The following is a 54,715-nucleotide window of genomic DNA, read 5'->3' as shown; positions in this document are numbered from 1 at the left end:
GCTCCGTCTTGAGCGAGACGCTTCTGGCGCGTACATAACGCTTGTCTACCTCCATGGGCGCGTCCCCTCGGCAGGCCCAGTGAGTTGGCCGATTGTGCTTGACGAGAACAGCTATGCGGCGACAGCGACTGCTGTCGGCGCTTCACTCGTGCGTGGCTTCGAGACCCACCCGCTATCCCTCATCGTTGGCAGCAGCTTGCAGGATTTGCCTCTGGTTCGAGCCCTCAGTTCCACCCGTGGAAGTGGTGAGCGGCTGGCGGTTCTTACGAAAGGAAGCCATGCCTCCGACCTCACGGCTGACGGCGATTCCCTGAGCCTGGATCTTCTTCGCGACCGTGCCGCTGAGCTTGCTGTGACTCCCATCTTGGCCGACTTCCATGGCCAAGTCGCGCAGCTAACAGGCGAGATGACTTTGCGAACTGCATTCCGGAAGGGGCGAACCGACGAGCCCCTATCTTGGAGCTACATGGAGCGGCTCGACGGCTGGTGGCAAGAGTGGTCAGCTAACTATGGGCAAGACGACCTTCTGCCCGAGCGACTTCAGGATGCACTGCAAGGCATCCTGCCGCTCTTCGACATTGCGCCGAACACAGATCCGCTGCAAACAGAAGTCGAACGCTACCGACTCGAGATCTGGGTCCGAGCATTTCCGCTCGCCCCCGAGCGGCAACTGGTTCGGTGGGCGTCATCTGACGGACGCACACTCGACGGTGCTAAAGGCAAGTGCGGGCATCTCGGAACACAGAGCTACCTTGCGCCAGTTCGCGCATTCGTCGAAGGCCGTGCGGGCACGTACGACGTCGCAGACCTGGAGAAGGGACGCGAGTCCATCGACAGGTACACGTCCAAATCGTTCCTGGCAGTTCCGATTCGAGCGCGCGACTGCGTAGTCGGAGTACTCACTCTAGCTTCGAGCAATCGACTCGCGACGGCCCGCATGACGAGGTCAAGTGAGACCACCGAAAAAGCCGTTGCCTACCTGTTGGACCTAGGTCAGCGCCTTCTCGATGCGTAGTCAGTTACTGTTCGCGTACGCCACGAAGACCTCACGCAAGTGACTTTGATCTCGGACCCGGACCGATTCTCGGGCCTCGCGAACTCGTTGCTCAGCGACCGACCGAGCAGTGGCGCGAGTCGAGGATTCGGCGGCACGGGAACGAGCCGGAACTCGATCCTGATTGCTGGTCATGCCGATGCCTCCATGCGATAACTCTATCCGCCCACATGCTCGATGTCTTCATCCTGCCTGGAAAATCGGGCGTGTCTTCAGGTCTCTCGCCGGCGAAGTAATCGCTCACCGGGCACGACCGGAGCTGATCGTCGCGATCCCGAGGGTTGACACGCGCGTGGGTTACATGGTTACTTAGTCGAGTAAGTAACCCACTAACCCAGCGGAGGACTCGTGATCGAAGAAGGCAAGCCGCTCTTCCTCCAGATCGCCGAGCAGATCGAGGACTCGATCCTCGACGGCTCACTCGCCGAGGAGGCGCAGGCTCCTTCCACGAACGAGCTCGCCGCGTTCTACCGCATCAACCCCGCCACGGCGGCGAAGGGAGTCGCGATGCTCACCGAAAAGGGAGTGCTCCACAAGCGCCGAGGCATCGGCATGTTCGTCTCGGAAGGCGCCAGGGACCTGCTCCTCGGCGAGCGCCGCGCGGCCTTCGCCGACCGCTACATCGACCCGCTCCTCGCGGAGGCCCGCACGCTGGGCCTCGGCGCGGAAGACCTCGCGGACCTGCTCCGGCAGCGCGCCGCACACACCCCCACCCCAGAAGGGAAGAACCCCGCATGACCGCCGTCATCGAGGTGCAGAACCTCACCAAGCGCTACAAGGAGAAGAGGGCGCTCGACAACGTCTCGCTCGCCCTCGAAGGGGGCTCGATCTACGGGCTCCTCGGCCGTAACGGTGCCGGGAAGACGACCCTCATGTCGATCCTCACGGCCCAGAACTTCGAATCGTCCGGCACCGTGAAGGTGTTCGGCGAGCACCCGTACGAGAACGCACACGTGCTCGGCCGCATCTGCTTCGTGCGCGAGAGCCAGAAGTACCCGGACGACGCCTACCCCAAGCACGCGTTCAAGGCCGCGAGCCTGTTCTTCCCGAACTGGGACCAGGCGTTCGCCGACGAGCTGATCGCGGAGTTCCAGCTGCCGATGAAGCAGACCATCAAGAAGCTGTCGCGCGGACAGCTCTCGGCGGTCGGCGTGATCATCGGACTCGCCTCGCGCGCCGAGATCACCTTCTTCGACGAGCCGTACCTCGGGCTCGACGCAGTCGCCCGGCAGATCTTCTACGACCGCCTGGTGGAGGACTACTCCGAGCACCCGCGCACCATCATCCTGTCCTCGCACCTGATCGACGAGGTGTCGAACCTCATCGAGAAGGTCATCGTGATCGACAACGGACGGATCCTGCTGAACGAGGACACCGATGCCGTGCGTGACCGCGCGGTGACTGTGGTGGGCGAGGCCGCGAAGGTCGACGCCTGGGCGGAGGGCCGCGAGATCCTGCACCGCGACGAGCTCGGCCGGGTGGCCTCGGTCACCGTCATGGGCCGGCTCTCGCCCGAGGAGCGCTCCGCGGTCGTCGCCGCGGGCCTCGACCTCACGCCGGTGTCGCTGCAGCAGCTCGTCGTCCGGCTCACCCAGAAGAACGACGCCGCCGCCGACAGAGCCGGTGCGGTGAAGGAGGAGGTCCGCTGATGCGCACGTTCAACGTCATCCGCCTGCAGCTGATCAACAAGGGCACCTTCATCTGGTACCCGCTCATGATCCTCGGCGCGGCCACGATCATCTCGATCCTGATCTACGCGATGATCCCCGTCGACACCCCCAAGTACGGCGGGGGCGGCCAGGCGCCGCTCTGGTACTTCTTCGCGGTGGGCATGTCGGCGATGACCCTCACGTTCCCGTTCTCGCAGGCGATGAGCATCACGCGCCGGGAGTTCTTCTTCGGCACGATGCTGACGGCCATCCTCGGCAGCGCGATCATGGGCGTGCTCTTCCTGATCGGCGGCGGCATCGAGATGCTCACCGACGGCTGGGGGGTCAACGGCTACCTGTTCTACCTGCCGTGGCTGTGGGACGCGGGACCCCTGGGCGCCTTCGTGGTGTTCTTCACGCTCGCCCTGTTCTTCTTCGTGGTCGGCTTCACCGGCGCGACGATCTACAAGAGCTGGGGTCAGCTGGTGCTGCTGATCGTGAGCATCGGCCTGGGGCTCATCCTGGTGGGGCTGGTGTTCCTCGCGACACGGCTCGACCTGTGGAACCACGTCGGCGCGACGATCATGGACCTCGGCGCCCTCGGCCTGGCCATGTGGGGCCTGGTGATCACCGCCGTCCTGACCGGCGTCTCGTTCCTCGCCTTCCGGCGGACCATCCCCTGATCGGACCACCCGGCACGAGGGATGCCGCGGCCGCGCACTCGGTGCGGGCCGCGGCATCCGTGCGTCCGGGCACTACCCGCAGACCGCAGCGGAGGCAACCCCACTCCTCCGCCGTCCGTTCGCGCGTAACGTCCAGGAGCAGAACCCGCCCGTCCGAGGAGAGAGCATGCCGTGACGCCCGAGGAACGCCGCCTCCGCGACCACCCGCGCCTGCGCCTGCGCGAACGCCGGTCGTACCTCTCGCGCACCCTGCGCGACGCCGTGCGACCGCCGCGGCTGCTGCTCGTGGCGAAGACGGCGCTCGCGGTCGGGCTCGCGTGGGCCGTTGCGCCGCACATGCCGGGCGTCACCGACGAGTATCCGTACTACGCGCCGCTCGGTGCTCTGGTGAGCATGTACCCGACGCTGATGGGCTCGATGCGCTCGAGCCTGCAGACGCTGTTCGGGCTCGCCGCGGGCATCGGCCTGGCTGCCCTGATCGTGCTCACCGTCGGTCCGACGTGGTGGACCATCCCGCTCGTGGTGGGTCTGGGCGTGCTGCTGTCGGGCACGGGATGGTTCGGCGCCGGGCGCGAGTACGTGCCGATGGCCGCGCTGTTCGTGCTGATCATCGGGGGACAGAACGCCGACGACTACTCGGTGGGGTACCTGGCGCAGATGGCCGTCGGCGTGGTGATCGGGCTCCTGGTGAACCTGCTGATCGCGCCCGCTCCCCTCGCCGCGGCGGCTGCGTCGAGAGTGGAGTCCTTCCGCACGCAGCTGGGCGAGCACCTGCACGACATCGGGTACGCGGTGTCGGAGTCGTGGCCGCCGGAGACCGCGCAGTGGGCGGAGGACGCGGCGTCCCTCGCCGAGACCACCGCCGATCTGCGGGCGGCGCTGGCCGAGGCCGACGAGAGCGTGCGGTACAACCCACGCGCGCGACGCCGGCACGTGGGGACAGCGCACATCCACGAGGACCTCTCGACGCTCGACCGGATCGCCCACCTGATCCGCGACATCGCCGATGCGACCGCCGACACCATCTGGGACCGGCCCGCCGCCATCCCGCTCGACCCCGCGCTGCCCGAGCCCCTGTCGGCGGCCTGTCACGCGGTGGCCGACGTGATCGCCGAGCCCGATCCCGGCTCGAGCGAGGCGCACCGCCGGCGGGGTGAGGCCGCGCGGGCGATCCGCCTGCTGCTGGAGCGTGTGGACGACCGCACGTTCGACGCGCGCAGCACGATGGGTCCCGGCGTGCTGACGGCGATGCACCTGCGGAGGATCCTGATCCTCAGCGGCGAGCGCCCGGACGGCGACGCGTGAGTCACGGCGACGCGTGAGTCACGGCGACGGGTGAGCCAGGGCGACGGGTGAGTCAGATGGTGTCGTCGGCGACGACGATGTCGAGCTGCCAGTAGCGACCGTCGGGGTCTGTGGCGTCGTGCGCATCGTCGGCCGCCGACAGCACGTCGTTGACCTGGCGCATCACGTCTTCGAACTCGGCCTCGGTCAGGCGGATCGTGCGCTGCACGAACGACGCGTGCACCTCGGTCGTGCGGCCGGCGACGTAGTCGGGGCTCCAGGCGAGCACGCGGCGCACCAGCTCGCCGTGCTCCTCCGCCAGGGCGGCGACCACCGCGCCGCCGAGCGCCTCATCGGCCACCGGGTTCTGCGGGTCGCCGAGGTTGAGGGCGCGCTTGCGTCCGGTCCAGACCCGGTCGCGGCGGTCGCGCGCGCGGTCGGGGGCCTCCTCGATGAGTCCGGCGTCGGCGAGCACCCGGAGGTGGAAGCTCGCGCTGTTCGCGGGAACGCCGAGCTCGGCGGCGATGTCGGCGGCCCGCAGGTGCTCGCGGCGCGCGATGAGGCGCAGGATCCGGCGGCGCAGCGGATGCGAGTAGGCCTTCAGCATCGCCGAGGTCATGAAGACGGCGTCGTCGCCCGCGCTCGTCCCCGCGTCGTCGGCCATGCCCCGATCCTACCGGCGGACAATTGCGCACCTCTAGTTGCGCAATTTATGTTGCGCATCTATGGTCGAGCCATGACCACCGCCACCACCCCCCACCGCCTGTGGCGCAACACCCGCTACCTCACCTGGCTCGTGAGCGACACCAGCAAGGGGCTCGCCGCCTCCCTGTTCGGCTTCGCCGTCCCGCTCCTGGCACTCCTCATCACGAACGACCCCGCGCAGGCGGGCATCATCGGCGCCGCCGGACTCGTCGCCCGCGTGCTGCTCACGCTCGCCGGGGGCGTGCTCGCCGACCGCCACCGGCGCATCGTCCTCATGCTGCTCGGCTCCCTGCTGGGCATCGTCCTCGCGGGCGCCTTCACTCTGCTCGCGATCGGCGACGCCCTCACCTTCACGTCACTGCTCGTGATCGACGTGCTGCTCGCCGCCCGCAGCGGCCTGTTCGACGTGGCCGGCGAGAGCGCGCTCAAGGAGATCGTGCCCGACGAGGCGATGGGCCGCGCCCAGGCCGCGAACCAGGGCAGGGACGCGGCGCTCCAGTTCGCCGGCGGCCCGCTGGGCGGACTGCTCCTCGGCCTCGGCGGCTGGGTGGTCGGTGCGGTCATGACGCTGTGCCACGCCGTCGCCGCGGTGACCGCCTGGATGCTGCGCCGGCAGACGCGACGGGCGGGGATCGCCGACACCGGAGCCGAGGACGACGCCGCACCGGCGGACGAGCCGGCCCCCCGTCCCCACGCGGGGCGCGAGCTGCGGGAAGGCTTCACGTGGCTGCTCTCCCGCCGCGACCTCGGTGGCGTGATGATCATCCTCACCATCGTGAACCTCGGGTTCAACGCGGCCATCACGACCGTCGTCTACGCGCTGCAGCAGGCGGGGCACTCCGAGCTGCTGATCGGCACCCTGAGCGCGGTGATCGGCGCGGTCATGCTGGTGGGGGCCGTGCTGGCGCCGCTGCTCGTGCCGCGCGTCCCCGCGGGTATCCTCACGGTGGGCGGCCTCGCCGTCGTCGCGCTCGGCGCGGTCACCCTGACCACGGTGCGCGAGCCCTGGGCGATCGCGGTGGTGCTCGGCGCGTCGGTCCTGCTGCTCCCCGCCCTGAACGCCGCCCTCCTCGGCTACTTCATGGTCGCGACACCCTCGCGGCTGCTCGGCCGCGCGAACAGTGCCATCGGGGTGCTCGCGATGGGGGCGATGCCCCTGGCCCCGCTGATCGCCGGGTTCGGGCTCTCCTGGCTCGGCCGCGAGGGCACGATCCTCGTGTGCGCCGGCCTGTGCCTGGTCGCGGCCGCGCTCGCGCTCGGCAATCGCGCGCTGCGTGCCCTCCCGGTCGAGGCGCGGTGGGCCGAGCACGCGGCCACCTTCGCGGCCGAGTAGCGCGAGGACGGGCGGGAGTCAGGCGCCGATCAGTCGACTGACGGCCAAGCGGTTGAGCGACACGTGCTGCTCCGCCGCGTCGATCGCCAGCCGACGGTGCGCCTCCGGTGTGAGCCGAACCAGGAACTTGCCGGAGTAGGAGCGGTCGGAGATGGCCACCGGCAGCTCCTCCCCGTTCGCCGTCATGTCGTCGAGCACATCGGCGACGAGCTGTCGGATACCCCGGAACGCGTCGCCCTGGTCCTCCGACACCCAGGACAGCGAAGGCAACTCGGCAACCGTGCCGACATACGCGGCGTCCTCCGGGGACCATCGAACGCGGTATGCGTAGTGGTCAGGCTTCACCGTCGGCATGTCCCGCTCCCTTCAGTCTGTCGATCGCCGCCAGGACCTGCCGGACCTGGTAGGCCTTCGCCGTTCCGTGATCGCTCTGGATATTCACCCGCGGGTCTCCTGCCCAAGGCATTCGATACACGCGGTGGGAGGTGCCGCGCTGCCGCGGCTCTCCGAAGTGATGATCGCAAACCTTCACGAGGTCGGCGAATCGCACGCCTTTCGGTTGCGCCCGCATGCGTGCAACGAGGCCTTCCACAGATCCCATGATCGTGGATGGTATCAATAACGATACCATCCACGATCCGGCTGTGGAAAGCCCGCCCTCATGTATCACCGGACTCTTGCCGCGCTCCTGGTAGGTGTGATCACAATGGGCTTCATGATCGACGGTGCCTCCGGCGCCGCCCCCCTCGATCCTGCATCCGACGACGGCCGGGCACGGTGGGAACGTGCCGCTGATCTGTTCGGCGCATGGCGCGAAGGCGACGGCCGCGCGATGGATGAGCTCGTGCGACTGCTGTCGCCCGTGCTCTGGCACGTCGTCCGCGCCTACGGGCTCGAACGCACCCTCGCGGAAGACGTGGTGCAGACCACATGGCTGCGGCTCGTCCGCGGTCACGGCTCGATCGCCGACCCGCGCGCCGTGTCGGCCTGGCTCACCACGACCGCCCGCCGCGAGGCGTGGAAGGCCGCGAAGGCCAACGGCCGCATCGACACGACCGAGGCCGACGACCTCGACACCCTCCTGCCCGAACAGGCCTCGGCCGAGGACCACGCGACGCTCGGCGACGAGAACCGCCGACTCTGGCTCGCCGTGCGCCGCCTGACCGAGCGGTGCCAGCGCCTGCTCCGCGTGATCGCCTTCGACGACCGCCCCGACTACGCCCGCCTCGCGACCGACCTCGGCATGCCCGTCGGCAGCATCGGGCCGACCCGCAGCCGGTGCCTCGCCAAGCTGCGCGACCTGCTCGACGCCCCGGCGCCGCACACCGGAGGGGGACGCTCATGAGCGATCACGACGACGCCCGCCTGTTCGCGCGCCTGCGCACCGTGTGGGACGAGATCGACCCGGTGCCGGCCGGACTGATCGACCGCATGGTCGCCGCGGTCGCCGCCGACGGGCTCAACCGCGAGTACGCGCTGCTGACCCTCGTGGAGGGGCAGCTCGGCGCCGTGCGGGGAGACGCCGACGCGCTCACGCTGCAGTTCAGCGACGGCACCACGAGCATCCTGCTGCACGTGACCACCACCGCGTCCGGACGGCGCCGCGTCGACGGCTGGGTCGACACCACCACCGCGCGGATCGTGCTGGCCCAGGGCGACCGCACGCGCACCACGACGCCCGCGGAGACCGGGCGCTTCCAGTTCGACGACGTGCCGCCCGGGCTCAGCCGCGTGCGGCTGACCACGCTCGACGGCGACGAGGAACGCACGCTGGAGACCCCGCAGTTCGAGCTGTGACGGCGGGCGAGGGAGCCCGCACGGAGAGGATGACCGATGGAGCAGCCCCAGGGATGGACGTGGCAGGACCGCGCGGAGGGATCGATCCGCCGCGGCACCGCTCTCGACCCGAGCACGGAACCCGTGGACGGCATCCGCGCCTTCCCCACCGCGTACCTGCCCGAACGCCTGCTGATCACGCGCACCGTCGGTGACCAGGAGGCATACGACCGCGAGGTGCGCACGCTGCGCGACGCCGCCGACACCTTCGGCTGGCGGCTCGAGATCGAATCGGCGGAGCGCGAGGTCGGCGGCGACGAGCTGGTACCGGGCGTCGCCGGGTTCCTGCGCGCGCGCCTGACCACGCCCGACGAGCCGGCCAGGGGCGAGTCGCCCGTGGCGCCGGACGCCTGGCGGGTGCTGCAGCGGGCACGGCGCCTGTCGCGGTCGACCATGCCGCGCACGAGCCTCGAGCACGTGCTGTCGATCGACCCCGTCGGCCTCAACCCCTTCACGCGCACGAACCCGTTCACCCGCACCAACCCGTTCACCCGCACCAACCCCGTGCGCGGCGCCGGTGCGGGCACCGGCGGCAGCGACGACTACCTGGAGCCGGGCCGCGGGGCACGGCAGCCCGTCTCGTGGCTGGGGCCCGCGCCCGTGCGCGCTCCAGCGCCGAAGCGCGGACGACGCCCGGTCGTCGCGGTGCTCGACACGGGCTGCGGCGAGCACGCCTGGCTGCCGTCCGACATCGTCACGCGGCACATCGAGCTCGACGGCGTCCCGGTCGGGCTCACCGAGGACGCCGACCCCGAACGCTACCCCGACCTGTACGGCCAGCTCGACGGCGAGATCGACGCGGTGGCCGGGCACGGCACGTTCATCTCCGGGATCGTGCGGCAGACCGCACCCGACGCCGACATCCTGTCGATCCGGGTGGCCGGCGCGCTCGGAGTGGTCGACGAGAGCACCCTGCTGGAGACCGTGGCGCAGGTGGTGGAGCTGCTGCGCCGGCACCAGGAGGACCCGAAGACGGGCTTCCCCATCGACGTGCTCAACCTGTCGCTCAGCTACTACCACGAGACCCCGACCGACGGGCTGTTCAGCCGCACGCTGTACGAGCTGCTGGCGAAGGCGCGCGAGCTCGGCTGCGTGGTCGTGTGCTCGGCCGGCAACGACGCGATCGACCGGCCGTCCTTCCCGGCGTCGCTGTGGCCGTGGCCGGGAGCCGACAACGGGCTGCCCGCCGACAAGGGCGCCCCGCACGTGGCCGTCGGCGCCCTCAACCCGTCGTCGCGCTCGGTCGCGCTGTTCTCCAACGTCGGGCCCTGGGTGCACGTGTACGCCCCGGGCGCGGCGGTCGTCAGCACCTCGCCCGCGTTCGTCGGCGGTGCCCAGGCGGCGACCAGGGCCGACGTCGACGGACTGGTGCGTGAGACCCTCGACCCCGACGACTACCGGGGCGGCTTCGCGGTCTGGAGCGGCACGTCGTTCGCAGCGCCGTACCTCGCCGGTCGCATCGCGGCGGAGCTCGGGGCCGTCCCGGTGGCGGGCGCGACCCCGGCCGCGGCGGCGAAGGCCGTGTCCGCCGTGCTCGCCGAGCTCCCCGACCCGCACGACCGCGGCTGACCCGCACTCTTCCCCACCGGGGTCGCGGCACGGCATCCTGGACGGATGCCCCTGTCCGCGAGCGAGCTGCATCGACGCGGCGTCGACGCGGCGAACACGCGACGGTTCGCGCAGGCCCGCCGTGCCCTCGACGCCGCAGCCGCGCGCACCGACGACCCCGAGCTGCGCGCCCGGATCGACGGCACCCGCGCCTACGTGCTGACGCAGACCGGTGACCCCGCGGCCGCCGAGGAACTGTGCCGGGCGGCCCTCGCGCGCGCGGGACTGCAGCCCGAGACGGTGGCGCTGCTCGGCGGCCAGCTCGGCACCCTGCTCATGCACCGCGGACGACTGCCCGAGGCCGAGGCCGAGCTCTCCCGCGCCATCGACGCGCTCTCCACCGCGGGGACCGAGAGCACCGAGCTCGCGAACTGCCTGATGAACCGCTCGGTCGTGCGCATGCAGCGTCACGAGCTCGACGCGTGCGTCGCCGACCTCCGCCGCGCCCTCGCCGTGTATCAGGCGCATGACGCCCGCGGCCCGGTCGCCGAGGCCACGCACAACCTCGGCTACGCGGCGCTGCTGGGCGGCGACCTCGTGGGCGCCCTCGCGCTCATGACCCGCTCCCGCCCCGCCCTGGCGGAGGCGAGCGACCTGGCCGCCGCGATCGCCGACCTCGATCGGGCCGAGGTGCTCCGCGACGCGGGCCTGACGACCGAGGCGGAGGTGCTGCTCGGGCGGGTGGCCGTGCAGTTCGGGGCGCAGCGCATGCGGCAGGCGCGCGGCGAGGCGGAGTTCCACCTGGCGCGGTCACTGCTGCACCATGATCCCGTGGCCGCCGAACGCGCGGCACGTCTGGCCGCCCGACGGTTCACCGCCCTCGCGACACCGGGGTGGACGGCGCGGGCCGAGGCCGTGCGACTGGAGGCACGGCAGCGCGCCCACCCCGACCGGGCGATCCCGGCCGAGGAGTTCGAGCGTGTCGCCCGTGACCTCGACCGCAGCGGATTCCGCACCGAGGCGACGGCGCTGCGCCTGGCCGCACGGCGCGACGGAGCCGGGCGGCTGCCCCGCATCGCCGCGTCCGCCCCCACGCCCCTGCGGCTGCGCGTCCACGAGGTGCGGGCAGCGAGGGCCCTGCACCGAGGCCATGACCGGGCGGCGCTGCGGGCCGCGGGCGAGGGCCTCGACCTGCTGTCGTCGTGGCAGCAGTCGTTCGGCGCGCTCGACCTGCAGGCCTCGGTCGCGATGCACGCGAGCGACCTCGTGTTCACCGGGCTCACGGCGGCGGCGCGCCTCGGCGACCCGGAGACCCTGTTCGAGTGGTCGGAGCGTGCGCGTCACCTCAGCCAGCAGGTCGCGCCGGTGCGGCCCCCGCACGACGCGGACCTGGCGGCGGACCTGGCGGAGCTGCGGATGCTGCGTGCGGAGCTCGCGGGTGCCGACTGGACGACCGACGCGCGGGTGCGGATGCTGCGCGACCGGGTGCGCGAGAGGCAGTGGACGGCGACCGGCTCCGGCGCCGCGCGCGAGCGGCTCGGCCTGGCGGCGGCGTCTGCGCTCCTCCCGCGCGGCACCGCGGTGTTCTCCTACGTCTTCACCGGCTCCGAGCTGCACGCCGTGGCGGTGACCGAGGGCCGGGCGCGCATCGTGGAACTGGACTGGCCGCGGGTGCGGGCGGCGCTCGACGGGCTGCGGGCCGACCTCGACATGGCCGCCCTCACCCGCGGAGGAGCGATGGGTGCGGTCACGCAGCGGTCCCTCGTCGCGCGGCTGGAGCTGCTCGACGCGGGGCTGCTCGCACCGCTGCGGCGGGCCGTGCCGCGGGCGTCGCGCGTGGCGATCACGGTGCCCGGCATCCTCGGGGGCGTGCCGTGGGCCATGCTGCCCGGCATGCGCGGGTTGCCGTTCACGCTCGTCACGTCGGTGTCGCGGTGGCTCGGAGCCGAGCGGGCACCGCGCGTCGCGTCGCCCGTCGTGGGCTTCGCCGCCGGTCCTCGCGTGCGCCGCGCCGGCGAGGAGGTGCAGCGTGCGGCCTCCGCCTGGACGGACCGTGCCTCGACGCGCGTGTACGAGGGTGCGGAGGCGACGGTGGGTGCGGTGACAGCCCTCGCGGGCGACGCGGAGCTGCTGCACATCGCGGCCCACGGGCGGCACGCGGTCGACAACCCCCTGTTCTCCGGGTTCGAGCTGAGCGACGGCACGCTGTTCGGCTACGACGTGGACCTGATCCCGCGGGCGCCGCGCACCGTGATCCTGTCGGCGTGTGAGCTGGGGCGCTCGTCGGTGCGCTGGGGGGAGGAGGCGCTGGGCATGACGCGGGTGTGGTTGCACGCGGGCACCGAGTGCGTGATCGCGGCACCCGTCGCGGTGCCCGACGACGATGCGTGCGAGCTGCTGGCGGCCGTGCACGCCGGGCTCACCGAGGGCGCTGCACCGGCGGACGCCCTGGCCTCCGCGGCCGTCACGACGGGCGTGATCGCGCCGTTCCAGTGCCACGGCGACGGATTCTGACCTTTTTCTCCAATCGGTGTATCAGAACCGCAGGCGGTGACTCCTGTTCTTCGGAAGGTGTCGCAGGCGAAGGGCCTCGAAGGAGGAGGCGCGAGGGAGGCGCCGTCGGATCTGGGGAAACAAGCGCACTGGGGAGCGCGCACGACAGGGACACCAACTGCTCTGGGGAGCCGCGGTTGCAGCCGCGACACCTCACAGGGCCTCGGCGATCTGGGGACGCCGGGGCCCTGGGGGTGCGCCCGCGCGGACTCAGGCGAGGAGCACCGTCACAGGTCGAGGAAGTCTCCCAGCCACAGCCGGACGGAGGCGAGACAGTCCGCGGACACCCTCCCCGCGACGCCCGTGATCCGTTCCCGCGTGAGCGTGCGCGGCTGCTCGGTCATGACCCAGGACGGACGGTCCAGTCCGCTCGGCCCGTCGATGCGGATGTGATTGGGCCACCCACGGTCGGTCGTGGTGATCGGCAAGCCGATCACCAGGGTGGTGACGGCGTCCAGATACCCGGCGGAGGCGACGAGGAGGACGGGTCGGTGTCCGCCCTGTTCGCGGCCGCGCACCGGTTCCAACGACACCCAGACGATCACTCCGGGGGCGAGATCAGGGTCTGCCATCAGGAGGCGTCTGCCGATTCGACCCGCTCCCACGCCGCCGTCTCGGCCGCATGCGAAGCGGCGTCCTCGGGAGAGGAGAGGGCGACCGCCGTGCGCAGCGACTCGAGGCGTCGGCGGCGATCCTCGGCGTCGGCGAGATGGGCGAGGTGAGCGCCCAGTGTCAGCCCGTCGCGAGCCGCCTGATCCTTCAGCCGATCGCGGAGCTCGTCACTCACCTTGATCGTCGTGGTCATACTTTCAGTATACCGAGCCCCCGCTGCGCGGACTCAGGCGAGGAGCACGACGTACCCGGCGGTGCGCAGTGCCTCGACCAGCGCGGGCTCGGCCCCGCGGTCGGTGATGACGGTGTGGAACAGCTCGGGTCCGCCCACCGCGGAGAACGCCTCGACGCCCAGCTTGCTGCCGTCGGTCACCACGACCGCGCGCCGGGCACGCTCGGCCATCATGCGGTTCACGGCGGCCTCGCGCTCGTCCTGCGTGGTGGCACCCGCCGCGGCGTCCATGCCGTTCACGCCCAGGAACGCGATGTCAAGCCGCACCCCGCGCAGCAGCTGTTCCACGAACGGCCCCACGAGCTCGTACGTGCGGGAGTGGATGACGCCGCCGGTGACCACGACCTTGATGTCGGGCCGCGTGGCGAGCTGTGCCGCGATGTTGACCGCGTTCGTGACGACCGTGACGCCGCCGTCGGCGGCCAGGTCCTCCCTGGCGGCGAGGGCGGCCGCGATCGCGGTCGTCGTGGTGCCCCCGGAGAGACCCACCACCATGCCGGGCGACACCAGGTCGGCCGCGGCCTGGGCGATGCTCGCCTTCTCCTGCGTGCGCAGGTGGCTCTTGTAGCGGATGGGCAGCTCGTAGGCGACCGTCTGCGCCACCGCACCGCCGTGCGTGCGCGTGAGCAGGCGCTGCTCGGCCAGGGTGTCGAGGTCGCGGCGGGTGGTGGCCGGCGAGGCGCCGAACCGGTCGACGAGCTCGTCCACCGTGACCTCACCGCTGGCGGCGAGCAGGTCGAGGATCGCGTTCAGCCGTGCCGCCCGCTTCACCGCGTGCTCCCGGAGGGGTGCTGCGGCGGGAACCCGTGACCTCCGTGGTGACGGCCGACCGCGAGCGCCTGCGGCCCTGTCGCCGCCACGCTCATCCCGCGGCCGCCGTGTCGGTCTGCAGCGCGAACAGCCGCAGCATCCGCGCCGCCTCCTGCGCCAGCGCGTCGCGGGCGGGTGCGAGGTACTTGCGGGAGTCGACCAGCCGCTCGTCGCGGTCCAGCACATCGCGCACGGCCCGCGTGAAGAAGCCGTTCAGATGGGTCGAGACGTTGATCTTGGTCATGCCCGCCCGCACCGCGTCGGCGATCACGGCGTCGGCCACCCCGGACGAGCCGTGCAGCACGAGGGGGACGTCCGCCCCGGCCGCCCCGGCGCCGCGCAGTGCCGCCCGCAGCCGCGCGATGAGGTCGAGGTCGAGCGACGCCGTGCGGTCGGTCATGGCGTGCGACGAGCCGACCGCCACCGCGAGGGCGTCCACCCCGGTCGCGGCGACGAAGGCCCTGGCCTCGTCGGGGTCGGTGCGCACTCCGGGTGCGTGCGCGCCGTCCTTGCCGCCCACCTCGCCCAGCTCGCCCTCCACGAACACGCCAGCCCGGTGTGCGCGCGCGGCGACCTCGGCCGTCAGCGCGACGTTCTCGTCGTAGGGCAGCGCGCCGCCGTCGAACATGACGGAGCCGAAGCCGAGCGCGACCGCCTCGTCGACCAGCTCCGGTCGTTCGGCGTGGTCGAGGTGCACCGCGACCGGTGTCTCCGCCCGGCGGGCCAGCGCGAGCGAGGCGAGCGCGATGGGCTCCAGGCCGCCGTGATAGTCGGCGCAGTTCTGCGAGATCTGCAGGATCACCGGGAGTTCCGCAAGGGCGGCGGCGCGCACCAGGCCCTCCGCGGTCTCGAGGTGGATCACGTTGAACGCGCCGATGCCGGTTCCGGCGTCCGAGGCGGCGGTGACGAGTTCTCTGGCGGAGACGAGGGTCACGAGGGGTCCTTTCGAAACAGGGCGGGGTCGGGGCGGGTCACGCGCAGGTGCTGCGCGAGCGCGGTCCAGCGGGGCGAGATGTCGCCGGCGAGCGGCATGAGCACGGCCGCCGCCGACCAGGCCGTCGCGCGGCGGAGCACCGTCTCGGGGTCGCGCTCGCCCTCGGCGTACAGCACGGCGCAGGCGGCGACCCCGGCGTCGCCCGCACCGGTCGGGTTCCCCGCGAGGGGCTCGTCGAGTCGCGCGTGCACGAGCTCGTCGTCGGTCACCGCGAGCATGCCGTCGGCGCCCAGCGAGAGCAGCACGAGCTCGGCACCGCGCTCCAGCAGGGTGCGGGCGGCGTGCACCGGGTCGTCGATGCCGGTGGATTCGGCGAGCTCGGCGGCGTTGGGCTTGAGCACGGTGGCCCCGGCGTCGGCGGCCCGCAGCAGCGCGGGGCCCGAGGTGTCGACGATCACGGGCACGCCGGCGTCACGCGCCACGGCGATCAGCATCGGCAGCAGCGCCTCGGGGGTGCCCGGCGGCACGCTGCCCGAGATCACGAGCACGCCCGCCGCGGGGAGCCGCTCGACCACCTCGGCCAGCACCGCCCCCCATTCCGCGTCGGAGGGGCTGACGCCGCGCTCGTTCACGATGGTGGTGTCGCCCGCGGACTCGTCGACGAGGGCGATGCTGCGCCGGGTCTCCGCCGCGACGGGCACGAGCACGTACGGGACGCCGCTGGCGCTCAGCTCGTCCGCGAACTCGGCGCCCACGCGGCCGCCCGCGGTCGTGACGGCGAGCACGGGTGCGCCCTGCGCATGCGCGACCCTGGCCACGTTGAGGCCCTTGCCGCCCGCGCGCGCGGCCCCCGCGTCGGCGCGGTGCGTGCCGCCCTCCACGAGCCGGTCGACGCGCCAGGTCAGGTCGAGCGCGGGGTTGGGCGTGACGGTGAGGATCACGTCAGCTCCCTGGCCCGCAGGGCCGCACCGATCAGACCCGCGTTGCCGGAGAGCTCGGCGGGCACGAGCACCGGCAGCCGGTGGAAGCTGAGCCGCGCGGCCAGGCGGCGCCGCAGCTCGTCGAACAGTGCTCCTCCGGCGCGCGAGAGCCCGCCGCCGATCACCACGGCCTCGGGGGCGACCACCGCGGTGAGCTGCGCGAGCGACATCGTGAGCGCGTCGAGCGCGGAGTCCCAGATCGCGGCGGCGACCTCGTCACCCGCGGCCGCCCTGGCGATCACGTCTTTCGCGCCGTCGGGCACGACCCCGGTGGCCTCCCGATAGCGCCGGGCGATCGCACCGGCCGAGGCGACGGCCTCCAGGCAGCCGCGCGCGCCGCACGGGCAGGCCGGGCCGTCGGCGATGGGCGAGTGGCCGATCTCGCCGGCGTAGCCGCCCGCGGTGTACGGCCGTCCGCCCACCAGGAGGGCGCCCGCGATGCCCGTGCCGATGACGAGGATCACGGCGTCGTCGTAGGCGCGTGCTCCGCCGAGGCGGTGCTCGGCCCAGCTGGCCGCGCGCACGTCGTGGTCGAACGCGACGGGCAGGCCGAGGCGTTCGCGGGCGAGGTCCCGCAGCGGGGCGTCGCGCCAGCCCATGTTGCTGGCGAACACCCCGATGCCCGCGTCGGCGTCGACGATGCCGGGCACCACGAGGCCGACCGCCTGCGGCACGACCTCGGGGTGTGCGTCGCGGAGCTCGGCGGCGAGCGCGTCCAGCCGGTCGAGGATCGCGTGCGTGCGGTCGCCGGCGACGACGGGCGTCGGGGTGCGCCGCAGCCCGAGCGCCGTGCCGTCGGCGTCGAAGAGGGCCGACTTGATGTCGGTGCCGCCCACGTCGAACGCGAGCGCCGGGGCACCGGGGCCGAGCGAGCGCACCGCGGCGAGGGTCTCGCCGGAGGCGTCCTTCTCGACGTCGGGGATCGCGTCCGCTCCGTCGATCGGGGTCATCGTTCGGCTCCGGTGCGTGCGCGGGTCATGCATCCAGGATGACGGATCGCGTGAGGTTGCGCGGCTGATCGGGGTCGAGTCCCCGCGCGAGGGCACGGTCGAGGGCCGTGCGGTGCAGGCGCACGAGGTCGGCGAGGGGGTCGATGGCGCGGTGCTCGAAGCGGGCGCCCGTGGCACGCACCTCGTCGGCGAGCCCGTCGGGGGCGTCGCCGAACTGCCAGGTGACGCGGCCGGGGGCGGCGATCGCGATCGGGCCGTGGCGGTAGTCCATCGACGGGTAGGCCTCGGTCCACGACTGCGACGACTCGCGCAGCTTGAGGGCGGCCTCGTGCGCGAGCCCGATGGTCCAGCCCCGTCCGAGGAACGTGTACTGCTCCGCGTCACGCAGCTCGGCGTCGACCTCGGGCTCGGCGAGCACGGCGGTCGCGTCGGCGATCGCCCCGCTCAGGTCTTCCCCGAGCGAGGCGCGGAAGAGGGCGAGGGCCGTGGTGGCGAAGCGGGTCTGCACGACCGACTGCTCGTCGGCGAACGGCAGCAGCACGGCGTCGTCGACGAGCGAGACCAGCGGGGAGTCGGGGTCGCCGATCACGCCCACTGTGCGCACGCGTCCGCGCACGCGCTCGACCAGGTCGAGGACCTCGCTCGTGGTGCCGGACCGCGTGAGGGCGACGATGGCGTCGTAGCCGCGGTCGACGAAGGCCTCGGAGGCGGCGAACGCGTCGGTCTCCCCGTGTCCCGTGGACTCGCGCAGCGCGGCGTAGGACTGCGCCATGAACCAGGAGGTGCCGCATCCGACGACCGCGACCCTGGCCCCGCGGGCGGGCAGCCGCCCCTGCTCGGCGGTGAGATCGGCGGCGCGCTGCCACATCTCCGGCTGCGAGAGGAGTTCTTCGCGCATGTGCGCGCCGGGCAGGTTTTCGGTCATCGGTCGACCCTTTCAGACGAGTAGTTGCGTATTTGTGATTCTTTCGGGTGCGTTTCGATCATAGTATGTCACCACCATCGAGCAAGATCGGGCGAATGCTTGATTTTGTTTGTTTGCCTGACAAATAATCTGTACGTTCCACCCAAGCTTCGGCTTGACCCGAGAGGTCGCCCTCACCGCGATCGATCACCACGCACCGTCGCGTGAAGAGTGTTCTGCGACTGTGCACCACCCCCGCTCCGTCGGACGGCGGCTCGCCCGCCCACCGACCACGGCACACACAGTGAGGAATGCAATGCCCATGAAGAAGTCACTGCGGTTCGGGGCGGCTGCCGTCGCGGCCGTCGCCACGCTGTCGCTCGCCTCGTGCGGATTCGGCGGTTCGGGCGGCGACAGCGGCGGGGACGCCGACGGCAAGACCACGCTCGACCTGCTCGTCCCCAGCTACTCCGACGCGACGAAGGGGCTGTGGGAAGACGTGATCGACGGGTTCGAGAAGGAGAACCCCGACATCGACGTGAAGCTCGAAGTGCAGTCGTGGGACAACCTCGAGAAGGTCATCTCCACCAAGGTCCAGGCGGGCGAGGCTCCCGACATCTACAACGGCGGGCCGTTCGCCGGGTTCGTCGGCGACGAGCTGCTCTACCCGGTCAAGGACGTCGTGTCGGACGAGGTCTACTCCGACTTCCAGGACTCCTTCATCAAGAACGCCGAGATCGACGGCACGGCCTACGCCCTGCCGCTCATCGCCTCCGCGCGCGCCCTCTTCGTCAACAACACCCTGCTGCAGCAGGCGGGGGTCGAGGCGCCCACCAACTGGGACGAGCTGCTCGACGCGGCCACCAAGGTCTCCGCGCTCGGCGGCGGGGTCGCCGGATACGGCATGCCCCTCGGCTCGGAAGAGGCACAGGCCGAGGCGGCCGTGTGGCTGTGGGGCGGCGGCGGCTCGTTCGGTGACGCGTCCGAGATCACGATCGACACCCCCGAGAACCTCGTCGGTGCCGAGCAGATCAAGAAGATGATCGACGCCGGTGCGACCCAGGCCGACCCGGGCTCCACGCAGCGCTCCCCGCTGATGGACATCTTCATCCAGGGCAAGATCGGCATGCAGGTCGGCCTGCCGCCCACGGTCGGGCAGATCGCCGACAGCAACCCCGAGCTGGACTACTCGATCGTCCCGATCCCGACCAAGGACGGCTCGCCGTTCACGCTCGGCGTCATGGACCAGCTGATGGCGTTCCAGAACGACGACGACAAGAAGGACGCGATCACCAAGTTCTTCGACTACTACTACGCTCCCGACGTGTACGTGCCGTGGGTGCGGGCCGAGGGCTTCCTGCCCGTCACCAAGTCCGGCGCCGAGAAGCTGTCCGGCGAGGAGGCGCTCAAGCCGTTCCTCGACGTGCTGCCCGACGCGCAGTTCTACCCGTCGACGAACCCGAAGTGGTCGGCCGCCGACGGTGCGTTCAAGTCGCTGTTCGGTCAGCTCCAGTCGAAGCCGGCACAGGACGTGCTGACCGAGATCCAGGCGCAGGTCGACGCGGGCTGACCCGCAGAACGGAGAGGTTCGGGTATCCCATGAGCCAGACCACAGAATCCTCGAACCTCGCGGGGGCGGCGACCGGCCGCCCCCGCACCCCCGACGCCGGGGCCGCCGGTCGCGGCCGCCCCGGCGGACGGGACCTCCTCCAGGCGCTGCCCTGGATCGCACCGGCACTGGTGCTCATCATCGGCGTGGTGCTGTTCCCCGCCGGCGTCATGTTCTTCAACTCGACGCGCGACATCTCCCTCTCCGGGCTCGACAAGGGCTCGGTCGGCTTCGACAACTTCGTCACCGTGTTCACGTTCGCGGAGTTCTGGCCCATCTTCTTCCGCACGATCGTGTGGGTCGTGTCGGTGGTCGCGCTCACCGTGGTGATCTCGCTCGGGCTCGCGCAGATCCTCAACAAGGCGTTCCCCGGGCGCCAGCTCGTGCGCATGGCCGTCATCGTGCCGTGGGCGGCCTCGGTCGTGATGACGACCATGGTGTTCTACTACAGCCTCGAGCCGTACTTCGGCATCTTCAACAAGTTCCTCTACGACATCGGTCTCTCCGACGACGCGGTCGGCTACGGGTGGACGAAGAACCCCGCGACCGCGTTCACCTGGTCGATCGTGATCGCCGTGTTCGTGTCGCTGCCGTTCACCACGTACACGATCCTCGCCGGGTTGCAGGCCGTGCCCGCCGACGCGATCGAGGCCGCGAAGATGGACGGCGCCGGTCCCGCCCGCACCTACTGGTCGATCGTGCTGCCGCAGCTGCGCAGCGCCCTCGCCGTGGCGATCCTCATCAACATCATCAACGTGTTCAACTCGCTGCCGATCCTCAAGGTGATGACCGGGTCGATCCCCGGCTACGGCGCCGACACGATCATGACCCTGATCTTCAAGTACATCGAGCTGCAGAAGAAGGTCGACGTCGCCAGCGCCCTGTCCGTCGTCGCCTTCGTCATCGTGATCGTGATCGTCGCGGCGTACGTGAAGATCGTCAAGCCCATGAAGGAGGTCTGATCATGACCGTGACCGAGACCGCCCTCGTGACCACCGCCGACTCCCGTGGTCGCCGCACCCCGCCGATCCCCGGCCGTCGGCGCCGCTACACCGCCGACCAGGTGTCGCTGCCGCGCGTGATCCTGCGCACGGCCGCGGGGTTCCTCGTGCTGGCGATCTTCGTGCTGCCGTACCTCGTGATGTTCTTCGGCTCGGTGAAGACCAAGGCGCAGATCCGCTCGGTCGACCCGACCTACCTCCCGACCGAGTGGCACTGGGAGAACTACCTCACGATGTGGTCGACGCCCGAGACGCCGCTGCCGTACAACCTGGTGTCGACGATCGTCATCTCGGTGTTCGCGACGCTGCTCGTGCTGCTGGTGTCGCTCCCGGCCGCGTACTACACGGCGCGGTTCACGTTCCCCGGCCGCATGGTGTTCCTGTTCCTCGTGATCGTCACGCAGATGCTGCAGCCGGCCGTGCTCACGTCGGGTCTGTTCCGGCAGTTCACCACGCTCGGCCTCGGCGACACGTGGGCCGCGATGATCTTCATCAACGCCGCGTTCAACCTGTCGTTCGCGGTGTGGATCATGCACTCCTTCTTCGCGGGCATCCCCAAGGAGGTCGATGAGGCGGCGCAGATCGACGGCGCAGGACGCCTGACGGTGCTCTTCCGCATCAACCTGCCGCTCGTGTGGCCGGGCATCGTCACCGCGATCGTGTTCACCTTCGTGGCCTGCTGGAACGAGTTCGCCGCGTCGCTCGTGATCCTGTCGACCGACAAGAACCAGCCGCTGTCGGTGGCGCTGACGAAGTTCGTGGGTCAGTACGAGACCAGCTGGCAGTACGTGTTCGGCGTCTCGATCGTCGCGATCCTGCCGGTGATCATCCTGTTCATGCTGATCGAGAAGCGCCTGGTCGGCGGCCTCACCGCGGGCAGCGTGAAGTAGCCCGCGCGGGCGGGTTCAGGGGCGGGGGGCCGCGGCGGCGCGCAGCTGCTGCGGACTCCAGCGCACCCCGAGCGCGGCGGTGAGCGCGGCCTGCGCGGCACCGGCGGAGAGCGGGACCCGGGGGTCGGCGTAGCGGATGGGCGGCTGCTGGGTGCCACGCGCCGGATAGCCGGACTCCTCCCGCACGCGCTCCAGGAACCGGGGTCCGAGCTCGGTCGCCGGACCGCCGATCACGACCTCGATCGGGTCGAGCAGGGCGCTGATCAGCTTGACCGCACGGGCGAGCGCACGGGCACCCTCGTCGATCTGCCCCTGGTCGGCGCGGGCGACGAGGGCGCGCACGGCCGGGAGGTCGAGCTCGTCGGTGAAGTCCTCGCCCAGCATGGGCCCGAGCGCGGCGGCGGACTCCAGGCACCCGCGCTGGCCGCACCGGCACGGGCGCGCGGCGTCTCCGAACACGACCTGCACGTGCCCGATCTCGCCCGCACGGTCGCGCGGCCCCGGGGCGAGCTCGCCGTCGAGGGTGACCGCCGCACCGACTCCGCCGCCGAGGTGCACGAACAGCCGGTATCCGGACGGCGTCTCGTCCATCCCGGCCTCGGCGATGGCCTCCGCGTCGACGTCGTTGAGCAGCAGCACGGGCGCGCCCGCGATGGCCTCGAAGCGCTCGGCCAGCGGCACGTCCTGCCACTCCAGCTGCACGCTCTCCAGCACCGTCCGCCCGTCGGTGGTGCCGGGCAGCTGCACGCCGACGGCGAGGAGCCGGGCGCCGAAGCGGGCCGCCGCCTCGGCCACCGTGTCGTCGAGCACGCGGTCGCGCGTCGCGGGGGTGTAGGCGACCGTGCGTGCGTCGAGCGCGGTCCCGTCGAGCGCGACGAGGGCGACGTGCGCGCTGGTGGGCTGCACGACGAGCACGAGGATCAGGTGGTGGGCGCCGTCGACGCTCAGGGTGGTGGCGCGTTTGCCGCCGGTGCTGACGGCCTGCTCGCCCTCGACCACCAGCCGGCTGTCGATCAGCTCGGCGACGAGCGAGGAGGAGGTGGCGGCGGTGAGCCCGGTCGCCCGGGCGATGCCGGCGCGGGTCTGGGTGCCAGACGCCTGGAACACGAGCTGCAGGGCTCGACGCAGGTTCGCACGGCGGACGGCGGCCTGGGTGTCCAGCGCGTCGTCGGTGGTGAACATGCTCACGGTCCCCCGGGGGTGGGTGCGGTGATTGACAGCGCGCACAGCGCTCCGTACGCTCGACCCAGTTAGTTTATTCATTAAACTTAGTCGTCCGGGCGGAGCGGGGAGGAACGACGTGCACTACCCCCAGATCCTAGAGCGCCCCGGCGACCGGGCACGAGTCTCGGCACCCACCCACGCGCGCGCCATCCGTGAACGCAACCGCGCCCTCGTGCTGCGCACCCTCATGGAGCAGGCGGCGGCGAGCCGCGCCGACCTGTCCCGCCTCACCGGGCTCGCCCGGCCCACGATCTCCGAGGTCGTGCGCGACCTGCTCGACGACGGCGTGATCCGCGAGAGCGGCATGAGCCAGGACGCCCGTCCGGGGAAGCCGGCCGTCATGCTCGAGTTCGACCAGCGCGCCGTGCAGGTGATCGCCCTCGACCTCAGCACTCCCGGACGGATCACCGGCGCCCTCGCGACCCCCGACGGCCGCATCGACCACCGTGCCGACCTCGCGGTGGACGACGCGGATCCCACCGCGATCGCCGCCCTCGCCGTCGACCTGGCCGGGCGTGCGAGCAGCGCCCCGCTCGGCATCGGCATCGGCGCCCCGTCCGGATCGCCCGCTCTGCTCGGCCTCGGGCCGCGTCTGGCCGACGACCTCGCCCTGCCGGTGCACGTGTTCGACGACGCCGACCTGGTCGCCGACGCGGAGCTGCGGTTCGGCGCGGTCGGCACCGACTTCCTGCTCGTGCGCCTCGGCGGTCGCATCGGCACCGCGATCCGGGTGGTGGGCGACGACGGCGCGCCCGTCGAGCGGTCGATCGGCGCCCGCGAGCTCGCCCATGTGGTTGCCGGCGGAGACCCCGGCGACCGCTGCCTGTGCGGTCGCGACGGCTGCGTGCACGCGTGGGCGTCGACGCCCGCGCTGCGCCGCCGTCTCGACGAGCCCGGCGCGGACCAAGACGCGGTGCTCGCCGAGGCCGGGGCGCGACTGGGCACCTCGCTCTCCGTGATCGCCGCGGCCGTCGACCTTCCGTCGATCCTGCTGAGCGGACCGTCCGACATCGCCACACCCGCGTTCGTCGAGGCCACGGCGACCGCGGTCCGCGCGGCGTCGCACCCCTCGCTCGGGCCCGCGGTCGCCTCCAGCACGCTCGACGACGCGGTGCTGCGCGGGGCCGCCGCCCGCGTGGTCGCTGCAGCGTTCAGCCCCCGCTGAGCCCGTCCCGCCGACACCCTGGCCCTCGCGGACCCTCCCGTCGCGAAGGGTGCAAGACTCGAGCGGTGCGCGTCTGCGCGCGGAAGCAAGCGACCCCACGGAGGCACCCATGAAGGCACTGGTGATCGGCGCGACCGGCAGCATCGGCGGCGTGGTGGCCGCGACCCTGGAGACCCGCGGCCACGAGGTGATCCGCGCTTCCCGCAGCGGCGATGAGCGCGTGGACGTGACCGATCCGTCGTCGATCCGCGAGCTGTTCGCGCGCGTCGGACGCGTCGATGCGGTCGTGGTGGCGGTCGGCTCCGTGCCGTTCCGGCCGCTCGGCGACCTGAGCCGCGACGACTACCTCGCGGCGTTCACGGGCAAGACGCTCGCCCAGCTCGACGTGGTGCGCGAGGCCCTTCCCGTCGTCGCCGACGGCGGCTCGATCACGCTGACCAGCGGGGTGCTCGCCCGGGAGCCCCTCGCCACCGGGGCCGCCGCCGCGATGGCCAACGGCGCCCTGGAGTCGTTCGTGCTCACCGCCGCCGCCGAGGCGCCGCGCGGCATCCGCATCAACGCCGTCTCCCCCGACGTGCTCGCCAACTCCCCCGGCTACTTCGACAGCTTCCCCGGCCACCGCCCCGTCACCGACGAGGAGGTGGGTCGCGCCTACGTGCGCGCCGTCGAGGGCGTCATCACCGGACGTGTGCTCGCGGTCTGACCCCCGTCAAGGGGGCCGCGCCATGCGCGTCCGTGACGCAGGATGAGAACATGACCGACCCCCGCCTCTCGACCCGCCCCTGGCTCGCCGCATACGCGGAGGGCGTCCCCGCCGAGATCGACGAGCCGACCCAGACGCTGCCGCAGATGATGGCGGCGAGCGTCCGCCGGTACGGCCGCCGTCCTGCGCTGGAGTTCTTCGGCGCGGTGACGACCTACCGCGAGCTGGGCGCGCAGATCGACCACGCGGCGGAGGGTCTGCGGCGACTCGGGGTCAGCCCCGGCGACCGAGTGGCCCTCGTGCTGCCCAACTGCCCGCAGCACGTGGTCGCGTTCTACGCCGTGCTCCGCCTGGGCGCCATCGTCGTCGAGCACAACCCGCTCTACACCGCCAGGGAACTGCGCCACCAGTTCGAGGACCACGGCGCCCGCGTCGCGATCGTGTGGGACAAGGTCGCCGACACCATCGACGGCTTCCCCGACGACGTGCGCGTCGACCACGTCGTGAGCGTCGACATCACGACTGCGATGCCGTGGTCGAAGCGCTTCCTCCTCCGACTGCCCCTTCCGAAGGCCAGGGAGTCGCGGGCCAAGCTCACCGGCTCTCCGCGCTCACGCCACGTGCGGCCGTGGAAGGGGCTCCTGGGTCACGGCCGCATCTCCCGCCGCGTGCCGGCGCCCGCGCTCGGCGACACCGCGCTGCTGCAGTACACGAGCGGGACGACGGGCACGCCGAAGGGGGCGATCCTCAGTCATGCGAACCTCCGCGCGAACGCGATGCAGGGTCGCGCCTGGGTGCCGGGACTGCGTGACGGGGAGGAGACGTTCTACGCCGTGCTGCCGCTGTTCCACGCCTACGGCATGACGCTGTGCCTCACCTTCGCGCTCAGCATCGGCGCGACCGTGGTGCTGTTCCCCACGTTCGACCTGGGCCTGGTGACGACGGCCGCCCGCACGCGCCCGCCCACGTTCCTGCCGGCCGTGCCGCCCATCTACGACCAGCTCGCCCGGGCGGCCGGACGCGGCACCATCGACCTGTCCCGCGTGCGCTTCGCGATCTCCGGGGCGATGAGCCTGCCCGTCGCGACCGTGCGGCGCTGGGAGGACGCGACCGGCGGACTGCTCGTGGAGGGGTACGGCATGACCGAGGCGTCTCCCGTCGCGCTCGGCAACCCCATGGGACCCACGCGACGACCGGGCACCGTCGGCGTGCCGTTCCCCAGCACCGAGATCCGGCTCGTCGACCCCGACGACCCGGAGAAGGACGTCCCCGCCGGCGAGCGCGGGGAGCTCTTGATCCGCGGTCCCCAGGTGTTCCAGGGGTACTGGCAGCGCCCCGGCGAGACGGCCGAGGCGCTGCTCCCCGGCGGTTGGCTGCGCTCGGGCGACATCGCCGAGGTCTCGCCCGACGGGTTCGTGACGATCGTGGACCGCCGCAAGGAGCTCATCATCACGGGCGGCTTCAACGTGTCGCCCAGCGAGGTAGAGGATGCGCTCGACGCCCACCCCGATGTCGTGGCGGCCGCGGTCGTGGGCCTGCCGCGGTCGAGCGGCGGTGAGGAGGTCGCGGCGGCCGTGGTGTTCCGTGAGGGTGCGGTGCCGGACGTCGAGGCGCTGCGCGACTTCTGCCGCACCCGGCTGACCGCCTACAAGGTGCCGCGCCGGATCGTCGCGGTGGATGAGCTCCCGCGGTCCCTCATCGGCAAGGTGCTGCGGCGCGAGGTGCGCGACCGGATGCTGCGGGACCGCTGAGGTCAGCGGCTCTCGGCGGCCTCGGTGTGGTGGCGGATGACCTCGGCGACCACGAAGTTGAACCACTTCTCCGCGAACTCGGGGTCGAGGTGCGCCTCTTCGGCGAGCGCGCGCAGCCGGGCGACCTGCTGCTCCTCGCGCTTCGGGTCGGACGGGGGCATCGCGTGCTCGGCCTTGAGGTGCCCCACCTGCTGCGTGGCGCGGAACCGCTCGGCCAGCATGAAGATCAGCGCCGCATCGATGTTGTCGATGGTGGCGCGCAGACGGAGCAGCTCGGCCTTCGGATCCTCTACGGCGGTCATCCCCCCACTCTAGGGGCGAGGGGCACCCCTGACCGGCGGGGGCCCAGCGCTATCGTGTGCACATGAGCAACGACGAGTCGCCGGCCCCCGCCTCCCACGACGACGCGCTCCCGCAGCCCTCGGACGCGGCCCCGGCACCCGTCGATGCCGCGCTCCCCGGACCGCCCGACGCCGCGGCTCCCGCGACCACCACGACCCCGCCGCGTCCGGTGGTGATCGAGCCGACCACACCCAGCCGCTCGTTCTGGACGCGCATCGACCGGCCGTTCGTGTTCGGCTTCCTGGTGACCCTGGGCGGTCTCGGCGCGTTCGTGATCGGCCTCGCCCTGTGGAACCTGTCCACCGTGCTCATCTACATCGCGCTCGCCCTGTTCGGCGCGCTCGGCCTCGATCCGGCGGTGCGCTTCCTGGAACGGCGCGGCCTCTCCCGGGCCATCGCCGTCGTCATCACGATCGTCGCCCTCATCGTGGTCTTCGGTCTGGTGCTGTGGATGATCATCCCGATCGTCGTCGACCAGATCGCCGAGTTCGTCCGGTCCGTCCCCGGCATGGTCCAGGACTTCAGCGGAACCGACCTCTACAAGACCCTCAACAACCAGTTCGGCGACCAGTTCCAAGACCTCGTCGGCGAGGTGCAGAGCTTCCTGTCCGACATCGGCAACCTCGCCACCATCGGCGGCGGAGCCCTCGCGGTGGGCGCCTCGATCGCCTCCGGCATCTCCGGCGCGATCGTGGTGCTGGTGCTGACGCTCTACTTCCTCGCGACGCTCCCGGCCATGAAGCAGGGTCTGCTGCGCCTGGCGCCCGCGCGCGACCGGGACCGCGCGAGCGACATCAGCGAGCAGATCACCGACTCCGTGGGCGGCTACGTGATGGGCATGGTCGTGCTGGCGTTCTGCAACGCGACCCTCGCCCTCATCCTGTACGCGGTGCTCGGCCTGCCGTTCCCGCCGCTCATGGCCGCGATCGCGTTCTGCGTGACGCTGATCCCCCTCGTCGGCTCTGTGCTCTTCTGGATCATCGGCACGGGACTCGCGCTGTTCACCAACCCGATCGCGGCGCTGATCTTCGCCGCGATCTACCTCGTCTACATGCAGATCGAGGCGTATGTGCTCACCCCGCGGGTCATGAACCGCGCCGTGGCCGTGCCCGGCTCGCTCGTGGTCATCGGGGCGCTGGCCGGCGGCACGCTGCTCGGTCTGCTCGGCGCCCTGGTCGCTGTGCCCGTGACCGCGTCGATCCTCATCATCATCAAGCAGGTCCTGGTTCCCCGCCAGGACGCCCGCACCTAGCCTCGACACGCACCCGGAAGCGCCCGGCCCCGCGAGGGACCGGGCGCTTCCGTGTGAGCTCAGCTCAGGCGAGGTCGTTGTCGGCCAGCCACTGCTTCGCGATCTCCTCCGCCGACTTCTTGTCGACCGTGCTCTGCACGTTGAGGGCCACGAGCTCCTCGGCCGTCAGCTTCTCGCTGATGCCATTGATCACGTCGGCGATCTCGTCGGCCACATCGCTCGACGCGATCGGCACGACGTTGGACGCCAGGATGATGTTCTCCGGGTCTTCCAGCGACACGATGTCCTCGGTCTGGAACGCCGGGTCGGCCGAGTAGATGTCGGCCACCTGGATCTCACCGGCCAGCAGCGACTCGAGCGTGGTCGGGCCCGTGGCCGAGAACGCCAGGTCCACGCCGTAGACCTCCTTGGCCTTCGCGGGGCCGTAGGGGCGCTGCTCGAACTCCGGCGCCGCGCCGATCGTGACCGGGGTGGTGACCTTCGACAGGTCGGCGATCGTCGTGAGGCCGTTCTCCTCCGCGAAGCTCTTCAGCACCGTGTAGGTGTCCTGATCGGTCGCCTCGGCGTAGTCGAGGGCGGTGAGGCCGTCGGGCAGGGTCTCCTGCAGTGCGGCGTAGACGTCTTCCGGGCTGGTGGCGGTGGCGTCCTTGTCGAGGTACTCGAGCAGGTTGCCCGTGTACTCCGGGAACAGGTCGATCGCGCCGGACTCCACGTCGGGCATGTAGGCGTCGCGCTGACCGATGCTGAACTTGCGCTCGACGGTGAAGTCGGCCGCCTCCAGCGCCTGGGCGTAGATCTCGGCGATGATCTCGTTCGAGTAGTACGCCTGCGAGCCGATCACGATGGTGTCGCTGCCACCCGAACCGGAGTCCTCCGTGGGGGTGTCGAGCGGGTTGCTGCTGGTGCAGCCGGCGAGGACGAGCGCTGCGGCGATCGCGGCGCCGCCGGCGAGGGCGAAGCGGGACGTGCGTGCGGTGAACATGGGACTTCCTCTTCTCTGGGACCTGCGGATGCTGTGGTTCGGACGGATGCTGTGGCCTCGGTGGCGCTGTGGTTCAGGCGGTCGCCGGAGCGGGCGCGGCGACGGGCGCCTTGGCCCGGCGACGCTGCGGACGGGTGCGCACGCCGCGCGGGACGGCGGCGTGCTGCGCGAGGGCGAGCAGGAGGTCGACGATGAGGGCGAGCACCGCGACGAGGATCGCGCCGCCGAGCACCTGATCGAAGCGGCGCAGGGGGATGCCCTGGATGATCGGCCAGCCGAGACCGCCCAGGTTCACGTAGGCGGCGATCGTGACCGTGGCGATGACCTGCAGGAGCGCCGAGCGCAGGCCGCCGACGAGCAGCGAGAGCCCGAGCGGCACCTCGACCTTCCAGAACACCTGCCACTCGGTCATGCCCATGGCCCGCGCCGCGTCGAGCACCCGGCGGTCGATGGCCTCGAGTCCGGTGTACGCGCCCGCCAGCAGCGACGGGATCGCGAGCAGCACGAACGTGATGATCGCCGCGAGCGGGGTGCGCAGCACGCCCAGCAGCAGCACCAGGAGCACCATGAGGCCGAACGACGGGATGGCGCGCGCCGCTCCGGAGACCGCGACGGCGATCTCCCGACCGCGACCCGTGTGCCCGATCAGCCACCCGAGCGGCACGGCGATCACCGCGGCGATCACCACCGAGACGACCGTGTAGTAGATGTGCTGCCCGAACAGCACCGGCAGCGAGTACGCGCCCTGCCAGCGGTCGGGCGAGAACAGCCACGCGAAGGCCTCCGCGAACAGGTTCATGCGGCCGATCCGATCGCCGCCGTGCGGCCGACCGCCGCCTTCGTCGCCGTCTTGGTGACCGCTCTCGTCCAGGGCATGAGCGCCCTGCCGACCAGGAGGAGCAGCAGGTCGACGATCAGGGCGATCACGACGACCGCGACCACGCCCGCGAAGACCTCCTCGATGATGCGGCGCTGCAGACCGTCGGTGAACAGGTACCCGAGGTTGCGCACGCCGATCAGGATGCCGACCGTGGCGAGCGAGATCGTGCTGACGGCCGTGACGCGCAGCCCCGCCAGGATCACCGGGCCGGCGAGCGGGAACTCGACAGCCCAGAAACGACGGAACGGTGCGAAACCGGTCGCGGTGGCGGCCTGCCGCACGTCGTCGTCCACCGAGTCGAGGCCGTCGGCGACCGCGCGCACCAGGATGGCGACCGCGTAGATCGTGAGGGCGATCACCAGGTTCGGCTCGCTGATCGCGGAGTAGCCCAGCACCGCGGGCAGGAGGATCAGCAGCGCGAGCGAGGGGATCGTGTACAGCAGGCCCGTGAGCGCGATGATCGGGCCGCGCACCAGGCGGTAGCGCCAGGCCACCCACCCGAGCGGCAGCGACAGCACGAAACCGAGCACGATCGGCACGACGCTCTGCCGCAGATGCGCGACGGTGAGGTCGAGGATCAGGCCGAGGTTGTCGACCGCCCAGTTCACGGGGCCGCCTTCGCCGCGGCCGCCTCGTCGACCACGTCGTCGGGGGCGTCGACGATCGCGCCCTGGGTGCGGCCCTCGGAGTCGACCACGACCGTGCCGCGCGGCGTCTGCTTGAGGTGCAGCGCCCGGCGGCCACGGTCGGCGCCGATGAACGCGGAGACGAACTCGTCGGCCGGATTCTCGATGATCTCGCTCGGGCTGCCCACCTGCACGACCCTGGCGCCCTTGTCGAGGATGACCACCTGGTCGCCCAGCAGGAACGCCTCGTCGATGTCGTGCGTGACGAACACGACCGTCTTGTCGAGCTCGTGCTGAAGCCGCAGCGTCTCCTGCTGGAGGTCGGCGCGCACGATGGGATCGACCGCGCCGAAGGGCTCGTCCATCAGGAGGATGTTCGGGTCGGCGGCGAGACCGCGGGCCACGCCGACGCGCTGCTGCTGCCCGCCCGAGAGCTGGCTCGGGTAGCGGTCGGCCAGAGCGTGGTCGAGGCCGACCGTGGTCATCAGCTCGCGCGCCCGCTCGTGCGCCTCCTTGCGCTTCACGCCGTTCAGGCGCAGCACGGTGGAGACGTTGTCGATCACGCTGAAGTGCGGCATGAGGCCGGAGTTCTGCATGACGTAGCCGATGCGGCGGCGCAGGGCCACCGCATCGCCGGCGAGCACGCTCTCCCCGTCGATCTCGACCTCCCCCGACGTGGGCTCGACCATGCGGTTGATCATGCGCAGCAGCGTGGTCTTGCCGCAGCCGGACGAACCGACGAACACGGTGGTCTTGCGCGACGGCAGCACCAGGCTGAAGTCGTTCACCGCGAGCGTCCCGTCGGGGAAGCGCTTGGTGACGTTGCGGAACTCGATCATGAGGGGTTCTCTCCGACGGTCGTGCGGGCGAGGGCGCGGCTCAGGCCGACACCTCGACGCCCGGGGCGAAGGCGACGTAGCCCGAGAAGTCTTTTCCGACGCGGTCGAACGCCGACGGGTACGGGTGCGGGTACGACCAGGCGAGATCCTTGTGCAGCTCTCCGTCGGCCTCGATGGAGTAGTACTGGCACTCGCCCTTCCACGGACACGTGTACGGCGTGAGGCTCTCGACGAGCACGTCGGGCGAGACGGATGCGGGCGGGAAGTACCAATTGCCCTCGATGCGGATGAGGTCGTCCTGTGCGGCCTCGGCGATCACGGTTCCTGCGAGTACAGCCTTCATGGTCCTGCCTCCTCGGATGTGGGTTCGAGCGTATAAGACGCGTCCGACATCGGGTGATGCCTTGCGCGCGGGGTCGTCAATATGAGAAACAATCCGGATCGTGTTCGGTGCGCTCGCGGGATCGGATTGCCCGGCTCACGCCGAGTCGCGCCCGTAGCCCTCCAAGAGTCGCAGCCAGATCTCGCTGATGGTCGGGTACGAGGGCACCGCGTGCCACAGGCGCGCGATGGGCACCTCGCCCACGATCGCGACGGTCGCGGCCTGCACGAGCTCCGCCACCTCCGGGCCGACGAAGGTCGCCCCGATCACGACGTCGCGGTCGGTGTCGATCACGAGTCGCGCCTGCCCGGCGAACCCGTCCTCGTACAGGCTCGCGCCGGCGACCCACCCGAGGTCGTAGTCCACGACCTGCACGGCCGTGCCCGCCTCGCGCGCCGCGGCCTCGGTGAGTCCGACGGAGCCGACCTCCGGGATGGAGAAGGTGACCTGGGGGACCGCGGCGTGATCGGCCGTCGCGGCGTGCCGGCCCCACGGGGCGTCGTCGACCTCGCCGCCGTTCGCCCTGGCTGCGATCACGTCGCCCGCCGCCCGCGCCTGGTACTTGCCCTGGTGGGTCAGCAGCACCCGCCCGTTCACGTCGCCGACCGCGTACAGCCAGTCCACCCCGGGCACCCGCAGCGTGTCGTCGGTCTCGATCCAGCGTCCGGGTTCGAGCCCCACGACCTCCAGGCCGATATCGGCGCTGCGCGGCGAACGGCCGGTCGCGACGAGCACCTCGGCGGCCGTGACCTCCTCGCCGCTGTCGAGCGTGATGGTCACGCCGTCGTCGCCGCGGCGCACCGCCGTGGTGCCGGTGTTCGTGCGCACGTCGACGCCGAGCTCTTCGAGGCCGGCCGTCACGCGCTGCCCCGCGAACGGCTCCATGCCGCCCAGCAGCCCGCTGCGCGCGAGCAGGGTCACGCGCGAGCCGAGGGCGGCGTACGCCGTGGCCATCTCGACCGCGACGACACCGCCGCCGATCACCGCGAGGCTCTCCGGCAGCTCTTCGGCGCTGGTGGCCTCGCGACTGGTCCACGGGGAGGCCTCGCGGAGCCCGTCGATCGGCGGGATCACGGCGTCGGAGCCCGTGCTGATCGCGACCGCGTGCCGGGCCCGCAGCACCCGGGTGGCGCCGTCGGCGTCGGTCACGGTGACCTCGCGCTCGCCCGTGAGACGCCCGTGGCCGCGCGCCAGGTCGATGCCGGCCGACTGCAGCCACGACACCTGCCCGTCGTCCGACCAGTTGCTCGTGAAGCTGTCGCGGCGCTCGAACACGGCCCGCACGTCGAGCGTGCCGGTCACCGCCTGCGACGCCCCGGCCACGTGCTGCGCCGCCCGCAGCGCCTGCGCCGAGCGCAGCAGCGCCTTCGACGGCATGCACGCCCAGTAGGAGCACTCGCCGCCCACCAGTTCGCTCTCCACGATGATGGCGGTGAGCCCGCCCTGCACGGCCCGGTCGGCGACGTTCTCGCCCACCGGCCCCGCACCCACCACGATCAGGTCGTACTCGTCGGTCTTGTCGGCAGTCATGCGTCGCACCTCTCCGTCGCCCGTGTCAGGCAAGTCTTGCTCATGACGAACGTCGAGTCACGGGCGCGTTGTTCCCGCCGCGCCGAAACTGCTCGGAGACGAGACGCTCCGGTCGCGTCGGCGCGCGACGGCGACCGGAGCGGCGGACGACGTCAGGCGACGGCGGCGCGCTCGCGCGTGTCCGCGAACGCCCGCGGGTACGCCCGGCGCAGCGCCACCACGATCAGCGTGGCCGCGGCGACCTTGATCAGATCGCCGGGGAGGAACGCGAGGGCCGACAGCGCGGTGAGGTCGAGCGGCACTCCCGTGACGAGGGCCTGCACGGGGATGCCGAACGCGTACACCACGAGCACGCCACCGACGAGCGCGGAGAGCGCGACCCGCCACCACGCCGGGCGACCGGTGCGCAGGACGAGCCCGATCACGACGACGCCCGCGATCCAGCCGAGCATGTACCCCGCGGTCGGCCCCACGAACACGCCGACGCCGCCGCGCCCGCCCGCGAGCACCGGCAGGCCGATCGCGGCGAGCGCGAGCACGACCAGGATCGACAGCGGGGCGACGCGCGGCCCGAGGACGAGTCCGGCGAGCATGACGCCGAGGGTCTGCGCGGTGATCGGCACCCCGCCGGGCAGCGGCACGACGACCGTGCCGAGCACGATGATGAGGGCGGCGAAGACGGCGATGCGGCCGAGCGTCGCACCGGTGTCGCGGGAGGTGGGGGTCATCGGGTGTCCTTCCTGAACGGTGTTCACCTGAACACCGTTCAACAGAGTAGGGAGGCCGATGCCCTCCGCGCAAATCACTCCGCGTCGGGAACGAGCACGACCTTCCCGCGCTGACGGCGATGCTGGATGGCGTCGTGCGCGGCGGCGGCATCGGTCAACCGGAACACGTCGGCGGGCGGGTCGACCCGCCCGTCGGCCACGGCCGCGAGGGCCGCCGTCTCGAGCGCCCGGAGGTCGGCGATGGCCCGGCCCAGCGGCACGGTCACGGTGAGCGAGTTCTGCACGATGTCGTCGCCGTCGACACGGAGGAGTTCGCCGCTCGACCATCCGATGATCACGACGCGGGAGCCGCGCCCGAGCGACTCGAGCGCCGCGCGTCCCGTCGGACCCCCGACCCCGTCCAGCAGGACCGTCGGCACCGCGCCGTCCAGGAGGCCGGTCAGACGATCCGGCCACGCGTCGTCGGTCGCATCGAGCGGCAGCAGGCGCGCGGCGGAGTGCTCGACCCGACGCCCGAGCTGCGCCACCACCGCGCGCTTCGCCTCGCCACCGTAGAGCGCGACCACGGTCGCCCCGACCGAGAGCGCGAGCTGCGCGACCTGGCTGCCCAGTCCGCCCGAGGCACCGGTGACCAGGACCACGTCGTCCGCGCCGATCTGCGCCGCCTGCCACACGAGCTGCGCCGTGCGCCCGCTGCCGATCGCCGCGACCGCCTGCGGGAACGGCACGTGCGCGGGCACCGGGTGGAGCGCAGCAGCCGCCGCGAGGGCGAACTGCGCATACCCGCCGCTGCGGAAGCCGACGTGCGCGACCACCCGCGCGCCGAGAAGGTCGGCGTCGACGCCCGCACCCACCGCATCGACGATCCCCGCGACCTCGCGCCCCGGGGTCATCGGCAGCACGGGGCGCGGCATCGACGGGGGCGCCGCGTCGCGCCGGATATCGAGGTCGACCGCGTGCACGCCCGCCGCCGCGACGCGGATGCGCACCTCGCCCTCGCCGGGCTCCGGTACCGGCACCCGTTCGATCCGCAGCACGTCGGACTCGCCGAACTCGCGCTGCACGATCGCCGCCATCGTCGCCACCGGCGCCGCGCCGTCTCCACCCCGCCGAGCGGCCGTCGTCTCCACACCCGTCACGTTCCCGCCCCTCACATCCGTGCCCGTCGTGCCCGTACCCGTCATGTCCGCACTCCTCCCGCTTCCGCCTGCCATCGCTTCTCCCGCTCTCCTCGATCCCGCGCTCCCCGGATCCGCCGTGCGGAGGATCCGGGTCGCCAGATCACGCGCGCGCCTCCGTGCTGGCACCCCCGGCGCGAACCCTCGGCGCGAGCACGGCGGCCGCCAGCGCGAGCAGCGCCGCCAGCGCGAACACACCGAGGAAGGGATCGGCGGCGGCCAGCGCGAGGAAGACCATGCTCGTCACCGCGAGGGCCAGCGCGCTGCCGAACGAGTCGGCCACCGTCATCGCACCGCTGTTGAACCCCTGCGTCTCCGGGGTCGACAGGGCGAGGGTGAGCGCGCTCGACCGCGGGCTCATCAGGCCCATGCCGGCCCCCGCCACCACCCACGCGGCCGCGATCAGCACCGCGTCCGCCTCGAACGCGGTGATCGCGACCGTCAGCAGGATCCCCCCGAGCACGAGAGCCGTCCCGAGGCGCACCGCGGTCACGCTCGACAGCCGCATGCCCATCCGCCCCTGCACGGTCGCGGCGAGCGACCACGCGAGGGCGCCGCCGGTGAGCGCGAGCCCGGCGACCGTCGGCGTCATGGCGTAGCGGTCGGTGAGCAGATACGGCAGATAGATCTGCGCACCGAAGAACGCGGCAGCGGCGAGACCGCGCACCAGGATCACCGACGGCAGGCCGCGCACGGCCCGCAAGGTGCCGCGCGGGACCAGCGGTCGCACGGCGATGAGCGCCACGACGACCGCGACGACGGCCAGCGCCGGGCCGACGCCGGGCACGTCGCCCACCAGGTTCAGGGCGAGCACCGCGACCGCCGCCAGCACCGACCAGCCGAGCCGGGCGACCGCCCACGGCGTCGCCGCGTCACCCTCGTTCGACAGCCCCCGCAGCGCCGGCACGATCATCAGCAGCGCGACGAGCACCAGCACGACGACGCCGAGGAAGACCCAGTGCCAGCTCCACAGCTCGGTCACCGCGCCCGCGATCGTGGGGCCGATCAGCGAGGGGATCACCCACGCGGCGGCGAACCCGGCGAAGATCGCGGGGTGCAGCGCCTGCGGATAGACCCGGGCGACCACCACGTACAGCGCCACCATGAGCCCGCCGCTGCCCAGGCCCTGCGCGAACCGGCCGGCCACCAGCACCTCCATGCTCGGCGCGAGTCCCGCGATCAGGAGGCCGACCACGAACAGCGCGATCGAGGAGTACAGCGGGGCGACCGGACCGCGTCGATCCGCCCAGTTGCCCGCCGCCACCATGCCGATCACGCTCGTGGCGAGCGGTCCGGCGAAGGCGAGCGCGTACAGCCGCTCGCCGTCGAGGTCGGCGCTCACGGCGGGCATCACCGTCGTCACCGCCAGCGACTCGAACGCGCCGAGGAACACCAGGGCGCACGCGCCGATCGTGATCCACACGTACTCGCCGCCGAGGATGCGGGGGGTGGGTGGCGTGGGTGGCGTGGACGGCGCGGCGCGCCCGGTCTCGGTGGTCATGAGGTCGACCGTAGAACCTCAAGTTTCCTTGAGGTCAAGCGGATGACGCGCATCCGCGACGCATCGGCTCAGCGCAGCGGGAGGATGCTCGTGGGCGCCGGGGCCTGCGCCTCATGCCGCACGCCGAGCGGCGCACCCGTGCGCTCGTCGAGGTCGAGCAGCGTCACCGTGTCGGAGCGCTGCCCGGCGACGAGCAGCTTGCCCTGATACACGAGGTGATGGCGCGGCCAGTCGACTCCGGAATCGGCGAGCGCCACCGGCTCCAGCGCCTCCCCGCTGCCGCGCACACGCAGCGCCGCGATCGTGTTGCTGCCGCGCAGCGCCGTGTACAGGAACTGCCCGTCGCGCGTGCGGGCGAGCTCGGCGGGGAAGTCACTGCCGACCTGCGCCACCGGGCTCGCGGTCGTCGCCGACACCACGCTCCAGGTGCCGTCGGCCGCCGCCGCCAGGGTGAACACCTCGCACGAGTACTCCGTGACCACGTGCAGGTGCCCGCTCGGATGCACGACCATATGACGCGGTCCCGTGCCCTGCGGCAGCACGACCTCCTGGTCGAGCGTCAGCCCGCTGCCGGTCAACCGCCAGAACCGCACCAGGTCGAAGCCGAGATCGGTCGTGACCACGCGGCCGTCGGGCAGGAACGCGGCCGAGTGCGCGTGCGAGGCGCGGTCCGGTCCGCCGTAGGGGTCGGTCGCGGCCACACCGTCGCCCGCGGGGGTCGCGGGGGCCGCGTCGGGGTCGCCCTCGCCAAACAGCGCCGCGCGCAGTGCCGCCGCCGCATCCTCCTTCGCCGGCACGAGCCGTCCGTCCGCCGCGATGCCGAACCGCACCACGCGTCCGTCGCCGTAGCAGCTCGCGATGAGGGTCTGCCCGTTCGGAGACACCGCGACGTGGCACACGCCGTCGCCCGTCGCCACCGGATCGCCCAGGGGCGCGAGGGCCGTGTCACCCGTGCGCGCGAACGCCTGCACGGCCGCATCACCCTCCAGCGCCGCGTACACCACGTCGAGACCCGGGTGCTGCGCGAGCCACGACGGCGACGGGGTCGCCGTCACCGCCCCGCGATACGCGAGAGTGCTCGCCTCGCGACCCTCGTCGCCCGCGAGCACGCCGATGCCCTCGGCGGAGCCGTCCATCGCGGGGCCGTAGCCGCCGAGCCAGAAGCGCGTCACGGTCGTCTCCCCTCGATCAGTCGAGCAGATCGTGGCGCACGATCACCTGGTCGCGCTCGGGGCCCACGCCGATCACCGAGATGCGCGTGTTGCTCATCTGCTCCAGCGCCAGCACGTAGTCCTGCGCCGTCTGCGGCAGGTCCTCGAAGGTGCGCGCGGTCGAGATGTCCTCGCTCCAGCCGGGGAAGTACTCCAGGATCGGCTTCGCGTGGTGGAAGTCGGTCTGGTTCACCGGCACCTCGTCGAAGCGCTCCCCGTCGACGTCGTAGGCGACGCACACCGGGATCTGCTCGAGCCCGGTGAGGATGTCGAGCTTGGTCAGCACGAGGTCGGTGATGCCGTTGATGCGCGTGGCGTAGCGGGTGATCGGCGCGTCGTACCAGCCGACGCGGCGCGGCCGCCCGGTCGTGGTGCCGAACTCGAAGCCCTGCTTGCGCAGCCACTCGCCCTGCTCGTCGAACAGCTCGGTCGGGAACGGGCCGGAGCCCACGCGCGTCGTGTACGCCTTGACGATGCCGACGATGCGGTCGAGCGCACCGGGACCGACACCGGAACCCGTCGAGGCCCCACCGGCCGTGGCCGACGACGACGTGACGAACGGGTAGGTGCCGTGGTCGATGTCGAGCATGGTGGCCTGGCCGCCCTCGAACACCACGACCTCGCCGCGGTTCAGGGCCTGGTCGATGAGGTAGCCGGTGTCGGCGACCATCGGGCGCAGCCGCTCGGCGTACGACAGCAGGTCGTCGACGATCTCGTCGCACGTGACGGCGCGACGGTTGAAGACCTTCACCAGCAGGTGGTTCTTCTGGTCGAGCGCACCCTCCACCTTCTGGCGCAGGATGTTCTCGTCGAACAGGTCCTGCACCCGGATGCCGACGCGGTTGATCTTGTCGGCGTACGCGGGACCGATGCCGCGGCCCGTCGTGCCGATGTTGCGCTTGCCGAGGAAGCGCTCGGTGACCTTGTCGAGCGTGCGGTGATACTGCGTGATGATGTGCGCGTTCGCGCTGACCTTGAGGCGCGACACGTCGATGCCGCGGGCCGACAGGGCCTCGAGCTCCGAGAACAGCACCTCCAGGTCGATGACCACGCCGTTGCCGATGACCGGGGTGACCCCGGGCGACAGGATGCCGGAGGGCAGCAGGTGCAGCGCGTACTTCTCGTCGCCGACGACCACGGTGTGCCCGGCGTTGTTGCCGCCGTTGAACTTCACCACCCAGTCGGTGCGCTCACCGAGAAGATCGGTGGCCTTGCCCTTTCCTTCGTCGCCCCACTGCACGCCGACGATCACGATTCCTGGCATGGGTTCTCCCCTGCTTTCGCCGGGTTTGCACCGGCCGATGAGCTGGCCCTCTTCGGGCGTCCCCATCCTATCGGGCGGCCTCCGACACCCCTCCGGCGGTGGATGCGGCTGAGGGCGGCGTCACTCGACCTCACGACGGAAGCGCACGAAGCACTCGATCGCGCTGTCGCGGCCATCCTCGCCGTCGAGGTCCGCGATGTCCTCGATCCGGGCGGTCATCGATCTGGCGAGATCGCGGATCCCCGACCCGTCGTTCTCGAACAGGGGCCCTCGCGCGGACAGCGACGACTGCGCGTCGACCAGCGACGACTCGCCCCGCTCGAGCCGCTGCATCGCGTGCGTCATCTCCGCGAGGACCGAGCGGTTGTAGTCCGACAGCATGGCTGGCCTTTCGGTGGGGATGGACGCTCAGCGCGTCCGTACGAGGCGGTTCGACGAGCGGAGCCGCTCCGGCATCACACGCGCCGTCGCCGTCGCCAGCCTGCGATCGTCGGGGTCGCCGAGAAGCGGCACGAAATCCTCGGGAAGCCAGGAATCCCGGTCCTCCGAAGGTTCCGGAGCCGGCGACGTGCGGGAGATGTGGAGGAGGCCGTTGGCGGACTCACGCAGCTCGCCGGCGACGAGATGCGGGCGCACGAGTTCGGCGTAGTCGGGAGCGAACCAGCTCAACCAGGGCGCCTCGACGGGGAGCCCGGTCCACTCGCCCCACTTCGCGCCCGCCACCGGCGGCTGGTATCTCGACGGCCGCACGTCCGCGCACGCGTAGAAGCTGCCGCAGCGCGCGGCCAGGTCAACGAAGAACGCCTCGACGGCCGCGGCCGGACGTGGCTTCACCAGTGTCGTCGCGTCGAGCACCAGCCCGAGACGCTGGCGCTCCCCGATCTGCTGATGCGACCACTCCTCGAGGTACCCGTACTCCAGCGGCTTGCGTCCGGCGATCCGCATCCGGTCCGTGGCGCACTCCTCCCGGTAGAACCGGTCGAACCCCGCTGCGCCTTCCTTCGCGAAATTCAGCGTCGGCGACCAGTGGCCGAACGCCCGGGGCAGCGCCCGCGGGAACAACTCCTCGGCCGCCGCGACGTAGTGCGCGGCGAAGTCGGCACTGTGCTCGTCGATGACGCGGAACCACTCCAGGTGCAGGAACAGCTCAGGCTCCGCGGGACGTGCGGCGGGCGGGGGCGGATCCTCGGTCTGCGCGTCGACCACCACGCCGTCGACCCGTGTGGCCAGCCGCGCCGCGAACGCGAGGGCGAGGGCCGTGTTGGCCTCGACCTCCTCGTCGTACGCCACGGAGATGCTGTAGTGCACGCGTCGCCCGGCGAGGTCGGCCCGCCCCTCCGGCATCTCCTCGCGATCCCGGCGGCTCGGTCCGTCGACGAGGAAGCAGTGGGAGCCCCCCTGCGCGCGCACCACCGCCGAGATCCCCGCGGGTTCCGCGGTCACGTCGGCACGGAGCGCGGCGTCCTCCGTGATCACTGAGACCAGGTCACGCGGTCGCAGCGAGCGCTTCCCGTAAACCTCAACGTCGTACGACACCGTGCATCCCCTCCCGTGCGCGTCTCCCCATCCTGACGTACCGCCGTGCCGTCGCCGGACCCGGGGGCGTCAGTGCCACCCCTCGGAGACCACTGTCGTCATCGGGTGCCGCCCTCACGCAGGGGGATGTCGGTGCGTGCGCCGGCTGCGACGCGGACGAAGCGGTCGATGCCCTCCGGATGCGCGTCACTGACGTTCAGCAGTGCATGGAACGGGGTCGGCGGCCGAGCGTGGACCGCAGGACCGTCCACCGGCTCCGACCAGGATCCACCTGCGAAGTGCAGCGTCCGCAAGAACGCTTCCAGGTCGAGCGGATCGTCGACCAGCACCTCTTCCGCGCGCTCGACGACGAGGACGTAGGCACTCGCCGGCAGCCATTCGTCCAGGGAGCGGAGGCAATCGCTCAGCGCCGGCCAGTTCTCGCCGAAGCCGTCGAAGAACTGGAGAGCGGCACCGAACTCGTTCATGAGTCCTTCGTAGGACCGCATCTTCCATCCGCGCAGCGTGCGCACGCACACGTCGTCCCGTCCTGGCTCCGCGTAGAACCACGAGGGGATCCATTTCTCGCGATCTGGCTCGCCGTGACCGACGTACACCCACGGGCCGCCCGTCGTCCAGAGGAAGTCCCGCGCGGTCGACGACGGACCTGCACCCGATTGTTCGAGCGTCATCGGCGTCCCTCCCCCGGCCGCGCGCCCGCCCTGGCCTGCACGTCGCGCGCCCGCGCATAGTGCGCCTCGATGCGCAGGGCCTGGGGCGAGCCCGCGGCGGGATAGCGCAGAGACGCCGGCATGACGGCGGCCGCCCTGCGGCATCGCTCGTCGACGGCGGGGTCGAACATGCCCCGGAAGTCGGCGGGGATCCAGGGGTCGCCGCTCAGTGCGCGCAGCTCCTCCGCCTCGGCGGGGTGCTCGGTCCAGCGCAGCAGGGTTCCCCGCGCCGTGGCCGTCGTTCGCGCGGGGTCGAGGTGCGGCGCGACGAGCTCGGCATACTCCGGGCCGAACCAGGTGAGCCACTGCGGGTCGGTCGGCAGCCCGCTCCACGGGTCGTCGAGCTTCACGTCCATGGACGGCTGAGCGGTTCCGTATTGCCTCGTGCTGACCTCGGCGAAAGCGAAGAAGGAGCCGGTGCGTTCGGCGAGGGCGACCACGAACGACTCGACGGCGCCGAGAGCCTTGAGCTTCACGAGCCGATCGAGCTCGAACTTCAGCCCGATCGTCTGCGTGCGCCGGCTCAGGTCGTTGGTCCAGCCGTCGATGGTCCCGTGCTCGATCGGCTTGCCGGCCAGGATGAGGGTGCCGATGTAGCAGGACTCGCGGTACATCGTGTCGAACAGGGCGTCGTCGTCGCGGGGGAACCGCCCCTGGAATGGTTCGTGCGTGCCGAAACGCGAGGGTACCCCCGGCCGGAAGAACTCGCGAGCGGTGCGGAGATAGATCGCGGCGAGGTCCTGGTCGTTCCGGTCGTCGAGCAGGCGATACCAGCGGAGGTGCAGGAAGCGCGGGCGCGGGGGCTCGGGTTCCGGCGCGGGCTCTGGTTCGCGCGGCTCGACGGTCTGCGAGTCGATCACCGTGCCGTCGATGCGCTCCGCCAGCCGCGCCGCGAAAGCCGTCGCCGCCGCCAGATCGCGCTCGTCGACACGGAACGAGAACCCTCCGTCGGACTGCACGGCATACGGCACGTGGATGCTGTAGAGCACCGTGGAGCCGGCCGCCTCCGTCCACTCCTCCGGGATGTCCTCCGGCTCCAGCAGATTGGGCCCGTCGAGCTCGAACGCCGCCGCACGGCCGCGCTTGTGCACGATGGAGGAGATCGTCTGCGAGCGCCGGTCGACCGTGGCCTTCAGCCCCCGCACCGACGACACCACCTTCGCGAGTTCCTTCGCCGTCAGCGAGACCCTTCCGTACACCTCGAGGTCGTACGACATCGAGCCACCCCCTCCGCATCGTCTGCCCCATCCTGTCGTACGCAACGGACACCGGGTGGCGGTGGGCAGGATTCCGTGCCGCTACAGTGTGCGACGGAGGTCGGTATGACACGGTGGTGGCCCTACGCGCGGCTCGCGGCATCGGCTCTCGCCGTGGCGGCCATCGTCGCCCAGCTCCTGCGCACGCTGGAGATCGCGCGCGACGCCGACACCGCGTGGGGCGGCCACCTCCCCACCGTGATCGCGAACTTCTTCAGCTTCTTCACGATCGAGTCGAACGTGCTCGCGGCGGTCGCCCTCGCCGCCGGGGCCGTGTGGGCGCTGCGCCACCGCGACACGACCGACCCCGAGCCGCGCTGGCTCGCGGTCCTGCTGATGTGCGCGAGCAGCTACATGATCGTGACCGGCGTCGTCTACAACACCCTCCTGCGCGGCGTCGCCCTGCCGCAGGGTGCCACGGTCGCGTGGTCGAACGAGGTGCTGCACGTCGTGATCCCCCTGCTGATGCTGCTCGACGTGCTGGTCGCCCCGCGTCGACGCGCACTGCGGTGGAGCGCCGTCGCGGTCGCGGCGGTCTTCCCGATCGTCTGGGTCGTGTACACCCTGGTGCGCGCGAACCTCGTGGTCTCCCCGGGGACGGGCGAGCACTGGTGGTACCCCTACCCGTTCCTCAACCCGCACCAGCCGGGCGGCTACGGGACCGTGGCGCTGTACGTGCTGCTGATCGCCGCGATCATCCTCGCCACCGCCGCACTGGTCGTGTGGGTCGGCCGCCGACGGGGTGTCGTCCGCGCGCAGTGACGGCGCGGTCAGTCGAGCGCGCGTCCGCTGCGCGCGGCGGCCCCGGCCAGCTGACGATCGAACGTCGCGAGACGGCACCCGTGATGCACGGCCGTGGCGAGCACACACGTGTCCGGCATCGTCAACCGGTGCTCGGCGCGCAACCGTGCAAGAGCCAGCGGCTCGTCAGGGCCGAGGGCCGCGACCTCGACGCCGATCTCTTTCAGGTCGTCCCAGGCCTGAGCCTCGCGACCGACCCTGGCCGGCCCGATCAGCACTTCGGCGAGCGTGAGCGGATGCACCAGGTACGGCGGCGGCGTGCGCTCGAGCATCTCCAGTGCCGCCCGGTGGTGCGCGTCGCGGTCGTCGAGCAGACCGATGAGCACACCCGCGTCGACGACGATCACTCGTCCCAGCCTTCGCGGACGCGCTCCAGGTAATCGTCGCCGTAGACACCCGAGTACCGTCCGGCGAGAGAACGGAGTCGCTGCGCCCGCCGGGCATCACCCTCATCCGCGTGCTCTTCGACAGCGCGGGCGCCCTCCTCGAGAAGGAGGAGGATCAGGGCACTGTCGCGCTCCTCCTCCGGCCACCGCCGTCGTGCCACGTCAAGGGCGCGGGCGACCTGCGGCGTGTGCGTGATGTTGGTCCGCGGGTGCTTGGTCGGCATGCGTCAAGTGTAACACCAGCAGTCTGCGGTGTAACACCGACGTCGACGAAAGCGGACATCACCCGGGTGATCGCCCGCCGCTGATCTTGTGGAGCGCGTGACCCGGTGTCACGCTACCCCTGTCGCCACCGAACCGTTGGGTGCAGCGGACGGTGGCGTCGGGCTCCGCCCTTTACCCCGCCAAGGACGGCACCCGACGAGGTGCTCTCGCGCCGCCCAGGGGGCTGATCGTCGCGAGAGCACCCCGACGAATCCGATCAGGCGGGCAGCAGCGCCTCGCGCTCGTCGTCGTCCGCCGCCGCGTCGCCGGTGAGCAGCGCCGCGCCACGGGCATCCGGGTCCACATCGAGGTAGCGGTCGAGCGAGTCGTCGAGCTCCTCCAGCCAGGGCGTGTGATGCACGGCGGCGAGGGTGCCCGTCATGACCGAGGCGTACACGCGGTCGCGGTACCCCATGATGTCCGCCTTCTTGTCGCGCTTCCACGCCAGGAAGATCTCGACGACGCGGTCGAGGTCGAACGCCGGATAGTCGGTGCACTCCAGGAGGTCACGGATGTAGTCCGCCTGGAAGCGGATCTCGGTCGCCGCCGAGTCGATCCGGTCGAAGCGCTCCCGCCACTGCGCGATCGAGGCCGCCCGCTCCGCCTCGTCGGGGAGCTCGATGCGTCCGAGGATCACGTCGCGCACGAACCACGCCTGCGCGTCGAACATGTTGAACGTGAACCACTGGTCCTGCGCGCCCAGGTACGCCAGCCGCGGGTTCTGCTGCCACAGCACACCGCGGTAGAGCCCGTCCGGGTAGACGTTGTTGGGCGACGACAGTGCGAGGTCGCCCGGGAGGAAGGGGTACCGGTGCAGGTAGCCGGTGCAGAGGATCACCGCATCCACGCGCTTCGAGGTGCCGTCGGCGAAGTGCGCCACGCTGCCGTCGAACCGTTGCACGACCGGACGCTCCTCGAAGCCGTCCGGCCAGTCGTAGCCCATCGGCGCGGAGCGGTAGCTGGCGGTGACGGAGCGGGCGCCCATCTTGAACGCCTGGCTGCCGATGTCCTCCGCGGAGTAGCTCGAACCGATCACGAGCACGTCGCGGCCGGCCAGCGCTTCGGCACCGCGGAAGTCGTGCGCGTGCGAGATCGATCCGGGGAAGGTCTCGATGCCGTCGACGTGCGGCACGTTCGGGAAGGAGAAGTGCCCGCTGGCCACGACAACGCGGTCGAACTCCTCCGTGGTCGTCGCTCCCGTGGGCAGGTGCTCGCTGGTGAGCGTGAACACCTCGCGCTCGTCGTCGAACTCCACCCAGCGCACGGCGGTCTGGAAGCGGATCAGGTCGCGCACCCGCGTCTTCGCGAGGCGTCCGGCGATGTAGTCCCACAGCACGGGGCGCGGCGGATACGACGAGATCGGACGGCCGAAGTGCTCGTCGAAGGTGTAGTCGGCGAACTCCAGCGCCTCCTTCGGGCCGTTCGACCACAGGTTGCGGTACATGCTGGAGTGCACGGGCTCGCCGAACTCGTCCAGTCCGGTGCGCCAGGTGTAGTTCCACTGGCCGCCCCAGTCGGCCTGCTTCTCGAAGCAGACCAGGTCGGGGATGTCCGCCCCCGCACGGGCCGCGGACTCGAAGGCCCGCAGCTGTGCCATCCCCGAGGGGCCGGCACCGATGATCGCTACTCGTTCACTGTTCGTCACGTATGGTCCTCACACTCGTCGTCATGTATCGGGCGCAGCCGTATCCGGGTGAGGAGGACAGTCCTTCTCCGGGGGGAGCGGAACGCTCGACCTGCCCGGACAGTGGCTGCTCTTCGACGTTAGCAGTGCCCCACCGGCGGCCTGGCGGGAAAGCGACGACGGCTGTCGCTCCCGAGGATCGCCCGCTGTCGGAGGCCGGTGGGAGGATCGGACGGTGCCGCACACCCCCACGCCAGAGCCCACGGTCGAGCAGCGCGCGCCCGACCGCCGTCAGGGCGTGCTCGTCCTCCTCGCCGCCGTGGTCACGGTGGTGCTCTGGGCCTCGGCGTTCATCGGCATCCGCGGAGCGGGCCCGCACTACGACCCCGGTGCGCTCGCGCTGCTGCGCATGGCCGTCGGCACGCTCGCGCTGACGGTGATCGCGCTCCGCCACGGCATCCGCCTCCCCGACCGGCGGCAGTGGCTGCTCATCGTGCTGTGGGGCGTCGGCTGGTTCTGCGTGTACAACCTGGCCCTGAACAGCGCGGAGCGCACGCTCGACGCGGGGACGGCGGCGATGGTGGTCAATCTGGCTCCGCTCATGGTGGTGGTGTTCAGCGGACTGTTCCTGCGGGAGGGCTTTCCTCGCCCGCTGATCATCGGCGCACCCATCGCGTTCCTCGGCGTGGTGCTGATCGGCATGAACTCCACGAGCAGCACCGGTCCGGACATCACCGGGCTCCTGCTCGCTCTGCTGGCCGCGGTCATGTACGCCGGATGCACGCTGCTGCAGAAGCACCTGCTGAGCGGGGGTGCCGACGCGACCACGCTCACGTGGCTCGGCGCGGCCGCGGGCACGGTCGCCCTGCTGCCGTGGATCGGTCCGCTCGTGGCCGACGTGCAGTCCGCGCCCCTCGACGCGACCCTGTGGGTGGTGTACCTGGGCGTGTTCCCCACGGCGATCGCGTTCACCACCTGGGCGTACGTGCTGCAGCGCAGTACCGCGGGCAAGACCTCCGCCACGACCTACGTCGTCCCGGCGCTCGCGATCCTGATGTCGTGGATGATCCTGGGCGAGGTGCCGACGCCGCTCATGTTCGTCGGTGGCGCCCTGTGCCTGCTCGGGGTGCTCATCACGCGCCTGCGCTGGCGCCGCGCCCGCTGATCCGCGGGTTCCCCGAGGCCGACGCCGCCCTGTTCGGCGGGCGCGCGTCCCGTCGTTGCGATTACGCTGGTCGGCGGAGGGGCACGACGTGGTCCCGCGTGTGAACGAGGGAGACGAACCGACCGATGACCGAGCCCGACGCGCAGACTCCGCCGACGATCTCCGCACCCCCGCCCCCGCCCGCTCCCTCCGCCGCGACCTCGCCCGCCGCCACCCCGGCTCCGACGCCCGCGCCCGGCGAGAAGCCCGCACCCACCGAGGCCGAGATGGCCCGCGCCACCGGCGTGCTGAAGACCATCTCCGACGCGTACTCGGCGAAGATGGTCGGCCAGGAGCGCCTGCGCACCAGCCTGCTCGTCTCGCTCATCGCGGGCGGCCACATCCTGCTGGAGAGCGTGCCGGGTCTCGCGAAGACCACCGCCGCGAGCACCCTGGCCGACACCGTGAAGGCGCAGTTCAAGCGCATCCAGTGCACGCCCGACCTGCTGCCCAGCGACATCACGGGCAACCAGATCTACGACGCCGCGACCGGCACGTTCCGCACCGTGCTCGGCCCCGTGCACGCCAACTTCGTGCTGCTCGACGAGATCAACCGCTCCAGCGCCAAGACCCAGAGCGCGATGCTCGAGGCGATGCAGGAGCACCAGACCACGATCGGCGGCGAGATCCACCCGCTGCCGAAGCCGTTCCTGGTGATCGCGACGCAGAACCCCATCGAGCAGGAGGGCACCTACGAGCTGCCCGAGGCGCAGATGGACCGGTTCCTGCTGAAGGAGATCGTCGAGTACCCGAGCCCCGCCGACGAGTTCGAGATCCTCAGCCGCATCGACTCCGGCGTGCTCGACCCCGACCGGCACGTGTCCAGCGCCGTCACGCTCGACGACGTGCACCTGCTGCAAGACGTCGCGAGCCGCATCTACGTCGACCCCGCGATCCGCAACTACATCGTGTCGCTCGCCTACGTCACCCGGAATCCGGCGCCGTACATCGGCGAGGAGCGCGCCCGCTACATCAAGTACGGCGCCAGCCCCCGCGCGAGCATCGCGTTCCTGCAGGCGTCGCGGGCCCTCGCCCTCCTGAACGGACGCGCGCACGTGCTGCCGGAGGACATCCGCGCCCTCCGGCACCTCGTGCTGCGCCACCGCGTGCTGCTGACGTTCGAGGCCGACGCCGAGGGCATCCGCAGCGAGGAGATCATCGACCAGATCTTCGCCTCGGTCCCCACGCCCTGACGCACCGCCATGGCCAGCCTGATCACCCAGGTGAAGAGCAAGCTCTTCATCCACTCGTCGCGCAAATCCCTGCACGCGCTCGACGGCGCCTACGCGTCGCTGCTGCACGGACGGAGCCTCGACTTCGAGGACCTGCGCAAGTACGAGTACGGCGATCAGGTGCGCGACATCGACTGGCGCGCGACCGCCCGGCTGGGCACGCCGCTGGTGAAGCGGTCGCGGGCCACGCGCATGCACACCGTGATGTTCGTGGTGGACACCGGTCGCTCGATGGCCGCCCTGGCCGCCGACGAGCGCTCGAAGAAGGAGCTCGCGATCCTGGCCACCGGGGCCCTCGGCGTGCTCACGCTGCGCCACGGCGATGACTTCACCGTGGTCTACGGCGATGCGTCCAGGGTGCGCCGCCTGGCTCCCGGTCGCAGCGAGGGCGCCCTCGAGCACGCCCTGCGCACACTCGATCGCGCGGTGGACGACGCGGCGGCCCCGAGCGACCGCGACGCGCTGCTGTCGTTCGTCACCCGCACCGTCGCCCGCCGCATGATCGTGGTCGTGCTCACCGACGAGGCCCCGGTCACCTCCGAGACCGAGCGACTGCTGCGGAGGCTGCGCGTGCAGCACGACGTGCTGTGGCTCACGCTGCGCGACGCCGACCCCGTGCTCGACCACCGCACCGGGCGGCTGCGCGTCGACGTGGACAGCCGGTGGCAGGTGCCCGACTTCGTGCAGGGCGACCGCGGCATCGTGCAGGAGCTCACGGCGCAGCGCGATGCCGACGCCGCCCGCCTCGCCGACCTCCTCACCCGCATGGAGATCAGCCACGCCGCCCTCGACGGACAGGACGACGCCGTGCCGCAGCTGCTGCGGCTGCTGAACCGGAGGTCGAATGCCCGGCTCTGACGAGCTCTACCCGCCGGCGCAGTACGGCTGGGGCTGGATGCTGCTCGCGCTCGGCATCCTGGCGCTGCTGGTGCTCGGCGCGTGGCTGCTGATCGTGCTCACGCGACCCCCGCGCACCCCGGCCCCGGCCGCCACGGGCGCGACGCCCTCGACGCTCGACGTGCTGTCGGTGCTGCGCACGGAGTACCTCGACCGCATCCAGGCCGTGGAGAACGACTACCTCGGGCGCCGGCTGTCGGCGCGGCAGGCGAACCTTGAGCTCAGCCGCGTGGTGCGCGCGTTCGTGAACGAGTACAGCGGCCTGGAGGCGCCCGTGCTCGCGCTCGACGACCTGGTCGCCCGTGGCGTGAACCCGGCCCTGATCGACGCGATGGGCCGGCACTACTACCCGAGCATCTTCCGGCAGGGTCCGGCGATCGACCCCGTGGCGGGGGCCGCGGCCGCCAGGACGGTGGTGCGCGCATGGCACTAGCGAACGTGTGGATGTTGATCCTCGCCGCGGCCGTCGTGGTGGTGGCGGTCGCGGTCGGGCTCGTGCTGGGGTTGCGGCGGCGGGGCGGTCGTGCGGCCGGTGACACCGCGCGGGTCGCGCGAGCCGAACGGCTGCGCACGCTGCCGTCGTTCCGCCAGGCGCTGTCACGGCGGGTGCTGGCGCTGTCGGGGATCCTGGCGCTCGGCGCGGTCGCGGCGCTCGTGGCCGGCGTGGTGGCCGCACGACCCATGGCCGCGCAGACCATCCAGCCGGTCAACAGCAGCCGCGACATCATGCTGTGTCTCGACGTGTCGGGGTCGATGAGCGAGGTCGACGTCGAGGTGCTGTCGGTGTTCGAGGAGCTGCTGGACGGCTTCGAGGGCGAGCGCATCGGGCTGACGATCTTCAACAGCTCGCCCGTGCAGATCTTCCCCCTGACCGACGACTACGACTTCATCCGCGAGCACCTGACGAGCATGGTGTCGAGCTTCGACTACGTCGACCGCATCCCCGAGCACTGGGTCGGGACCCTCAACGGCGACGGCGCCTCGCTGATCGGCGACGGCCTGGCGGCGTGCGCGATGGGCTTCGACCATCCCGACGACGACCGGTCGCGGTCGGTGATCTTCGCGACGGACAACGAGGTGAACGGCGCCTCGATCGTGACGCTGCAGGAGGCGGCGGCGTACGCCGCGTCGAACGGCGTGCGGGTTTTCGCGATCAACCCGGTCGAGGGCAAGGACGCCGCGGTGAGCGCCGAGCTGACCGCCGCCGCCGAGGCCACCGGCGGCGCGGCCTTCGGTCTGCGCGACACCACGACCGTGTCGGACATCGTCGACCAGGTGCAGGAGCAGGACGCGACGGCGCTGCGCGGTGAGGCGCAGGTGGTGTGGACCGACGCCCCGAACCTGTGGATCGCGGTGCTGTCGGTCGTGGCGCTCGGCTTCGTGCTGCTGGCGTGGAGGGTGCGACTGTGATCTTCCAGCCCGTCCTCCCCCTGATCCTCGTGGTGCTGCTGTGCGGTGCCGTGGCCGCCGCCGCGGTGTGGATGCTGGTGCGCGCACCCCGGGCCGGCGGCGAGCGCGTGACCGACCGCCGTGCGATCGCCGCGCACCGCTCGCTGTGGGTCCTGCGACTGCTGATGGTGCTCGCGTGCTTCGCGATGCTGCTGCGCCCTGGCATCCCCGGCGGCGCGACCCAGGCCCTCGCGACCGACACCGACGTCGTGCTGGTGGTCGACACCACCGCCAGCATCGTCGCGGAGGACTGGGACGAGGGCTCTCCGCGGCTCGACGGGGTGCGCGCCGACGTGCGCGAGCTGGTCGCGCAGTACCCGGGGGCACGGTTCGCGATGATCACCTCCGACGCGTCCGCCCAGCTGCGGATGCCGCTGACCACCGACACCACCGCGCTGATCGGTTCGCTCGACGTGCTGCGCCCCGAGGTCACCAGCCAGTCGCGCGGCAGCTCGATCGGGGTCGCCGCCGGGCTGCTGGAGGACACGCTGCGCTCCGCCGCCGAGGCCTCGCCGGACCGGTCGCGCATGGTGTTCTACCTCGGCGACGGCGAGCAGACCACGGGCACCACGCCCGAGTCGTTCGACAAGAGCGCGAAGTACACGGATGCGGGGGCGGTGTTCGGCTACGGCACCGCTGAGGGCGGTCCGATGCGGGTGACGAGCGGTGGCGTGAGCGGCGGCGAGGGCGAGTACATCCAGTACGAGGGCTCGGACGCGCTGTCGGTGATCGACGAGCAGAACCTGCAGACCGTCGCCGAGCAGCTGGGCGTGGAGTACCAGCACCGCACCGCCGACACCGAGCCCGTGCTGCCGGAGGCGCCGTCGACCACGACCAGCTACGCCGAATCGGGCGAGGTCGGCAACGTCACAGAGCTGTACTGGATCGCGGCGCTCGTGCTGCTCGCGCTCCTCGGGGTCGAGCTGCTGCGGGCGACCACGCTCATCGCGCGGCTTCGGGGACTCGCACCCGCCCGCCGCCGCGAGTCCGTCGACCGCGCACCCGCGAGAGACGGAGGCGGCGCATGACCGCGCACGACGACACGGCGGCCGCGCTGCTGCGGTCCCACCGACGCCGCCGCCGCATCCGCCGCTGGGTGGCCATCGGCACGCTGCCGCTCACTCTCGCCGCACTGCTCGTGGTGGGCAAGATCCTGAGCATGTACGCGTTCGCGCACCAGTCGATCACGTCGTACGTGGTCGACGACTTCGCCGGGTCGGAGTCCGCCGCCCGCGGCCAGGAGTTCCTGAACTGGTTCGAGCCGTACAAGGCGCCGTACAACATCGGCACCGCCCTCGCCGGTGCGGAGGAGCTGCCGGCGGCCAGAGCGGAGCTGGAGCGGGCGCTCGACCTCGCCACCGGACTGGAGGTTTGCGCGGTGCGCATCAACCTCGCGCTGGTCGTGGAGCGGATGGGCGATGCGGCCAGGGCGGACGGCGACGGTGCCGCGGCCGCGGAGCTCTACGGCGAGGCCCTCACGCTCACGGTGGAGACGCCGGAGGAGTGCCGCAGCGAGGAGGCGCAGCAGCAGTCGCCCGACCCGCAGCGCGACATGTCCGACACCCTCGACGGCGCGGAGGACCGGCTCAAGCAGAAGCAGCAGGAGCAGGAACAGGAGCAGCAGCCGCAGGAGCCTGAGGAGCAGGAGCAGGAGGAGCAGCCGCAGCCGTCCGACGACAAGCTGCAAGACCTCCAGGACAAGCTCAACCAGGGCACGCAGGAGCGCGACCAGCAGCAGGGCGACGATCCGGGCGGCTCGGGAACGGACAAGCCATGGTGAGCGACAACGAGCGTCAGCGCGCCCGCTACGTGGGCGGGGCCGAGGGCGCGCCGCCCGTCCCACCCCCCGGCGGGTATGCGGGGGCCAAGCGGCGACAGCCCGACCTCACACCTCCGCCGCTGCCCGCGGCACCGGTCGACGAGAAGCGCACCCCGGGCTCCGCGTTCGGCTGGATCGCCCTCGTCGCGGCGATCCTGTTCTCCCTGACCCTGCTCGGGGTGCTGGCCGCCGGCGGCACCGACCTGCTGTACGGGGTCACGTTCCTCGCCCTGCAGCTGGTGGTGCTCGGCGTCGTGGTCGCGGCGCTGTTCTCCCCGGGTGCACGACGGCTCGGCGCGATCGCCCTGGTGGTGACGGTGCTGCTGAACGTGGCGACCGTCGGCGCACTGAGCGCCCTGCGCACGTCCGCCTCGGGCGACTACGAGGGCGTGAAGACCGCGGAGCAGCGGCACGCGGAGGGGTATCCGGGCATCAAGGGCACCGACCCCCAGCAGGCGCTGTCGCAGCAGTCGCTGGAGGAGGTGCGGGCCACGGCCGACGAGCTGTTCGCGGATGTGCGCGCCCGGCTCACGGACGAGTTCGGCTACACGTGGACGCCGGTGGGCGCGGAAGACCTGCGGCCGGAGCGCAACGGCTACGGCGGCGAGTCGATGCTGTACGAGTTCACGACGGCCGCGTGGGCGACGAACGAGCCGGTGCAGGACTACGACCGCAAGCTCGAGGTCATGCGCGTGGTGAACGAGGTCGTGCTCGACCACGGGCTGTGGGATCTGTACGCGTTCAACGACCCGGCGAACTCGGGCATCGACCCGTCGATGATCGCGAAGCTCTACGGCAGCGACGACCCGCGCACGCAGACCACCTGGGAGTACTACACCGAGAACTACCCGGATCCGCTGCGGTTCTACGCCAACATCTACGACCTGTCGAACGACGTCGACGGCGGTTTCCGCACCTCGCGGGAGGCGCAGAGCGCCCGCACCGGCGAGCCACTGGAGGGCCTGCAGCTCGTGGTGATCGCGAGCGCCGTGCTGAGCGAGGCCGACCGTGCCGAGTTCCAGGAGAAGCTGCAGGACTACCCCGGCTTCGAGTGACCTCAGTCAGTCGCGCTGCCTACTCGTCGGTGTCCGCCTGGCGCCGGATGAACCTGTCCATGTTGGGCACCGTGAAGCTGACGTACCCCCGACGTTCGGCATAGATGATCCCCTTCTCGATGAGAGACTGCCGAACGGGACTCAAGGACGTCGCCGCGGTTCCGAGCTGCTCCGCGATCGCCGACGTGCTCGCCATGTCTCCCCCTCCCACGTCCACCATCGCGCGCAAGTACTGCCGCTCACCGGGAGTCGTGCGATCCCACCGAGCCGGGAAGAAGCTCTGATCGAGATCGGCGTTGCCTTCGGCGATTCCCGCGACGGCGATGTCACGATCGATGTTCCGATCGGGGGCGATGTCCCAGACGGCTTTCCCGAACGTCTGAAGGAAGAACGGGTACCCCTGCGCCTCGCCGAGGATCGCCTCCAACGCATCATCGGAGATCTTCGCTCCCAGCGCCGTCGCTGGGATTCTGACCGCGGCTCTCGCTTCTTCGTCCGGCAGCGCCCCGACCTCGCGGATCGTGAACCGCTCCGCGTAGGAGCGGGCCTCCGCGAGCGTGCGGCGAAGCGTCGACAGTCCCGCTCCGATGATGAAGAAAGGCCAATCCGACTGCACTGCGCGATGCTGAACGGCGAGGAGCGCCGTCAGCAGATCGACATCCAGGTCCTGCATCTCGTCGACGAAGATCGCCAACGCACTGTTGTTCTTCCTCAGCGGCTCAGCCAGGTCGGCCACGAGTTCTTCGAGATCGACTTCGAGGAGCCCGGAGTTCGCACGATGGTCGGAGCGGTCCACGCCGAGGTTCATCGACACGCCCGCGACGGTGGACGAGAACGCCGAGATCGTCGAGATCGCCGTCTTGACCTCCTCGACGGCGGAACGGAATCGAGCCATCTGCCGTCCTGCCATGGCGATGCCTCGTCCGAGCGATTGACGAACGGCCAGCCGCCCGGACTGACCCGGCCTGGCATCGAGCTGGACCGTCACCCATCCGGCGCGGCCGACCAGCTGCTGTAACTCATTGAGGAGGACGGTTTTTCCCACTCCGCGGAGGCCGTACATGATGAGACCGCCCGGCTCCGGGTCGGAAAGGGTTGAACGCGGGCTGCACCTGGGCGATCTCCATCTTTATTGATCTTTATTGCAGAATACGAATATTTCGAGTGACCTCAGTCCCCGAGGGCGAGCAGCATTCGCGCCGCCACGTATCGAGCCTGCCCGAGCGGAGTACGGGGATCGTAGCCCAGGGTCTCGATCAGTGCCGTGAGCCGCTCCTGCACGCTCGAGTGATGCCGTCCCAGACGCACGGCAGCGGCGCGCACGCTGTGCTCGTCCACGACCGCATCGAGCAGTTCG

At 71.3% G+C, this 54,715-nt stretch carries 57 protein-coding genes and 1 pseudogene (2 of these 58 only partly in view); 26 read left to right on the top strand and 32 right to left on the bottom strand.

The window, feature by feature from the left end; translation table 11 throughout:
- From ACWH95_RS06070 to ACWH95_RS06050, 5 genes are all read left to right on the top strand, one after another.
- Window positions 1–1,015 carry the 3' portion of an SIR2 family protein gene (locus ACWH95_RS06070; protein WP_452312132.1) on the top strand. Its footprint begins 188 nt before the window's first position, so only the last 1,015 of its 1,203 coding nucleotides appear in the window; the start codon falls outside the window, past its left edge; the stop codon is at window positions 1,013–1,015.
- A gap of 387 nt (window positions 1,016–1,402) precedes the next feature.
- Window positions 1,403–1,792, top strand: coding sequence for a GntR family transcriptional regulator (locus ACWH95_RS06065; RefSeq protein WP_136032229.1), 390 nt, complete (start codon window positions 1,403–1,405; stop codon window positions 1,790–1,792).
- Window positions 1,789–2,703 carry an ABC transporter ATP-binding protein gene (locus ACWH95_RS06060; protein ID WP_136045128.1) on the top strand — a complete coding sequence of 305 codons (915 nt, stop codon included), beginning with the start codon at window positions 1,789–1,791 and terminating at the stop codon, window positions 2,701–2,703. The genes ACWH95_RS06065 and ACWH95_RS06060 overlap by 4 nt, the downstream gene beginning before the upstream one ends.
- The gene (locus ACWH95_RS06055; protein ID WP_454120359.1) at window positions 2,703–3,386 is read left to right on the top strand and encodes a hypothetical protein; all 684 of its coding nucleotides are present in this window, start codon (window positions 2,703–2,705) and stop codon (window positions 3,384–3,386) included. Before ACWH95_RS06060 ends, ACWH95_RS06055 begins: the two co-directional genes overlap by 1 nt.
- Before the next feature lie 171 nt (window positions 3,387–3,557).
- Window positions 3,558–4,691, top strand: a complete 1,134-nt coding sequence (locus ACWH95_RS06050) for an FUSC family protein (RefSeq protein WP_378822290.1) — start codon at window positions 3,558–3,560, stop codon at window positions 4,689–4,691.
- Between the two features lie 52 nt (window positions 4,692–4,743).
- Here the strand turns inward: ACWH95_RS06050 and ACWH95_RS06045 are convergent, their stop codons facing one another.
- A complete protein-coding gene (locus ACWH95_RS06045; RefSeq protein WP_136032234.1) occupies window positions 4,744–5,334 on the bottom strand; it encodes a winged helix-turn-helix domain-containing protein in 591 nt (196 codons plus the stop codon).
- A 72-nt stretch (window positions 5,335–5,406) separates the two neighbouring features.
- Here ACWH95_RS06045 and ACWH95_RS06040 point away from each other — a divergent pair, with 72 nt between their 5' ends.
- Complete coding sequence (locus ACWH95_RS06040; protein ID WP_454120358.1) at window positions 5,407–6,708, top strand: MFS transporter; 1,302 nt, start codon at window positions 5,407–5,409, stop codon at window positions 6,706–6,708.
- 18 nt (window positions 6,709–6,726) lie between these two features.
- Here the strand turns inward: ACWH95_RS06040 and ACWH95_RS06035 are convergent, their stop codons facing one another.
- Together ACWH95_RS06035 and ACWH95_RS06030 are read right to left on the bottom strand one after the other, a co-directional pair.
- A complete protein-coding gene (locus ACWH95_RS06035) occupies window positions 6,727–7,062 on the bottom strand; it encodes a type II toxin-antitoxin system HicB family antitoxin (RefSeq protein ID WP_454120357.1) in 336 nt (111 codons plus the stop codon).
- Window positions 7,043–7,309, bottom strand: a complete 267-nt coding sequence (locus tag ACWH95_RS06030; protein ID WP_454120356.1) for a toxin HicA — start codon at window positions 7,307–7,309, stop codon at window positions 7,043–7,045. The genes ACWH95_RS06035 and ACWH95_RS06030 overlap by 20 nt, the downstream gene beginning before the upstream one ends.
- 114 nt (window positions 7,310–7,423) lie before the next feature.
- Here ACWH95_RS06030 and ACWH95_RS06025 point away from each other — a divergent pair, with 114 nt between their 5' ends.
- The 4 genes from ACWH95_RS06025 to ACWH95_RS06010 are packed head-to-tail and all read left to right on the top strand — an operon-like array spanning window position 7,424 to window position 12,606.
- Window positions 7,424–8,053 carry an RNA polymerase sigma factor gene (locus ACWH95_RS06025; RefSeq protein WP_240744591.1) on the top strand — a complete coding sequence of 210 codons (630 nt, stop codon included), beginning with the start codon at window positions 7,424–7,426 and terminating at the stop codon, window positions 8,051–8,053.
- On the top strand, window positions 8,050–8,505 hold the full coding sequence (locus ACWH95_RS06020; RefSeq protein WP_454120355.1) for a hypothetical protein: 456 nt from the start codon (window positions 8,050–8,052) through the stop codon (window positions 8,503–8,505). The genes ACWH95_RS06025 and ACWH95_RS06020 overlap by 4 nt, the downstream gene beginning before the upstream one ends.
- 36 nt (window positions 8,506–8,541) lie before the next feature.
- Window positions 8,542–10,113 (top strand): S8 family peptidase, encoded by a 1,572-nt coding sequence (locus tag ACWH95_RS06015; protein ID WP_454120354.1) that lies wholly within the window; start codon window positions 8,542–8,544, stop codon window positions 10,111–10,113.
- A gap of 45 nt (window positions 10,114–10,158) precedes the next feature.
- Window positions 10,159–12,606, top strand: coding sequence for a CHAT domain-containing protein (locus ACWH95_RS06010; protein WP_454120353.1), 2,448 nt, complete (start codon window positions 10,159–10,161; stop codon window positions 12,604–12,606).
- Window positions 12,607–12,872: 266 nt separating this feature from the next.
- Here ACWH95_RS06010 and ACWH95_RS06005 read toward each other — a convergent pair whose 3' ends face one another.
- The 7 genes from ACWH95_RS06005 to ACWH95_RS05975 all read right to left on the bottom strand — a co-directional run bounded on the left by ACWH95_RS06005 (window position 12,873) and on the right by ACWH95_RS05975 (window position 18,088).
- Window positions 12,873–13,217, bottom strand: a complete 345-nt coding sequence (locus ACWH95_RS06005; RefSeq protein WP_136032251.1) for a type II toxin-antitoxin system PemK/MazF family toxin — start codon at window positions 13,215–13,217, stop codon at window positions 12,873–12,875.
- Entirely contained in the window at window positions 13,217–13,450 is a 234-nt protein-coding gene (locus ACWH95_RS06000; protein WP_136032253.1) for a ribbon-helix-helix protein, read from the bottom strand. Before ACWH95_RS06000 ends, ACWH95_RS06005 begins: the two co-directional genes overlap by 1 nt.
- A gap of 33 nt (window positions 13,451–13,483) precedes the next feature.
- Window positions 13,484–14,260, bottom strand: coding sequence for a DeoR/GlpR family DNA-binding transcription regulator (locus ACWH95_RS05995; protein ID WP_136036352.1), 777 nt, complete (start codon window positions 14,258–14,260; stop codon window positions 13,484–13,486).
- A gap of 91 nt (window positions 14,261–14,351) precedes the next feature.
- Window positions 14,352–15,233 carry a class II fructose-bisphosphate aldolase gene (locus tag ACWH95_RS05990; protein ID WP_454120352.1) on the bottom strand — a complete coding sequence of 294 codons (882 nt, stop codon included), beginning with the start codon at window positions 15,231–15,233 and terminating at the stop codon, window positions 14,352–14,354.
- Window positions 15,230–16,174: a 1-phosphofructokinase family hexose kinase gene (locus tag ACWH95_RS05985; RefSeq protein WP_454120351.1), complete on the bottom strand. Its 945-nt coding sequence runs from the start codon at window positions 16,172–16,174 to the stop codon at window positions 15,230–15,232. The genes ACWH95_RS05990 and ACWH95_RS05985 overlap by 4 nt, the downstream gene beginning before the upstream one ends.
- Entirely contained in the window at window positions 16,171–17,163 is a 993-nt protein-coding gene (locus tag ACWH95_RS05980; RefSeq protein WP_454120350.1) for an ROK family protein, read from the bottom strand. The genes ACWH95_RS05985 and ACWH95_RS05980 overlap by 4 nt, the downstream gene beginning before the upstream one ends.
- A 25-nt stretch (window positions 17,164–17,188) precedes the next feature.
- A complete protein-coding gene (locus ACWH95_RS05975; protein WP_136036140.1) occupies window positions 17,189–18,088 on the bottom strand; it encodes an SIS domain-containing protein in 900 nt (299 codons plus the stop codon).
- A gap of 301 nt (window positions 18,089–18,389) precedes the next feature.
- Here ACWH95_RS05975 and ACWH95_RS05970 point away from each other — a divergent pair, with 301 nt between their 5' ends.
- The 3 genes from ACWH95_RS05970 to ACWH95_RS05960 are packed head-to-tail and all read left to right on the top strand — an operon-like array spanning window position 18,390 to window position 21,567.
- Window positions 18,390–19,637: an extracellular solute-binding protein gene (locus ACWH95_RS05970; protein WP_454120349.1), complete on the top strand. Its 1,248-nt coding sequence runs from the start codon at window positions 18,390–18,392 to the stop codon at window positions 19,635–19,637.
- Window positions 19,638–19,666: 29 nt separating this feature from the next.
- Entirely contained in the window at window positions 19,667–20,638 is a 972-nt protein-coding gene (locus ACWH95_RS05965) for a carbohydrate ABC transporter permease (protein ID WP_447652560.1), read from the top strand.
- A gap of 2 nt (window positions 20,639–20,640) precedes the next feature.
- A complete protein-coding gene (locus ACWH95_RS05960) occupies window positions 20,641–21,567 on the top strand; it encodes a carbohydrate ABC transporter permease (protein WP_205814344.1) in 927 nt (308 codons plus the stop codon).
- Window positions 21,568–21,582: 15 nt separating this feature from the next.
- Here the strand turns inward: ACWH95_RS05960 and ACWH95_RS05955 are convergent, their stop codons facing one another.
- Window positions 21,583–22,749 carry an ROK family protein gene (locus tag ACWH95_RS05955; protein WP_247638084.1) on the bottom strand — a complete coding sequence of 389 codons (1,167 nt, stop codon included), beginning with the start codon at window positions 22,747–22,749 and terminating at the stop codon, window positions 21,583–21,585.
- 118 nt (window positions 22,750–22,867) lie between these two features.
- Here ACWH95_RS05955 and ACWH95_RS05950 point away from each other — a divergent pair, with 118 nt between their 5' ends.
- The 3 genes from ACWH95_RS05950 (at window position 22,868) to ACWH95_RS05940 (ending at window position 26,410) form a co-directional block, all read left to right on the top strand.
- Window positions 22,868–23,956 (top strand): ROK family transcriptional regulator, encoded by a 1,089-nt coding sequence (locus ACWH95_RS05950; protein ID WP_452312123.1) that lies wholly within the window; start codon window positions 22,868–22,870, stop codon window positions 23,954–23,956.
- A 109-nt stretch (window positions 23,957–24,065) separates the two neighbouring features.
- Window positions 24,066–24,659 carry a short chain dehydrogenase gene (locus ACWH95_RS05945; RefSeq protein ID WP_452312122.1) on the top strand — a complete coding sequence of 198 codons (594 nt, stop codon included), beginning with the start codon at window positions 24,066–24,068 and terminating at the stop codon, window positions 24,657–24,659.
- A 50-nt stretch (window positions 24,660–24,709) separates the two neighbouring features.
- Window positions 24,710–26,410: a long-chain-fatty-acid--CoA ligase gene (locus ACWH95_RS05940; protein ID WP_206252083.1), complete on the top strand. Its 1,701-nt coding sequence runs from the start codon at window positions 24,710–24,712 to the stop codon at window positions 26,408–26,410.
- Window positions 26,411–26,412: 2 nt separating this feature from the next.
- Here the strand turns inward: ACWH95_RS05940 and ACWH95_RS05935 are convergent, their stop codons facing one another.
- A complete protein-coding gene (locus ACWH95_RS05935) occupies window positions 26,413–26,712 on the bottom strand; it encodes a chorismate mutase (RefSeq protein ID WP_136033320.1) in 300 nt (99 codons plus the stop codon).
- 62 nt (window positions 26,713–26,774) lie between these two features.
- On the opposite strand from ACWH95_RS05935, the gene ACWH95_RS05930 reads away from it, so the two are divergent.
- Window positions 26,775–28,004 carry an AI-2E family transporter gene (locus ACWH95_RS05930; RefSeq protein WP_378803139.1) on the top strand — a complete coding sequence of 410 codons (1,230 nt, stop codon included), beginning with the start codon at window positions 26,775–26,777 and terminating at the stop codon, window positions 28,002–28,004.
- A 64-nt stretch (window positions 28,005–28,068) separates the two neighbouring features.
- On the opposite strand, the gene ACWH95_RS05925 is transcribed toward ACWH95_RS05930, so the two are convergent.
- From ACWH95_RS05925 to ACWH95_RS05855, 15 genes are all read right to left on the bottom strand, one after another.
- Window positions 28,069–28,986 (bottom strand): ABC transporter substrate-binding protein, encoded by a 918-nt coding sequence (locus tag ACWH95_RS05925; protein WP_136033312.1) that lies wholly within the window; start codon window positions 28,984–28,986, stop codon window positions 28,069–28,071.
- Window positions 28,987–29,059: 73 nt separating this feature from the next.
- The gene (locus ACWH95_RS05920; protein WP_206252085.1) at window positions 29,060–29,785 is read right to left on the bottom strand and encodes an ABC transporter permease; all 726 of its coding nucleotides are present in this window, start codon (window positions 29,783–29,785) and stop codon (window positions 29,060–29,062) included.
- A complete protein-coding gene (locus ACWH95_RS05915; RefSeq protein ID WP_136033308.1) occupies window positions 29,782–30,474 on the bottom strand; it encodes an ABC transporter permease in 693 nt (230 codons plus the stop codon). The genes ACWH95_RS05920 and ACWH95_RS05915 overlap by 4 nt, the downstream gene beginning before the upstream one ends.
- Window positions 30,471–31,331, bottom strand: coding sequence for an ABC transporter ATP-binding protein (locus tag ACWH95_RS05910; RefSeq protein ID WP_452312121.1), 861 nt, complete (start codon window positions 31,329–31,331; stop codon window positions 30,471–30,473). The genes ACWH95_RS05915 and ACWH95_RS05910 overlap by 4 nt, the downstream gene beginning before the upstream one ends.
- A 40-nt stretch (window positions 31,332–31,371) precedes the next feature.
- A complete protein-coding gene (locus ACWH95_RS05905) occupies window positions 31,372–31,674 on the bottom strand; it encodes a DUF427 domain-containing protein (protein WP_454120348.1) in 303 nt (100 codons plus the stop codon).
- 135 nt (window positions 31,675–31,809) lie between these two features.
- Entirely contained in the window at window positions 31,810–33,243 is a 1,434-nt protein-coding gene (locus ACWH95_RS05900; protein WP_136037447.1) for a dihydrolipoyl dehydrogenase family protein, read from the bottom strand.
- A 152-nt stretch (window positions 33,244–33,395) separates the two neighbouring features.
- Window positions 33,396–33,971 carry a biotin transporter BioY gene (locus ACWH95_RS05895; RefSeq protein WP_136037448.1) on the bottom strand — a complete coding sequence of 192 codons (576 nt, stop codon included), beginning with the start codon at window positions 33,969–33,971 and terminating at the stop codon, window positions 33,396–33,398.
- A 74-nt stretch (window positions 33,972–34,045) separates the two neighbouring features.
- A complete protein-coding gene (locus ACWH95_RS05890; RefSeq protein WP_378803138.1) occupies window positions 34,046–35,155 on the bottom strand; it encodes an SDR family NAD(P)-dependent oxidoreductase in 1,110 nt (369 codons plus the stop codon).
- A gap of 97 nt (window positions 35,156–35,252) precedes the next feature.
- Window positions 35,253–36,650, bottom strand: a complete 1,398-nt coding sequence (locus ACWH95_RS05885) for an MFS transporter (RefSeq protein WP_454120347.1) — start codon at window positions 36,648–36,650, stop codon at window positions 35,253–35,255.
- A 68-nt stretch (window positions 36,651–36,718) separates the two neighbouring features.
- A complete protein-coding gene (locus tag ACWH95_RS05880; RefSeq protein ID WP_247638076.1) occupies window positions 36,719–37,822 on the bottom strand; it encodes a lactonase family protein in 1,104 nt (367 codons plus the stop codon).
- Window positions 37,823–37,838: 16 nt separating this feature from the next.
- Window positions 37,839–39,125 (bottom strand): adenylosuccinate synthase, encoded by a 1,287-nt coding sequence (locus ACWH95_RS05875; protein WP_136030841.1) that lies wholly within the window; start codon window positions 39,123–39,125, stop codon window positions 37,839–37,841.
- A 120-nt stretch (window positions 39,126–39,245) separates the two neighbouring features.
- Window positions 39,246–39,506, bottom strand: coding sequence for a hypothetical protein (locus ACWH95_RS05870; RefSeq protein ID WP_454120346.1), 261 nt, complete (start codon window positions 39,504–39,506; stop codon window positions 39,246–39,248).
- A 27-nt stretch (window positions 39,507–39,533) separates the two neighbouring features.
- Complete coding sequence (locus ACWH95_RS05865) at window positions 39,534–40,601, bottom strand: hypothetical protein (protein WP_454120345.1); 1,068 nt, start codon at window positions 40,599–40,601, stop codon at window positions 39,534–39,536.
- A gap of 158 nt (window positions 40,602–40,759) precedes the next feature.
- Entirely contained in the window at window positions 40,760–41,332 is a 573-nt protein-coding gene (locus tag ACWH95_RS05860) for a barstar family protein (protein ID WP_454120344.1), read from the bottom strand.
- A complete protein-coding gene (locus ACWH95_RS05855; RefSeq protein WP_454120343.1) occupies window positions 41,329–42,588 on the bottom strand; it encodes a hypothetical protein in 1,260 nt (419 codons plus the stop codon). Before ACWH95_RS05855 ends, ACWH95_RS05860 begins: the two co-directional genes overlap by 4 nt.
- A gap of 105 nt (window positions 42,589–42,693) precedes the next feature.
- Here ACWH95_RS05855 and ACWH95_RS05850 point away from each other — a divergent pair, with 105 nt between their 5' ends.
- The gene (locus ACWH95_RS05850; RefSeq protein ID WP_454120342.1) at window positions 42,694–43,389 is read left to right on the top strand and encodes a Pr6Pr family membrane protein; all 696 of its coding nucleotides are present in this window, start codon (window positions 42,694–42,696) and stop codon (window positions 43,387–43,389) included.
- An 8-nt stretch (window positions 43,390–43,397) separates the two neighbouring features.
- Here ACWH95_RS05850 and ACWH95_RS05845 read toward each other — a convergent pair whose 3' ends face one another.
- The 3 genes from ACWH95_RS05845 to ACWH95_RS05835 form a co-directional block, all read right to left on the bottom strand.
- Window positions 43,398–43,775, bottom strand: coding sequence for a type II toxin-antitoxin system VapC family toxin (locus ACWH95_RS05845; RefSeq protein ID WP_454120341.1), 378 nt, complete (start codon window positions 43,773–43,775; stop codon window positions 43,398–43,400).
- On the bottom strand, window positions 43,772–44,038 hold the full coding sequence (locus ACWH95_RS05840; protein ID WP_136045860.1) for a hypothetical protein: 267 nt from the start codon (window positions 44,036–44,038) through the stop codon (window positions 43,772–43,774). The genes ACWH95_RS05845 and ACWH95_RS05840 overlap by 4 nt, the downstream gene beginning before the upstream one ends.
- A 257-nt stretch (window positions 44,039–44,295) precedes the next feature.
- Window positions 44,296–45,723: an NAD(P)-binding domain-containing protein gene (locus ACWH95_RS05835; RefSeq protein ID WP_454120340.1), complete on the bottom strand. Its 1,428-nt coding sequence runs from the start codon at window positions 45,721–45,723 to the stop codon at window positions 44,296–44,298.
- A 214-nt stretch (window positions 45,724–45,937) separates the two neighbouring features.
- Here ACWH95_RS05835 and ACWH95_RS05830 point away from each other — a divergent pair, with 214 nt between their 5' ends.
- The 8 genes from ACWH95_RS05830 (at window position 45,938) to ACWH95_RS05795 (ending at window position 53,358) form a co-directional block, all read left to right on the top strand.
- On the top strand, window positions 45,938–46,867 hold the full coding sequence (locus ACWH95_RS05830; protein ID WP_136037455.1) for a DMT family transporter: 930 nt from the start codon (window positions 45,938–45,940) through the stop codon (window positions 46,865–46,867).
- Between the two features lie 125 nt (window positions 46,868–46,992).
- Entirely contained in the window at window positions 46,993–48,099 is a 1,107-nt protein-coding gene (locus ACWH95_RS05825; protein ID WP_205812810.1) for an AAA family ATPase, read from the top strand.
- A gap of 9 nt (window positions 48,100–48,108) precedes the next feature.
- Window positions 48,109–48,996 (top strand): DUF58 domain-containing protein, encoded by an 888-nt coding sequence (locus ACWH95_RS05820; protein WP_136030824.1) that lies wholly within the window; start codon window positions 48,109–48,111, stop codon window positions 48,994–48,996.
- Window positions 48,983–49,468, top strand: coding sequence for a hypothetical protein (locus tag ACWH95_RS05815; RefSeq protein ID WP_136045857.1), 486 nt, complete (start codon window positions 48,983–48,985; stop codon window positions 49,466–49,468). The genes ACWH95_RS05820 and ACWH95_RS05815 overlap by 14 nt, the downstream gene beginning before the upstream one ends.
- Window positions 49,459–50,445: a VWA domain-containing protein gene (locus ACWH95_RS05810; protein WP_206252094.1), complete on the top strand. Its 987-nt coding sequence runs from the start codon at window positions 49,459–49,461 to the stop codon at window positions 50,443–50,445. The genes ACWH95_RS05815 and ACWH95_RS05810 overlap by 10 nt, the downstream gene beginning before the upstream one ends.
- Window positions 50,442–51,512 (top strand): VWA domain-containing protein, encoded by a 1,071-nt coding sequence (locus tag ACWH95_RS05805; RefSeq protein WP_454120339.1) that lies wholly within the window; start codon window positions 50,442–50,444, stop codon window positions 51,510–51,512. Before ACWH95_RS05810 ends, ACWH95_RS05805 begins: the two co-directional genes overlap by 4 nt.
- Window positions 51,509–52,264, top strand: a complete 756-nt coding sequence (locus tag ACWH95_RS05800) for a hypothetical protein (RefSeq protein WP_206252095.1) — start codon at window positions 51,509–51,511, stop codon at window positions 52,262–52,264. Before ACWH95_RS05805 ends, ACWH95_RS05800 begins: the two co-directional genes overlap by 4 nt.
- Window positions 52,258–53,358 carry a hypothetical protein gene (locus ACWH95_RS05795; protein ID WP_136029627.1) on the top strand — a complete coding sequence of 367 codons (1,101 nt, stop codon included), beginning with the start codon at window positions 52,258–52,260 and terminating at the stop codon, window positions 53,356–53,358. Before ACWH95_RS05800 ends, ACWH95_RS05795 begins: the two co-directional genes overlap by 7 nt.
- Before the next feature lie 19 nt (window positions 53,359–53,377).
- Here ACWH95_RS05795 and ACWH95_RS05790 read toward each other — a convergent pair.
- Window positions 53,378–54,436 (bottom strand): annotated as a pseudogene (locus tag ACWH95_RS05790) (ATP-binding protein); the annotation flags it as partial.
- A gap of 92 nt (window positions 54,437–54,528) precedes the next feature.
- Window positions 54,529–54,715 carry the end of a hypothetical protein gene (locus ACWH95_RS05785; RefSeq protein ID WP_454120338.1) on the bottom strand. It continues 809 nt past the right edge of the window, so 187 of the gene's 996 nt are visible here — the last part of the coding sequence; its start codon lies off the right edge, out of view — the gene reads right to left on this strand; the stop codon is at window positions 54,529–54,531.

It is taken from the genome of Microbacterium sp. NPDC055502, assembly GCF_053643635.1.
The sequence above is the reverse complement of the archived record's forward strand: the minus strand, read 5'-3'. Positions and strand labels throughout refer to the sequence as shown.

What these genes read in the sequence shown, in the direction of transcription:
- ACWH95_RS06060 (WP_136045128.1), top strand. Translation starts at nt 1,789, where the DNA reads ATGACCGCCGTCATCGAGGTGCAGAACCTCACCAAGCGCTACAAGGAG.
- ACWH95_RS06055 (WP_454120359.1), top strand. Translation starts at nt 2,703, where the DNA reads ATGCGCACGTTCAACGTCATCCGCCTGCAGCTGATCAACAAGGGCACC.
- ACWH95_RS06045 (WP_136032234.1), bottom strand. Translation starts at nt 5,334, where the DNA reads ATGGCCGACGACGCGGGGACGAGCGCGGGCGACGACGCCGTCTTCATG.
- ACWH95_RS06040 (WP_454120358.1), top strand. Translation starts at nt 5,407, where the DNA reads ATGACCACCGCCACCACCCCCCACCGCCTGTGGCGCAACACCCGCTAC.
- ACWH95_RS06035 (WP_454120357.1), bottom strand. Translation starts at nt 7,062, where the DNA reads ATGCCGACGGTGAAGCCTGACCACTACGCATACCGCGTTCGATGGTCC.
- ACWH95_RS06030 (WP_454120356.1), bottom strand. Translation starts at nt 7,309, where the DNA reads ATGGGATCTGTGGAAGGCCTCGTTGCACGCATGCGGGCGCAACCGAAA.
- ACWH95_RS06025 (WP_240744591.1), top strand. Translation starts at nt 7,424, where the DNA reads ATGATCGACGGTGCCTCCGGCGCCGCCCCCCTCGATCCTGCATCCGAC.
- ACWH95_RS06020 (WP_454120355.1), top strand. Translation starts at nt 8,050, where the DNA reads ATGAGCGATCACGACGACGCCCGCCTGTTCGCGCGCCTGCGCACCGTG.
- ACWH95_RS06015 (WP_454120354.1), top strand. Translation starts at nt 8,542, where the DNA reads ATGGAGCAGCCCCAGGGATGGACGTGGCAGGACCGCGCGGAGGGATCG.
- ACWH95_RS06010 (WP_454120353.1), top strand. Translation starts at nt 10,159, where the DNA reads ATGCCCCTGTCCGCGAGCGAGCTGCATCGACGCGGCGTCGACGCGGCG.
- ACWH95_RS06005 (WP_136032251.1), bottom strand. Translation starts at nt 13,217, where the DNA reads ATGGCAGACCCTGATCTCGCCCCCGGAGTGATCGTCTGGGTGTCGTTG.
- ACWH95_RS06000 (WP_136032253.1), bottom strand. Translation starts at nt 13,450, where the DNA reads ATGACCACGACGATCAAGGTGAGTGACGAGCTCCGCGATCGGCTGAAG.
- ACWH95_RS05980 (WP_454120350.1), bottom strand. Translation starts at nt 17,163, where the DNA reads ATGACCCCGATCGACGGAGCGGACGCGATCCCCGACGTCGAGAAGGAC.
- ACWH95_RS05975 (WP_136036140.1), bottom strand. Translation starts at nt 18,088, where the DNA reads ATGACCGAAAACCTGCCCGGCGCGCACATGCGCGAAGAACTCCTCTCG.
- ACWH95_RS05970 (WP_454120349.1), top strand. Translation starts at nt 18,390, where the DNA reads ATGAAGAAGTCACTGCGGTTCGGGGCGGCTGCCGTCGCGGCCGTCGCC.
- ACWH95_RS05965 (WP_447652560.1), top strand. Translation starts at nt 19,667, where the DNA reads ATGAGCCAGACCACAGAATCCTCGAACCTCGCGGGGGCGGCGACCGGC.
- ACWH95_RS05960 (WP_205814344.1), top strand. Translation starts at nt 20,641, where the DNA reads ATGACCGTGACCGAGACCGCCCTCGTGACCACCGCCGACTCCCGTGGT.
- ACWH95_RS05955 (WP_247638084.1), bottom strand. Translation starts at nt 22,749, where the DNA reads ATGTTCACCACCGACGACGCGCTGGACACCCAGGCCGCCGTCCGCCGT.
- ACWH95_RS05945 (WP_452312122.1), top strand. Translation starts at nt 24,066, where the DNA reads ATGAAGGCACTGGTGATCGGCGCGACCGGCAGCATCGGCGGCGTGGTG.
- ACWH95_RS05940 (WP_206252083.1), top strand. Translation starts at nt 24,710, where the DNA reads ATGACCGACCCCCGCCTCTCGACCCGCCCCTGGCTCGCCGCATACGCG.
- ACWH95_RS05935 (WP_136033320.1), bottom strand. Translation starts at nt 26,712, where the DNA reads ATGACCGCCGTAGAGGATCCGAAGGCCGAGCTGCTCCGTCTGCGCGCC.
- ACWH95_RS05930 (WP_378803139.1), top strand. Translation starts at nt 26,775, where the DNA reads ATGAGCAACGACGAGTCGCCGGCCCCCGCCTCCCACGACGACGCGCTC.
- ACWH95_RS05925 (WP_136033312.1), bottom strand. Translation starts at nt 28,986, where the DNA reads ATGTTCACCGCACGCACGTCCCGCTTCGCCCTCGCCGGCGGCGCCGCG.
- ACWH95_RS05920 (WP_206252085.1), bottom strand. Translation starts at nt 29,785, where the DNA reads ATGAACCTGTTCGCGGAGGCCTTCGCGTGGCTGTTCTCGCCCGACCGC.
- ACWH95_RS05910 (WP_452312121.1), bottom strand. Translation starts at nt 31,331, where the DNA reads ATGATCGAGTTCCGCAACGTCACCAAGCGCTTCCCCGACGGGACGCTC.
- ACWH95_RS05905 (WP_454120348.1), bottom strand. Translation starts at nt 31,674, where the DNA reads ATGAAGGCTGTACTCGCAGGAACCGTGATCGCCGAGGCCGCACAGGAC.
- ACWH95_RS05900 (WP_136037447.1), bottom strand. Translation starts at nt 33,243, where the DNA reads ATGACTGCCGACAAGACCGACGAGTACGACCTGATCGTGGTGGGTGCG.
- ACWH95_RS05895 (WP_136037448.1), bottom strand. Translation starts at nt 33,971, where the DNA reads ATGACCCCCACCTCCCGCGACACCGGTGCGACGCTCGGCCGCATCGCC.
- ACWH95_RS05890 (WP_378803138.1), bottom strand. Translation starts at nt 35,155, where the DNA reads ATGACGGGTACGGGCACGACGGGCACGGATGTGAGGGGCGGGAACGTG.
- ACWH95_RS05885 (WP_454120347.1), bottom strand. Translation starts at nt 36,650, where the DNA reads ATGACCACCGAGACCGGGCGCGCCGCGCCGTCCACGCCACCCACGCCA.
- ACWH95_RS05875 (WP_136030841.1), bottom strand. Translation starts at nt 39,125, where the DNA reads ATGCCAGGAATCGTGATCGTCGGCGTGCAGTGGGGCGACGAAGGAAAG.
- ACWH95_RS05870 (WP_454120346.1), bottom strand. Translation starts at nt 39,506, where the DNA reads ATGCTGTCGGACTACAACCGCTCGGTCCTCGCGGAGATGACGCACGCG.
- ACWH95_RS05860 (WP_454120344.1), bottom strand. Translation starts at nt 41,332, where the DNA reads ATGACGCTCGAACAATCGGGTGCAGGTCCGTCGTCGACCGCGCGGGAC.
- ACWH95_RS05855 (WP_454120343.1), bottom strand. Translation starts at nt 42,588, where the DNA reads ATGTCGTACGACCTCGAGGTGTACGGAAGGGTCTCGCTGACGGCGAAG.
- ACWH95_RS05850 (WP_454120342.1), top strand. Translation starts at nt 42,694, where the DNA reads ATGACACGGTGGTGGCCCTACGCGCGGCTCGCGGCATCGGCTCTCGCC.
- ACWH95_RS05840 (WP_136045860.1), bottom strand. Translation starts at nt 44,038, where the DNA reads ATGCCGACCAAGCACCCGCGGACCAACATCACGCACACGCCGCAGGTC.
- ACWH95_RS05825 (WP_205812810.1), top strand. Translation starts at nt 46,993, where the DNA reads ATGACCGAGCCCGACGCGCAGACTCCGCCGACGATCTCCGCACCCCCG.
- ACWH95_RS05820 (WP_136030824.1), top strand. Translation starts at nt 48,109, where the DNA reads ATGGCCAGCCTGATCACCCAGGTGAAGAGCAAGCTCTTCATCCACTCG.
- ACWH95_RS05815 (WP_136045857.1), top strand. Translation starts at nt 48,983, where the DNA reads ATGCCCGGCTCTGACGAGCTCTACCCGCCGGCGCAGTACGGCTGGGGC.
- ACWH95_RS05810 (WP_206252094.1), top strand. Translation starts at nt 49,459, where the DNA reads ATGGCACTAGCGAACGTGTGGATGTTGATCCTCGCCGCGGCCGTCGTG.
- ACWH95_RS05800 (WP_206252095.1), top strand. Translation starts at nt 51,509, where the DNA reads ATGACCGCGCACGACGACACGGCGGCCGCGCTGCTGCGGTCCCACCGA.
- ACWH95_RS05795 (WP_136029627.1), top strand. Translation starts at nt 52,258, where the DNA reads ATGGTGAGCGACAACGAGCGTCAGCGCGCCCGCTACGTGGGCGGGGCC.